The following is a 57671-nucleotide window of genomic DNA, read 5'->3' as shown; positions in this document are numbered from 1 at the left end:
TTACATCACCTAATTTAGGTAACAATTCCTTTATTTGTGAATAGTTTCCTCTATATTGATTAGTAATTGCCTCTATTAAATAAAGATCGTTACTTCGTGCGATACTTTCCAATTCCTTTAATTCATCTAAGTTAGATGTAAAAGGCTTCTCACAGATAACATGTTTTCTAGCTCCTAATGCTAGTTTTGTATAGGAATAATGAAGATGATTTGGTAATGCTATATAAATTACATCTATTTCAGTATCAGCAAGCATTTCTTTATAATCTACATATATTTTTTTGATAAGATATTCTTTTTGTAAAGATAATAAGAATTCTTTTTTAGCTGGTCTTCCAAAAATCGCCACCAAGTCTATTTGGGGTATAGATTTAAACACAGGTAATAAATCCTGAACAATCATTCCTGCTCCCACTATTCCAAGTTTCATTTCATTTACATCCTTTCATTCCCTCTTCTAAAATTGCCAATTGTAATAGTGTTTCGTCATCTTTTATTATTTATTCCTCCCGATGTATGATAGTATAATAAATTGTTTTCACCTTTATATTTTCTCTTTGTAAAGCAAAAGGAAGGTGATACCGATTTGTACTTTTACCATTTCTTATATATCCAATTGTTAGCATAAAAATACTCCTTTTTATCCTCAATGAGTTTATTATAGGATGGAATAATAGAGAATTCCATGTAAGGATCTTGATTTAACGGATTTAGGATAAAATGTTCAAGACTTAACCTAAAATAAAGCTGTTTTGATGAACAAAATGTTCAATTTTAAAGGAGTGAGACGGTTTGTTGCTAGAACAAATTGCAAATAGAACGGATTATACTGCAGCAGAAAAAAATATTGCAAAATATATATTGGAGAATGCTAACTTAATTGAGAGAATGACAATCCAAGAGTTAGCACAAAAAACATTTACTTCACATACTTCTATCATTCGCTTTACTCAAAAATTAGGGATGAAGGGCTTTAAGGATTTTAAGATTATGCTTGTTAAATCTATCGAACAGAAAAACCATGTCTTATCTGAAATTAATCCCAATATTCCTTTTGAAAATGAAGCTTCCCTTATGAAGATTAGTCAAGATATGATGTATTTAACTCAACAGTCAATCAAAGAGAGTTACGAATTATTAAATGAAATATCACTGTTTAAGATGACTAAGTATCTATACAAGTCAAAACGAATCTTTATGTATGCTGTAGGGGATTCCCAAATTCGGGCAGAAAGTTTTCAAAATAAACTTTTAAAAATAAATAAATATGCAATAATTGCAACGGCTCGTAATGAATTTGCCAACAATACTGTTAACATTGATATAAATGATTGTGCCTTCTTTATTACTTATGAAGCTAAATCAAAGGATGACTTAATTGCTGCTCGTATATTAAAAGAGAGACAGGTGCCAATTTTATTACTTACAGCCTTTCCTGAAAGTAAACTAGCCAAAATGGCTGATGTTGTTTTAACCATACCAGCTTTAGAAAAAAAAGAAACATACAAAATAGCTACCTTTTCATCACAAGTAGCTATTGATTATGTACTTAATGTGTTGTTTTCCAGCTTATATCAAATTAATTACTCACAGAACATAGAACACCAAAGAAAAAGTACGGAATTAATCGATAGCTTTCTTTTTTAATATAAAAAGTGATAATAGCCATTTTCTAAACTTTGAAACCTTTCTTTTTTTCGCTTTACTTTGGCTCGTCAATTTTTCTAAGTTTTTCTCAAAAACAGGAATTAGCTTCCCATAAATATTAATCGCGATAATTGGTAAAACAAGAGCGAGAGTGGCGAGAAGTATCATCATCTTTTCGGTATTCCCATTCAAAATCCATTCATACGGACCTGCAAACCACATTGGAATGATAAAAATATGCCACCAATGTACTTGATACACAATATTTAAATCAACAAACTCAAAGCTTCGAATAACAAGCTGATACCCTACCATAATAACGATAGACAAGCCAATCTGAACATAGTTGATTATATCCTTTAGTTTTTCTCCATCAAAAAAACGCAGAATAGTCATGTATAGTAATGCTGTAATAACAACAATAAATAAGTTGGCTAAAACAAGAAGAACAACCGTTATTAAGAAAAAGACAATGCCTTGTTTTATGAGACTTACGACTAACGGAATAAAGGTGATCGCAATTGTTAGTTGAGACAGATAAATCATTATATGTACCACTTTTGCTGCATTGATTGTTCGCCTATTAATTGGTTTCGTGTGTACAATATGCTTGTCGCGAACATCCAATAATACAGCAGAAAAATCTGAAATCATAGAAGTCATAACGAGAAATAAAATAATTCCAAAAGAAATACTCATTTGAAAAAGGTAGTTGTCACCGAATGCCATAAACGGAATAAGAACTAATCCCATAAAAGCATATAACCATAAAGATTTTATATAGGCATATTTATCTTCTTTCTTTTCTTTTTTCTGATTAGACTGTGAGAAGATGGTTGGTAGTTTGCGTTGATCCATCATAAGTTTTACTTGAAGAATGGCCCTTAACACCTCATAATCGATGCCTAATTTCTGAAAAAAAGCTTTAAAGCGATCAAGAAGTTTTAATACCGTATAATCTGTCATGATTGCACCTCTTGCACAACGGATACGAAGGATTCCCCAATTTCTCTATGATTATGAAATCCTGTAAGTTGATTAAAGATACCTTCTAAACTTCCTTGTTCATTTTGTGTCTGAAGCTCTTTGAAGCTTCCATCTACCACAATCTTTCCCTCATTTAATAAAATAATTCGACTACTTATCTTTTCTACAACATCCATAATATGAGAAGAATAGAAGATTGTTTTTCCAGATGATGCGAGCTGTGCAAGAATTTCCTTAAATATCATCACACTATTAGCATCTAGCCCATTGATTGGTTCATCTAGAAATAAAATATCAGGGTTATGTAAAACACTAGAAATAATTAATAGTTTTTGCCGCATTCCTTTTGAATAAGAGGATATTCTGGAATGATAAACCTCACCAATTCCAAACAGCTCCATTAATCTTTGCGCTTTTTGATCAACAAAATCTGCATTCATCCCATATAATTGGCCTATAAAGGTTAAATACTCATAGGCAGTTAGATTATCATACACCTCTGCTATCTCTGGTACATACCCAATTCTCCGCTTATACTCGATTGAATCTTGATTAATTTCTTTTCCGAAAAGTTTTACTTCCCCTTCATTATAACTTTCAATCCCAAGGATAATTTTAACGGTGGTGCTTTTTCCAGCTCCATTCGGTCCAATATAACCAATAATCTCCCCGCGTGAAACATGAAGATCAATCCCTTTTAAAACCTCCTTTACACCATAGTTTTTCCGTAATCCTTTTATTGTAATGATTTCTTCTGTAGCCATTGCTTTTCCTCCCTTATAGACTTTTCTGTCTCTATTATTCTAAAAAGGAAAAAATATCCTTTCTATCCATTGTACCATTCCTCTTTACAGCATTTGTAATATGTTTTTATATTCGATAAAAACCATGTTAAGAAAAATTTCATTAGCAGGGCTTTTTCCTCATTCCCCGCGAGTTTCAACACCTAGCTTTTCGACCAAATCTTGAGCTGGATCGTTAAAAGTGGGATAAAAAAACTCAGCAAAAGCCTTTAAGGCTTCTAACTGAGTTTCTGTTATTATTCTCGTTTATTTACATTTTACCTTCATATAAAAGCGAGATTGGGTAGCATCCAAGTATCCCACTTCTTCTAAATGCTGATAAAGCCGATACAATGCATCTTGGTATTTTTCTACGCTAAAATCTGGAATTTGCCAAGGAATCGCTTTTAAATAGAAAAGAACTGAGCCCAAGTCATAAAATCGCTGTGTAGGAAACTCCTCTCTTTGCTCTAGAATCTCCCATTGGTCAATAGAAAAATTCTTGAGAGCTGATTGAAGATTCCACTCCTTAAATTCAGAATTAACAGCAACTCCAAACCAGTCATTTAACTCCTTGCAATCCCAGCCACCTACTTGCTGGGTGATAAAGATTCCATTCGTCTTTATTATCCTTTTTAACTCCTTTACAGAGTATGATTCATGCCTGTTAATTATTAAGTCGAAGTGATTATCTGGAAACGGCAAATGCTCATTATCAACAACTTCATATACTTTGACTCCTAAAGGTTCTAACTTCCTTTTCGCAATCGGTACATTCGGTTTATAGCCTTCTGTTGCATAGACGGTTGGTGGATAGTACCCCTTTAATAGAGAAAGAAACTCTCCGCCACCAGTACCCATATCCAATATAGCAGTAGCTCCCTGCATTGCGGAGATCACTTTACTACCATAAGACCAGGAAAGCAGGCTGTTTTGGATTCTCCCTGTATCATAGATGCTCGAAAAATCCCAGCCTTCAAACTTCTCGTTTATTTCCTCTAAATACCTATGAAAATTTGAATCTTTCACTTTTTATTCCTCCTCTATTTTCTCTTTTCCTACAAAAGATAGTGGATAGTGGAGGGCCTCTGCAATAATGATTTTATATTTCATGTTCCAGTAATCTCATATCTTCGCATCCTCTCAAGCTTATTTATATAACCATTGTTGTATACCATTTTTCCTATCATTCTTAATCGAAAAAATAACGATAGTAGGTAATAAAGGTAACGAGAATACTAATAACGATAAATAAAATAAGTCCAATAATTATTGGCGAAATCCGGAAATGAAAAGGACCAATTCCAGCTTCCTCCCATGTCCAGCCGGCAATGTTTGCATTGAAGGTTGCATTGGTTTGATGAATATATAGACGAAAAAGATAAACAATTCCAAAAAGCAAAAGACTGCCTAATAAGATGGTGTCGATAAAGTGAAACTTCCATCATTGGGGGTTTTTCTTCAACCCCCACTGATGGTTAGTTGAACCAATCGGACCTTTACGGACAGTTGATCTCCCACCTATCTTCCTCGTATTCTCATAAACTTGAGGGGGGAGTCTTACTGTCCGTTAAGAGTGGGGTAAAGTTCCATCCTAATAAATAGGATGCAAACCATATTATCAATGTTTCGACTGTTAAAGTTGCTAAAATTATATAGATACTTTTCATGCAAATCCCCTTATCATTTTTGCTCATTACTAAATCTGTTATTTGAAAGTTTAGTTTTTTTGATACAGATGAATAGCTCTTGTATTATGTCCAAGTATATGTAATGAAAGTTTCTTTGCACCTAAAGTTTGAACGTATTTTCCCAATGTTAAAAGGGCTGCTGTTCCATATCCTTTATCTCCATAAATAAGTACCTGCCTTCCACAGACAGATACTTATTTAACTACCTTTTTTACTTACTACATATCTCTAATAGTGTCATTCGTTAATCGCACGAGGCTACCACTTGGCTCAAAAATAACAGAAATTAATAAGGTAAGAGGCAGAACAACCACATATAAAGTGAAACTTCCATCAGTGGGGGTTTCCTTCCCCCCCCACTGATGGTTAGTTGAACCAATCGGACCTTTACGGACAGTAGATCTCCCACCTATCTTCCTCGTATTCTCAGAAGCTTGAGGGGGGAGTCTTACTGCCCGTTAAGAGTGGGATAAATATCCTTTAACTATTTTTCGTATCAAGTGTTTCAGCTCCTTCCTCATCAATTTTGGAATCTATTTCCTTTATTATACACCGTTTTTTATTTTTTCGAAATATTCCATCATAACATTTTTTTACACATGTCTTTTTTCAATAAGCTGAATGCCGATGCCTAGCATAATCGTTCCCATTAAACAAAGAATTCCTGCTGGAACCATGATGTCCATCCATGAGGCACTTTCAATAATCCCTTTTTTTAATAGCTCCATTCCATAAGTAATGGGAATAAATTTAGATAAAAGAAGCATTACTTTCGATGTAACGATTTCAATTGGCCAATATGCTCCGCCAAGCATAGCAAAGCTAACTGATACAAGTGGAATAATGGCATTGAACTGGCTTGGTGTTTTAACAAGACCTGTAAGGAGAATCGTTAATGCCACGATGGAAAATAAGTATGGAATGATTAGTACATACACCAAATAAAAATTTCCATTAAAATCAATATTTAATCCATATTTAAAAAGAAGAAAGATCATAATAATTTGTGCGTATCCTATGAAAAAGCTAAATACTAGATGTCCTAAATATATTTGGGCTTTCGACGTAGAGGATAAGATAAAACGATCCCATATTCCATTTTGTTTATCTCTTAGTATCTCTATTACCGTAAATGAAATGGTATAAATACAGAAGAATAAAGTAAATCCAAATAACGACTGGAGTGACTGATTATAAGTCGCTTCTTTTTCTGATAAAGTTTGTTCATTTGATACCGGAATAATTGGCGTTTCTTTATTACTTATAAGCACCCTTTTTGCTTCTTCTTTATCCGCTGCATTATTTAATAATGCATCTTCCTTCAGCATATAACCATAATAGGTTTGAAGAAAATTTTGCACCATTAATACATTGGCAGTTTCGGCTATCCTAAAGATCGTATAAGTATCTGCATTTATCGATACCCCTACATCTGCTTCCCCTTTTGCCAATTGTTCCTTTACTTCTTCTTCTGTATATGAAACAAACGAATAACTCTCACTTTTATTCAAATCCTTTAAAATGTTATTTGCTTTCGTCGACTGATCAGTGAAAATTGGCACCTCTACTTTTGTAAAGGAAGAGATCCCGACTAAATAAGCAAATACGATACAGATAAGGGAGGTTATAATAAATCCGCCTGGCTTTCTTATAAATTTCTTGCATTTCCCCCATAGTACTGCATTCATCGTATCCCTCCTCTTTTCTTCAAGGTAACTACACTAAGTAAAAGCAAAAGAACAGAAAACAAAAGAATTGCTCTTAGCTGACTCCATATATCCCCTAAGGAGTACCCTTGATATACTTTTAAATACGCAGTAAGCGCAGCTCCCCCAGGAGAATATTCACCTAATGTTTCCATAAATCCGCCAATTGCACTCACATTGAAAAAACTGCCGCCAATAAAAGCTAGGATCGGAACAATGAGAGACGAAAAAATACTTTCCACATTTCGTGAATTAGTAGCAAAAGCAACCGCAGTAGTAAATGTGGCGAATGTTGCTGCCATTATGCTCACAGTCAAAGTTACGAATAAATGATTGATTATACTAGGAAAGACTACTCCATAAATCAATGCTGTTAAGCTAAATAAAATCGTTAATTGTAATAAAGATAATATAAATGCTGCCATAAAAACGCCAGTAAAAAATACGATTTTTGGAACATTTGCTAATAAGATTCGCTCATACATAAGCTCTTCCTTTTGCTGAAAAGCAAAACCCGCTACGGTTGTAGAAATATAGAACACAAACATGACACACATTCCCACTCCATAATAAGCAAAAGCACTAATCTCTTTTTTCTTTTCAATATTCTCAATTTGTCCATATATGTTTGTATTTACTAATGCGGAATAATCAATTTGAAGATCTTGTGCTGTTTTTTGATAAACCCATTCTTTTTGATAATTTGTAATAATATCTTGGATAATGGTTGCACGAAGGGATTGTTCATCCTTTGTCTTTAGGATCCACGCCGGAATCGTTGTGTTTTTTTCTAAAAGATTATTATAAAATTTAGTAGTAAAGCCTTCTGGAATAAGTAACACACCGTCATAATCTTTTTCCTTCACTTCTTTTATGTTCCGATATTCGGTGATAGATAGAACTTTCTTTAATTCTGGACTCTTTCCTACTACATTAATAAATATGTTTATCGGTTCAAGGGATTCAATAAGCGCTATGTTAGCTGCTTTTTTCTGTTCGGCTGCATTAGACTGTCTAATTTTCTCTATTACTTGTTGTTGTGCTTGGTCTGCTTCATCTTCCACTACAACAGCGAGCTTTGCAGTCACTTCTACCTCTTCATTATTATTCAATGCCCCTAAAGCACTTCCAAGAATAGTTATGAGTACAAATGGCATAAGCAGTAATACAATTAGTTCCCGTGGTCTTCTCCAAATCATCAATAATTCTTTCTTTATCATTTGCCAAAGCATATGGTACCCTCCTAATCCCTTAATTGACGACCTGTTAAATGCAAGAAAACATCTTCTAAAGTAGGTGTCTCAATATGGACAGAGAGTACATTTGTTTTCTGCTCTTCGGCAATTCGCAAAATATCTTTCAGTAAATGAACTTGTCGTGGCACGATTACAGTAATTACTGATTGTTGAATGGAGATATTTTTAATATTTTTATGATGGCGGAGTGCTTCTGTAAATTCATGCTTTACTATTTCCACCTTAATATTAATGGCAGTTTCTGCGGAGAGGATGTTTTTTATATCCTCTTTCGCGCCAGAAGCAATAATTTCACCATGATCCATAATATAAATGCGATCACAAAGAAATTCGACTTCTTCCATATAGTGACTGGTGTATAGGACAGTCATTTGCTTTTCTTTATTTAGCCTTTTAACGGTTTCTAAAATGTAATTTCTTGATTGGGGGTCAATTCCAACGGTTGGTTCATCCATAATAATAATTTCTGGTTCATGAATTAATGCAACACCAATATTTAATCTTCTTTTCATCCCACCGGAAAAAGTTTTCACTAAATCCTTTTCCCGCTCCTTTAAACCGATTATTTCAAGAACTTCATCTACCCTCTTTTGTAGTATATTTTTAGGGATTCGGTGCATTTTTCCAAAGAAAAGTAAGTTTTCTCGTGCAGATAAATCCAGATAAACAGCAATATCCTGTGGGACTACTCCAAGTATTTTTCGTAATGTCTGTGGTGTTTTTAAAATACTTTCGTTATTTAGTCTTACATCTCCAACATCGGGAGCAATTAACGAAGATATCATGGAGATTGTAGTAGATTTCCCAGCCCCATTTGGTCCAAGCAATCCTACTATTTCTCCCTTCTCTAAATATAAATTAACGGAATTTACAGCTTGTTTTTGTTTAAATGATTTAGATAAATTCATTATCTCTAACAAGGTCATCATCCTTTCTATATACAGAATAATGAAAATACACCTCGATTCCTATACCTATAGGTCATTTTTTTCCAAAAATAAAATGACTCAGGTCATATATTTTTTATTCTTATTGAAAATTACAGCAAATTGGCAAAAAGCATACTTTCCCTTAAAAAGGGTAAAACATAAAGAAGATAATCTCTCGGAAAGGAGCTGAAAGATTTGGGCATTTTAGTCCTAGTCATTCTAATTGCATTAAATGCTTTCTTTGCTGCCGCAGAAATTGCGCTCATTTCCTTAAATGACAATAAAATTAAACATATGGCGGACACAGGTCATAAGAAAGCTAAAATAGTCTATAAACTACTATCAGAGCCTAGTAAATTTTTAGCCACCATCCAAATTGGTATTACCCTTGCAGGATTTCTAGCCAGTGCCTTTGCAGCTGATAGCTTTTCTGGTCAATTGACAGAGTTATTTTTAACAATGGGAATTCCTCTCTCTCAAGGACTGCTTGATTCTATTTCAGTCATTATTATTACTCTACTGTTATCCTATTTCACCCTTGTTTTTGGTGAATTAGTTCCTAAACGAGTGGCTTTAAAGAAAGCAGAAGGTATTGCGATGTTTGCTGCAAGTCCATTAACGGTACTTTCCAAAATAACAGCACCATTTGTCGCCTTCTTAACATTCTCCACCAATCTAGTTGCACGCCTATTCGGAGTACGTCCAGGTGAGGAAGATGAGGAAGTAACAGAAGAAGATATAAAAATGATGATAGATGTAGGAAATGAAAGAGGAAGTATTGACGAAGATGAGCGAATGATGATCCATAATATTTTTGAATTTGATAATAAAAATGTCACGGATATTATGACCCATCGCTCCAATATGGTAGCCATTCCTTCCGATTACACATTAAAGGAGATAGCTACTCTAGTGAACCGTGAAATGTATACTCGCTACCCTGTTTACGAGGAAAACATTGATAACATTATTGGCATCCTACATTCCAAAGATCTGTTAGCCTATATGGGCAAAGAAGATACCTCATTTCAATTAAGTGAGATTATTCGCAAACCTTATTTTGTATTGGAATCAAAAAGAATCGATGAATTATTTATCCAGATGCAAAAAAATAATGTTCTTTTTGCCATTGTCGTCGATGAATATGGCGGAACAGATGGAATTGTTACAATGGAGGATTTAGTTGAGGAAATCGTCGGCAATATTTTTGATGAATACGATGAACCAAAACCTCCTGAAATTAAGATTATCGGGGAACATACCTATCTATTGCAAGGGACTATTAGTTTAGACGATGTGCAAGAATTATTGAAAATTACCTTGCCGATAGAAATTTATGATACATTAAGTGGTTTTCTCATTAGTAAGATTGGCTATATTCCAAATGATCAGGAAAAACCATCCATCACTTTCAAAAACTTTGAATTTCAAGTAGAAGAGATTGTAGATCGCAGAATCAGCCAAATAAAAGTAACGAAAATAATCGAAGAAGAATCACCAACAAACAATACTTTAGAAAAATGACTCTTTCAAAAGAAAAATGGCTTATCTTTACCTAAATAAGCAGCAGACTTTGTAAAAAATTGATATATTTGAAACTCCCACTTCCGACATGATGAGTGGGAGTTTACTCTATCCCTCTCATTTCTTCACATTTATTCCCGATTATTCGCCTAAAATATCACCAAGCAAATACTATCCTTTGAATCGTTCACAAGTAATTTAAGTAACAGTAACTTTCCTGTTGCCACCATACCTGTACTAATGTAATCCCTCTTTTCTTCTTCCTATTCCATCAATATGTACTAAGTAAATTTTCCCCTTCCTAAAGTTCAACTAACCATTCAGTGGTGGTTTTCCTTCCTCCCCCACTGATGGTTAGTTGAACTAATCGGACCTTTATCTCCCACCTATCTTCCTCGTATTCTCATAAGCTTGAAGGGCGAGTCGTACTTTCCGTTAAGAGTGGGATAAAATTTTTCCTATGAATTAACGGCTACCTTTATTATACTTGATAATGATTTAGCATTTACTTTATGTTCTATTGGAGGTTTTTTTATGAAAAAATACGGAAAGGATATCCTTGTAATTATATTTGGATCCTTCCTTTTTGCATTAGCTGTCAATTTATTTGTTATTCCTAATGACTTAGGAGAGGGAGGAGTTACCGGGGTAGCCATTATTGCTTATTACTTATTTAAATGGTCGCCAGGTATTGTTAACTTTACGTTAAATAGCATTTTATTAATAATCGGCTATAAATTTTTAAGTAAACAAATGATTGTTTATACCATTATTGCAGTCTTCTTCAACTCATTATTTTTACATCTAACAGAGTCATGGACGATATATTCTGATGAATTATTTGTTAATGTCATTTTTGGTGGAGTTTTTGCTGGGGTTGGAATCGGTTTAATTATAAGAGTAGGCGGTACAACAGCTGGTTCTACTATTCTCGCAAAGCTAACCAATAAGTATCTCGGTTGGAGTATTAGTTATGGCTTATTATTTTTTGATCTACTTGTTGTATTTGCATCCTTTTTCCTTATAAAAGCAGAAGGGGTCATGCTGACAATTATCATGCTCTATGTTGGAACAAAGGTAATGGAATTTGTCATTGAAGGCGTTAATCCGAAGAAAGCAGTCACGATTATTTCCAGTCACCCCACTGAAATTGCCGATCAGGTAAACGAGCAATTAAATCGTGGAGTCACTGTATTATCTGGACATGGCTATTATACAAAAGATGAAAAAGAAATACTGTATATTATTATTAATAAACAAGAAGTTGTTAAACTAAAGAAAATAGTAAAGCAAACAGATGAGAACGCCTTTATTACCATTCACGATGTAAGGGACGTCTTTGGTGAAGGTTTTATCCATCTCTCTAAAGCATAATAAGGGGATTTCTGGGCCAAATCCCCCCTTTGGCTTATTTGTGTATATGTAAGTTGAAATCTACTCAGATTTTGCACTACTAGATACTAGATTTACCCAACAAAGAAATTACTTCATGTTCTATTCCGCTCTGGGATTTATATATAATCATTCCGCACTGCATATATGGCTAATTGAGTTCTATCTCTTAATTCTAATTTAGCTAAAATTTGGGTGATATGATTTTTTATCGTTCCAACTGATAATAATAATTCACTGGAGATTTCTTTATTTGTTTTTCCTTGACCAACTTTTTTTACGATTTCGATTTCACGTTTTGTTAGTGCAACCATCTGATTCAAAGAATTGTCGTAATGGCTCTCTCTCTTTAAGAGCTTAGGCATTAATTTAGCTGCAACTTGATCATGTATCGCCATACCACCTATTAAACAGCTTTTTATACTATTTACTAGCGTAACACTATCTGTCGTCTTTAGCAGAAAGCCATTAGCACCCTCTTGAAATGCTTGTATTGCATATTCTTCATCATTAAAAGTCGTAAGGATCAGTATTTTTATATGCGGAAATTGCTGATGAATTTCTTTTGTTGTCTGCATTCCATCCATAATTGGCATTCGAATATCCAAAAGGACAATGTCGACAATTGTACGCTCTAATAAAGACAATACTTCTTTTCCGTTTCCCGCTTCAGCAACAACTTGGATTTCTTCATCTTGTTCGATAATCATCTTTAAACCATTTCTGACAATCGCTTGATCCTCAGCAATTAACACGCGAATCATCTCTACATTCCTCCCCAACAGGAATATTTCCTTGTAAAATAAATTCTCCATCCAATTGAAGAATCTCTAATTTGCCATGTCCTTCTTCCATTCTTTTTTTCATGTTTTCTAACCCAAATCCGTAATGAAAAGGATGTTTATGTATATAAGGGTTTCTAATTTCAAACGTTAAGCTGCCAATTGGTGAAACACCTAGCGTAATATATACTGCCCTTGAACTCCCATATTTCATCGCATTTGTTATTCCTTCCTGGATACAACGATATAGAACTGCACTTTGCTTATTACTCAGATTGACTTGAAGTACTCCTTGTTTCGTTGTAAAGTGAACATGAATATTGTTTTCACTTTCCAATTTTTTAACAAGAGCAATAATGGAAGCAATTCCTCCAAGTTCTTCAACTTGTAAAAGCCGAACCGCTTTTCTCGTTTCTTCTAAGCATTCCTCTGTCATATTTTTCAAAAGGAGATATTGCTCTTTCTTCTCTTTAATCCAATATTGTTCAATTTGCATCATTAAGGCTGTCAGCTGATGACCGACAGAATCATGCATTTCTCTGGCAATAAGATTTCTCTCCTCCACTCTTGCAGCATGCTCATTGTAATAAGATTGTCTTTTTTGTATACGATAATCACTTAATAAAGATTCGTATGTCTCCCTGATTTGTTGATAATCTTCGTCCAGTTCATTTAAACGTACAAGTAGATACGAAATTAGCAAGAAGAAACTTATCCAGATCATAGTAGGATAGGAAAATAATATAATGCCAATAGCTAGGCTCATCAATAAAAACAGGATTACAACCATTCGAAAGAAATCGCTTGATGTGTTTGAACTCATTTCTATCATAAAATAAAAGAGAAAAAGCAAGAGATACGCATATAATTCTTTTCCGACTGCAAACTGGATTAATTCTAGAATAACGATGATGGAAAGAAACGGAATGCTTTTTCTTGTAAACACAGGTACAAGAAAATAGAATGCCAGAATAATAGATAAAAGAAATAATAGCATGACAAAATGCCAAGCATCTGTGTTATATGCTTGATATAACGCACCTAAACATAAGAAAAACAGAATTCCTGTTTTTATCGTAAAGACCTTCATTAGTTCCCCTTTCTAACAGCATCTCTTTTTTATAGGATGTTTTCGTAGAGTTTATTGCTCATTACCGGCAATCCTGAGTAATTAATATTATTCGCATCACTTCTTTAAAAAATGGAGGCTGGGACATAAGTATTCCAGCCATAGACAAACCCGAACAACTATCAAATAATCCTAAATGATTGTTCGGGTTTTATTAGTTTTATAAAAGGCTGTTTCAGTACAGTTAGTGTTAATATCCGCAGCCTGAATACACTTCGCTTTCCATGGGGCGAGCGCCGAGCCGCTTCGGCCTCTGGCCTGCAGGGTCTCGGACTTTCTCGCAGCTCCCATAGGAGTCTACGTGTATTCAGGCTGCTCCATATTTCCTACTAATTCATTTTTTTTCTAAAAAACAATAATTTTTAGGGAATTGCCTTTAAAAACAGAGTGGAATGGAGCGGAAGACACTCGACTCCTGCGGGAAGTAGAGCAATCTTTAGACCCCACAGGCTTTAGCCGAGGAGGCTTAGGTTGCTCCCCGGCGAATCGTGTGTCTGTAGCGCAATGGAACGAATTAGTTTTTACACTTGACTATATTTAAAAACATAAATAACCATTGTATAAAAGGAACCTTTATTTAAGAGATAAATTAGAGATTGTTCGTCTTTACAGATTGGCTATCTAGTTTTGTCCCAGCCCCTTGTAAAAGATATCTCTTCTACAAGCCCTCTCGTTGTTTCTATTAAATACTATATCCAATCACTAATACGAGAATAAAGGAAACTACCAATAAAATCCATAGTGTTTTTGTATTTTCCCCTTTTTTTGTGCGAATAAGTACCATTTCAAGCATGCCAATAACCCAAATACCTACAAGCATCTTTATCGTATGCATGAAATCCATCCCTGTTTTTGCGATTAAGCCAATCCCAGAACCAATAATAAGAATGTATACAACCCGTAACACCATATGTAGGATTTTACTTCCCTTTTCTTTTCCAGCTTTATGTAAACCGAATGATAAGGCAAATAGAACTAGCCCAATAATCCACGTCAGTACATGAGCATCTGTTGAACTCATATATATTCCCCCTCCTTTTCTCCATTATTTTAACATATATCGCTTCATTTCCTCTATTTTCTACTCTTTACTTATCTCTTGCTACTTTATTTATAAGAGTGCCAATCCCTTCAACCGATATTTCAATGGTATCTCCTGCCTTTAAGAACCGAGGCGGATTAAATCCTTTCCCTACTCCAGCAGGTGTCCCTGTTGCAATAATATCCCCTGGCTCTAACGTCATTCCTTTAGACAATACACTGATAACCTCTTCGATTGGGAAAATAAAATGCGTAGTATTAGATTGCTGTCTAACTTCTCCATTTACCGTTGTAGTAATATTTAATGAATTGGGATCTGTTATACTATCACTTGTCACAATCCATGGCCCCATCGGAGCACTCGTGTCCAAGCTTTTTCCAATGAAAAATTGCTTATGTTTCTTCTGCAAATCTCTTGCTGTAATATCATTTAAGATAGTATAGCCAAATATGTAATCCAATGCCTTCTCCTTCTCAATCCCCTTTCCTCTTTTCCCAATAACAACTGCAAGTTCACCTTCATAATCAAGCTGTTCGGTTACTTCTTTATGTTCTAGAACATCATTCAGATGTCCAATAACCGTTGTCGGAGCTTTTGTAAAGACCATTACGTGCTTAGGAATATCTTCTTTACTTCCCATTTCTATTGCATGTTCTACATAGTTTTTCCCAACGCAAAAGATATTTTTTCTCGGTCTCGGGATAGGGGCTAAGAACTTCACTTTTTCCATTGGAATATAAAAATTAGCTTGATCATTTTGTTCTTCTATCCAATGAATTAAACTTCTTACATTATTTAAAAAGTCTTCTTGTTCCATACATGTAACTAAGTCTTCTGCATAGGGGCGTCTGCCTGTACGCTTTTCTTCCGCATCATTCAATGGCACTATTCCATTTTCATCCACTATTCCTACCAAAATTTTCTCTTCTAAAGAAATTGTCGCAAACTTCATTTCTCTTCCCCCCATTTTTATGACTAAAATCATTTAAGAAAATTATAAACTTTCTAAATGCTTTTTCCAAATAGAAAAAAGACTTGCTTAAACTCATCAAGATAATTAACTACCTAACACAATTATTTTCCGCTTGCTTATGGACAGATTTCTAGTCATAGTACAACCATTCATAAGAATAAGTTAATTAGGAGAAGAATTTATCTATCTAGGTAAATGTATCACCTATTCTGTTGTGTTCCATAGTATGTATAAGAATATTGTATAAAGGATGTTGAATATGCCAGCAATCGTTGGAGTAGCTCAAGTCATATCTGTTGGGGGTAGCTCTATTTTTAATATTGGCGATGTTTATAAAATGATGCCTATCTCTAATGCGAAGACTTTTTCTGGATCTGGCTCTTTTAATACAGGTGATGGATTAAAAGTTACTAACTATCGTAGTTCTACTAATACGTATGATAACGACGGTCTGGATCAACCAATTGCAGGAAATGCGTAAGTAGACTAAAGGGTGATGTGTAAATGAATTATTTTATCCAACAATCCATAGTCATTAACACGATTAAAATCGGAGGTATCTCAAACTCCTCTGTATTACAAATAGGTAGCGCCGGTATCATTAAACCTGCCTCTTATTTATACAATACAGGCGGATTCACCGAATCAGCTCCCGAACTTAAGCCAGATCAGCCTGGATTAAACATTGCAGATGAAGAAACGGTTTTCTCACCTGCAGTTCCCTTGCAAGCTCCTCGAAAATAGGAAAGATTTGCAATAAGGAAAGGGGGATAGAATTGTCTTATGATTTCTACCAATACAGTGAAAAAATGCGTAATTATTTACAGTTGCTTGAAAAAAGGATAAAAGATTTAGAAAAGCAAGTTGCTGCCTTAACCATTGATCTAACAACTATAAAAGAAAAACCTACTGTTCATATTGATCGAATTGACTACAGCTTTGATCAATTAAAAGTGGAAACATTAGAAGGAACACTAAATATCGGTCTTAATCCAGAAGATCTAAGCAATATTGAAGAGCTTGCGATTAATCAAAATTCACCAATTAATCAGCCGCATGCCCCTTTCTATCCGCCCATCGATCCAAAGCAAATGATGAACCGATCCATGGATATAGAAGAGGAAATGAATCAATTTATTCAACTAGAACTGCCTGACATCATTCGAAAAAAACAAACAGAACTAAATATGCCAGAAGAAGAATCTTATGTCACTTTTATTCAAGATGACATCAACAAACAATTGCCAACAAGAATTCAATATTATTTACAACAAGGTGCCAATCGCAAACAAAATGGAAACAATTTATCGAACGAAGCAATTATCCAAGCTTTAAAGGAGGAAATGGAAAACGGGGTTCACCTATTCCTAAGCCATATACCAGATAATATGAAGGGAAGTGGAAATGAATGAATTTTCAAGTATACAACCGAGAGCTTCAAGTAGGAAATATCAATATTATTGGGGTTGCAAGTTCCTCTATTTGCCTTGTTGGCGATGCCCAAACAATCCAATTAGCTTCTACATTTGATACACCAGCTGAATCACTAATAATCGGTCCCTTTGTTCCACTGCATCCGAAAATTTAATTATGTTACAGCGTACATCTGTTGTCGATTCAGTGAAGGTCAGGACAGTATCCTTTTCTTCGATTGTGGAAATTGGGGACGCTACTTATCATCAAGCTTTTTCACGAGCTTTAGCTGTTCAAAGACAACAGGAACTCTTTTATGGAACAGAAGGTGTTTACGAAGAGTATGATGTCTTTAAGGAACCTATCCCTTTAATACCGATTATCGAAAATGTAGAATGTCATTTTGAAAATGTGAAACCCATTATTAAAGTTCATCATATAGATATTACAGGTATATCCTCTTCTTCCTTATTACAAATAGGAAATTGTCGTCATATGTATACAGAAGCAAGAATTAAGCATATTCGCCAAATCGAGCAATCGATAGCAACAGAAGTTGGGGATAATTTGATTCAATTAAATGAACCTAGCCAATTAGGTATCCCAACCTCTGAAAGTCCCGTTTCTGTTACCGGTACAGATATTATGGGATCGCCTTTTTCAGGGGTGGGGCCAGAGCAGGAACAATAAAAGTGTAATCTCAATCTATATTCTTTCCATTTAGGGCGATTATGCATGGAACCAATAGGGCTATTTCGGTTAAACTTCTAAATATCAGCCAAAAGCTTAATGATTTCAGCCAAATCAATCGCTTTATCAGCCAATATATCCAGTTTTTCAGCCAAACCTGCAATGCTATTAAAATATGGTTTTACTGTTTCGTTCATACTGGCTAAATATGAAGTATCAACATGATAAAGTGAAACTTCCATCAGTGGAGGTTTTCCTTCATCCCCCACTGATGGTTAGTTGAACCAATTGGACCTTTACGGACAGTTGATCTCCACCTTTCTCCCTCGTATTCTCATAAGCTTGAGGGGGGAGTCTTACAGTCCGTTAAGGGTGGGATAAAGATACGAAACAAGGAGGTTAAAAAATGCCTGCAATCGTAGGACCAGTACAAATTGTTAACGTGGGGGAAGGAATTGTTCAATTTGGAGATTCGTTGTTTATTTCTCCTAAAGGGAATTCCAAGGCAACTTTAGGCTCAGGTACCTCCAATACTGGAGCATTTATTATTACAAATAACGGATTGAACGCTAGTAACTATGTAGACACTAGTTTAATTGATCAACCAGTTGTTGCAAATAACTAAGCATAGAATCATTAATTTTTTTAGGGAGGAAAGAATCATGCCTGCTATAATAGGTCCGATTCAAATTGTTAACACAGGAGCAGGAATTGTTCAATTCGGAGATTCCTTATTTATCTCGCCTAAGGACAATTCAAAAGCAACGATAGGCTCAGGTACCGGTAATAACGGTGCGTTTGTTATCACCAATAATGCAATCAATTCCAGCAATTATACAAATGGCAGCGGTGTGGATCAACCAATAGCTGACAATAATTGATAAGAATGTTCTTTAGGAAAACATTTTTCTTTAATCTAAAAAAGCATCCCGCACTATTAGGAGGGCACTGAAAAACTGGCTAGTTAATGATGATGGGCAATAGCCACTTTTTAAACATAAGATGATGGATTTGTTTTCCGAGGCGTCCGCTCGCTTTCCATGGGGCGAGCGCCAATCCTCCTCGTCACTACGTTCCTGCGGGGTCTCGGACTTTCTCGCAGCTCCCATAGGAGTCGAGCGGACGCCTCTCCAAACCAACCTTATTTTCACTTTCAAATATACTTGCTCTTCATTTCGCACGAAAAAAACTTTTTCAGTGATCTCCACTATTAGTCTGGCTGTCTTTTTAGGTTAGTTTTTAAAAACATTTATAGCTTAAGCACATGAGCACCATCAAAGAAGAATAAGTATTTCTCTTCAATTTTTCGTTTTAAGATTTTTTCTAATGCTTCTGTATAAAGCTCTATTTGGACTTTATAGCGTGATTCCAATATTGGTTTAGCTTCTTCATATCCACCCTTATATCGAGCAGATATCGTGTCTGTTTTATAATCAAGCAATACTGTACCTAATTCATCCTCAAAGAATACATCTATTATCCCTTGCACGAGAACCGGCTCCTCGCCTCCTTTCCAGTCTGCATATACTCGACTCGCTGGATAGGCAATATTAAACGGGATTTCTCGTACAAGCTTTGGTGCCTGTTGCATTCTTTTTCCTAAAGGAGATTGGAAAAAGGATAGAATAGAGGAAATATCAATAACTTCCGCTTGGTCGATCGTTAATAATTCCTTTTTGACCATATCCTCTACTAAATGATTCAGACTAGCTTCTGTTACTTCTTCTTTTATCACTATATGCTGCATAACCATATGCATAGCGGTTCCGATTTCTGCTGGGCTTAATTTTTTTTCCTGCATAAATTTAGGGCGATTCCAAACCGTTTGCTTCCACGCTTTTGCAAGTTCTATCCCACTTTGAACATCACGTAATTCTCCTTGGCGCTTCAATTCAGATACCGACTGCTTCGATCGATGAGAAGTGCTTTCTTTAGAAGCGTATGACCATGCAAATGTTTCTTTGATTGCTTCTTTATAGGTAGAAGTACTCTCCATTCTTTTTCCTTCTGTTACCTTTTCCAACCATTCATTTTCTTTATTTTCTTCTTCCACTGATCGACTCAAAAGCTCTTCTTTTTGAAGAATCCTTACTTCCCAATTAGATGGGTGAACAGAGATTGCTTCTTTTTCACTCCAGCTTTCTAAATGAATCCATGTATTGTCACGATGTCTAACTAATGCAGGACCAATCCAATCTAAATAAGACTTCGCTTGGGCACGATCAAATTCATTTAAAAGCCAATTGGAATGTCCCGCTATTTGCGCCCATTTCTGTTTTGCTTTTTCTATATCCTTTACAGCACCTATTAAAATAAGTTTTTCCTTCGCTCGAGTTAAAGCAACATACAAGACCCGCATTTCTTCTGCAAGTAGCTCCATTTTTTTCTTTTTTGCAAAAGCAATTTGCGGAAGAGATGGATAAGATATTCGTTTTTTTGCATCGATATATTTTGTAGCGAAGCCTAAATCTTTATCTAATAAAAAATTCTTTCTTAAATCCATTGTATTGAAATTACGTCCCATCCCTGCTATAAAAACAAATGGGAATTCTAAACCTTTACTACTATGGATTGTCATGATCCGAATAACATCTTCTTGTTCCGTTAAGGCTCTTGCTGCTCCTAAATCATTTCCTCGATCTCTCATTCGCTCCACAAATCGAAGGAAGCGGAATAAGCCACGAAATGATGTCTCTTCATATTGACGTGCTCTATCATAAAGTGCACGCAAATTTGCCTGACGTTGATTTCCTGCTGGTAATCCACCAACAAAATCATAAAAGTATGTTTCTCGATATAACTTCCAAATCAACTCCGATAATGAGCCTCTTCTTGCTTCCGAGCGCCAGTCAGCAAGTCGATCAAAAAACGGTCTTATTTTTTCATACAGAACCTCTTCTTTCTGACTGCTCGAATGAATAAATGCCTGAATGGATTCATAAAACGCTCCTTGCTTTTTCGCAATTCGCAGCCTGCTTAACTCCTCTTCCGATAAACCAACAATTGGGGAGCGAAGAACCGAAGCAAGCGGAATATCTTGATATGGATTATCAATAACCTTTAATAAGGACATCATAATATCCACTTCTGTTGATTCAAAATAGCCGGTCGTTAAATTAGCATAGGTCGGTATGTTATATTGCTTTAATTCTTCCATAATTTGTGGAGCCCATGTCATGGATCTTAATAGGATAACCATATCCTTATAGCGAATTGGTCGATATGCTTTTTGCTTTGCATCATATACCTCTTGGTTTGTTTCAAATAATTCTTTTACTTTTTCGGCGATGACCCTTGCTTCCAGTTGTGATTGTTCAAGCTCTGCTGCATCAAGTCCCGTTGTCTCTCCTTCACTTTCACTGTCATCACTAATTTCCGTGCTTTGATTTACTAAAGCAACTTCAATTGGGTAAGGAGTTTCTTCTGGATAACTTGCACCTAGCTTTAACTCTGCACTTTCGTCGTACTCAATTTCGCCTACTTTCACTCCCATAATTTGCTTAAAGAGAAAATTGGTTCCTTCTAATACTTCTTTTCTACTTCGAAAGTTTTTCGCTAAATCAATTTTAAAACCAGCATCCTCGCGCTCTTGAAAACGAAGATATTTGGCTAAAAACAAGTTCGGTTCTGCCAATCGAAATCGATAAATACTCTGTTTTACGTCCCCAACCATAAAGAGATTTCCTTCAGACTCAATATCCTTTGTTACTAGCTTTAGAATCGATTCCTGAACTAGATTGACATCCTGATACTCATCTATAAGAACTTCTTTAAACTGATTTCGATAAAATAATGCTGCTTCTGATGGGATAAGTGCTGTAGTGTTTTCTCCAATCTGACTTAAGATTGCTAGACAATAATGTTCCAAATCGGCAAAGTCCACTAATCCTTTATCCATTTTTACTTGTTGAAATCTTTCCCCAAACGCTGCCACAAGATAAACAAGTGTCTCCACATGTGGCTTCATCTCCGCCATATCTTTTAAAAAGCTTTGCGGCTTTCTTGTAAATAGATCACTTTGCAATTCTTGCAATATTTTTTTCGCGCGATCTCTGATTCTTTGTCCTTCTTCTATTAGCGCGGGATCATACTCGTCTCCTTTACATGGCTTTGCTCGAGAAAACTTTAAGGACTGCATTGCCTCATATAATGTTCCCCAAGAATGAGCCATTGCCTTTTCTAGGATAGACACTATTTCTAAATCATCCAAGAAATTACTAGCACGCGGAGCAGGTCCTCCTGGAAGCTGTGTCAATTCATAGCCATACTCAAGCAGCTTTCTTACTCCTTCTAGTTGTAGCTCCACATCATCGATTAAATGCTGCATAAATGGTAATTCCATAATGTCCGTATCTTCACCGATAGCATACATCTTGATTAAAGACTGTAAATAAGCAGACGGGAATGGATTAGCACGAGAAAAATCATAGATTTCTTGAATCATACGTTGGAGAGCATCGTCACTACGATCGTTCGTAAATGCATCTACTAGATCAAAAAATGCAACATTGTTTTCTTTTCCATATTCTTCTTCAAAAAGATCTTCTAAACATTCATCTCTTAACAATTGCGCTTCTGTTTCATCGGCAATTCGAAAGCCTGGATCCAAATCAATGACATAATAATATTTTCGAATGACTTCTAAACAAAAAGAATGAATTGTAGAAATATGAGCTTTATTTAAAAGCGCCAATTGTCTTTTTAAATGCTGCGACGTTGGATTTGCGTTAATTTCCTTTTCCAATACCTCGCCAATCCGGTGCTTCATTTCCGCTGCTGATGCATTCGTAAACGTAACTACAAGCAATTCATCGACATTTATAGGCTGATCAGATACTATTTTTCGAATCATTCTTTCTACTAATACAGCTGTTTTACCAGAACCAGCTGCTGCAGCAACTAAAATGTCCTGCCCGCTAGACATAATCGCTTTCCATTGATCGTCTGTCCAGGTAACATCTGCTGGTTTGTCCGGTATCTTAATCTCTTTCACTTGTATTAGCCTCCTCTCTGATTAATTGCAGCACCTCTTCCTTTGAATAGGCTGGCAATTGTCTATATTGATTTGTTTCCAGCGCTTCATCAAATTGACAAACAGACTTAAAGGAACAGAAAGTACAAGGCTTCTTATCATTTAATCGATATGGCTCAATTCCTACTTCGCCACTAATAATCTTATTTCCTGAATCCCTATATTTGTGACGAACGAATTTTTGCATTTCATTAAAGTCATCTCTAGTGGCTACTTTAGACGCTTTTGTAAGAGTTCCATCTGTTTTAAAGCCAGCTGGTACAATCGGAGAATTCCCTTTTTCCAACGTTTCATCCATTAATTGAATGACTCGTTCTTCTCCAAGCATTAGTCCATTCATTTTAAATTTCTTTAATAGCTCTTCTTCAATTTCTTCTAGCGTTAATATTTTCTTACTTGAAATCATCGGATTGTGAACATGAAAATATAGTACTCCAGCTGGACTCGCTTCCTTATCTACTAAAATCGTGCTATTTGTAATGATTAAATCTAAATAAGTAAGCATCTGTAAGGATAAACCATAATATACTTCGTTCATATTCAATTCTTGGCCGCTTGATTTATAGTCAATTACTCGTAAATATACTTCATCACCAACAACTGCTTTATCAACACGATCGATTCTGCCAATTAAATTCATATTTGTGCCATTTTTCAACGGAAAAGAAATAGACGGCAGCTTACCTTGTGGTCCAAATTCAAGCTCTAAATCGATTGGTGCGAATCCGCTATGTTTGGCATGCTCGCTCAAAATAAGTGAAGCTCTGCTAATAATTTGCTCTAGCTTTCTTTTTATATAATGATGTCTATTAGTGCTAAGTAGTATCTCATTTTGCAATTTCGGTGCTAACATATCTACCGCATCTCTTGCTAATCTTTCACACTGCTCCCTCGTTAAGCTAGACCACATTAACTCTTTATGCATAACCGTTTCTGCAATATATTTTAAAGCAGCATGAAATAAATCCCCTATAGCAGGTGCTTCTAAGCGATATACTTGCCGTTCTCGAAGCTTTAATCCATGGGTTGCAAAATGTGAAAATGGACACGCGTGAAATAATTCCATTCTTGAAACACTGGCTGAAATAGTTTCCCCATATAACTCGCTGCTTGTTTGCTCCGATAATTGCTCCGTTTTATTTTGATAGGTTAAACTAGAAAATACTTTTTTGGCTGGTTCCTTCCAGTTTGGATGTCCGATATATTCATTGTAAACATCCCACCAAAAATCATAAATTGGATACTCTCTTTTCTTTAAATAAAGCTGCCCTGTTAAGTAAGATAAGGTTGTTTGAAAATGAACTACATAATCTAACTGTCCTTCTTCTGACAGTTCTTTTGGATCTGACATATAATAGATGGTTGTCGCTTTAGGAAATAAATCTTGCATTCTTTTGATATAAGTAGATGGCAAAATAGATTTTCCTTCATCATTTGCCAGCGGGTAAGTTAAGTAAAGATGATCGGATGGCGTTGTAAATGCTTTGTAGGCAAGAAACTCCTCATCTAACAGTCTTGTTTTACTAGTAGGAGCAAGCTTCATGCCTTTTTGTTGTAATGCTTCTCTATCACTATCCGCAAGTATGCCCTCATCCTGGAATCTTGATGGAAAAACACCCTCATTTAGACCAATGACAAACGCAACTTTTATATCATTTAAACGCGATTGTTCTAAATCAGCGATCAATACTTGATCCAATGCTGGAGGGACTAGGGAAAATTTTAATGTATCCAAGCCTGCACCAATAACAGTTGCAAATTGCTTTATTGAAAACTCCTCTTCCCCTAGTATCTCGACAAATTGATCTAGTAAAAATACTATACTATTCCAAGCTTGATCATGTTCTCCAGCCTTTACTAACTCTCCTTTTTCCTCTAGTTCATTCTTCCAGTGTTCCATTTTCACTGGTACTTCAAGTTCTTCTAAAAATAAATATAATGCTTCACATTTTGCTCTACCTGTTTTCCCTCTTTTCAAACGATTTTGAAGCCGAATTAACGGCGCAGTTAAAGAGAGGCGCAACTCATTTAATTCTTGCTCGAATTCCTTTTCTGCGTCTGTCTGAACACCTTGATCAAATTCTAGCCCTTTGATTCTTCTATACTTCCAGCGTTCTTTTGAAGTCCACCTGCTTCCCTTTATTCCATAGGCAAGGCAATAATTTTCAAGCCTGTCTACTTTTTCCCTAATATTATTTTTGCGTTCATGAAGAGGAAATAGTAATTCTGTCTTTATCGACCGAAAGACGGGCTCATAGCGCCAATTTGTTTCAAAAATTTCCAAAGATGATCGAATTAACTCCACTAAAGGATGATCATGCATTCTACTTTTTTGATCAATAAAGAAAGGAATATGATAATCTCTAAAAACAGTCTCCATAATATTCTGATATGTAGACAAATTACGAGAAAGCAGACTGATCTCTCGATAGCGGTAATTCTTATTTCTAACAAGCTTGATTATTTCACGTGCGATTCCTTCTATTTCTGCTCGAGGATTAATACTTTCAGCAAATGTGATTGTTGTTTCTTCTTTATAAGCTTTTGCTGGTCTACTGTCAAAATGACTTTCTATATATGCTAACGATGGATGGCTATTCTTTTTTGATTCTTTGAACTTTACAAGTTCGACTTCCACTCCTAATTGCTTTGCCATCGTCTGGACTGTTTGGAAAGATTCAGTCGTCATACGAAACAAACTTAAATCATCCATTTGGGAAGATAACGGTTCTAATGTATTTGTGATTGTCACTCGTTCACATATATGCATTAACTGTTGAATGATTAAATATTCTTGTGGGGTAAAACTGTAAAAACCATCAATATAAATTTCTGCATTTTGTAAATAAGAAGATTCGCTAATCTTTTCTGCAAGCAAACGGAAATAATCCTCTCCATCGATATATTTCCCAACAATTCTTGCTTCGAATTTTTCATATATTAATTCAAGATCACTTATTTTATCCATTAATGCTTTTGTAGATTCTTTTGTTTCCCCCAACTGCTCTTTCGTCGATAATAGTTCGTCTGGAGTAACCGTGTATCTTCTAAATTCTGTGACCAATTGTTCTACTTGATCAATAAATCCGTTTTTATCGGCAACCTTTTTGAAAAGGGTTAGTTCATTCTTATTCTCTTCAATAATTTTTCGAATTAGCATACTTACGCCCATGCTATTTATATGGTAGCGACTGATTCCGCCTGTTTCTTGCAATACTCTCCATGCAAGACGGGTAAAACTGTATACTTGCGCCCGAAACATTCCTTGCACCTCGGAACCAGATAGTAAACGCTGATCGGATAAAAAGGTCATCTGATCTGGAACGATGTAAATAATGGGATTGCCTTCCGGATTTTCGGCAAGTTTCGCTTGGATTTCTTCTATACAAAACCTTGTTTTTCCGGTACCAGATCGACCTAGTAATAAACGAACACTCATCCAATGCTCCCCCCTTTTTCTTTATCTCAATAATATTTTATATGTAAATAACATCATATCATAGAAACACATGTTTCCATAGAAAAGTGATACTGGATATTTTTTCTCTTCCTATAAGTAACGAAAAAAAAGAACCCAATTTTGAGTTCTCATTTAATCCAGCAAAACTAAAAGGAAAATTGTATTTCATTAAATGGCCAATAACGCAAACTTACCTTTCCAACTACTTGATCAATCGGAATAAAACCAAAATGTCGACTATCCCAGCTTCCTAAACGATTGTCCCCTAATACAAATAATTTTCCTTTTGGCACCGTAACCTCTCCCGTGATCTCTTCCAACGTAAAATTCCCAGTTAATCTTCCGGTAGATACTTGTTTCCGGTAATCATCTAGAAAAGGCTCCTCATACTTTTTCCCATTTATAAATAGATGGTCATCTCTATATTCTACTTTATCTCCAGGGATGCCAATTACTCGTTTCACATAATCATCATTTTCGTTAGCATGAAAAACAATAATATCAAAGTGATTAAAATCAGTCATTTTATAACCAACTTTATTAACAACTAATTTATTTCCGTCCTGTAATGTTGGCATCATCGATTCACCTTCCACTACATAATTGGAGAAGAAAAAAGCACGAATTATAACAAAGATGATAATCCCGATCGCAAATGCCTTTAACCATTCTATGCTTTCTTTCTTTATTGCTTCTTTCAACCTCTATCTCCTCCAAACAAAATTTACAGACCATATTTTCTAATGGCTTCTCTCTTTCTCATCTATACCTGCACTATTCATTTTTATCTCGATCCTTTTTCCAATAACCCAAAGAATAAAGATCGCAATTACGACAGGAATCGTACGTAACGGCTGAGTAATCATTGACTTCAAATCATAACCGATAAAGCTAATTGTACTAATCATAACTAGCTTTCCTGCAATTACTGCGAGAACATATTGGCTCGTACTTATTCTCGACAAACCAGCGACTATATTTACAAGGGCAGAAGGTGTAAACGGAAAACATAGAAGCAAAAACAAGGGACCAAATCCATGCTTTTCAATCCAAATCATTGGTTTCTGCACCTTTTTGTGATTACTTAAAAACCTTAGTAATCTTTTTTTTCCATATCTTCTTATAATCGAAAATACAAGCAATGCTCCTAAAATTGTTCCAGCCCATGAATATAGAAATCCCAGCCAAAATCCAAATGCATTTACATTAGCCATAATAAAAACAAAAAGCGGCAAAAAAGGGATAAACGCTTCTATCATTGGCAATAAGACACCTGGCAACGGTCCAAATGAACGATAACTATCTATTAAATCCATTATTTTTTCAAGCGTAAACCATTCTTTAATTAAGTTGATATCCATGAGCACAAAACCCCTTGTATAACTTACGCATCTTTTCGTATGTGTATTCTTTTAATTAAGTTCGTTTCAATGAATCCCATTAAAAAACGTAAGGATTCCTTGTACCTTTCCTCTTCTAACTAAACAATTTACTTATAGCATTTCAATGAACAAAATAAAGTGAAACTTCCATCAGTGGGGGTTTTCCTTCCTCCCCCACTGATGGTTAGTTGAACCATTCGAACCTTTACGGACAGTTGATCTTCCTCATATTCTCATCAGTTCGAGGCGGGAGTTTTACTGTCCGTTAAGAGTGGGATAACTCTACCTGACTATTCCATTTTAATTCATCTATTACTATCTAAATATAAAGAATATGTTAAAAAAAATCCGAATTATTGAGCTAAAAATTCTTTTATTGCTGCTTTATTCGCTTCTAAATCAATCAATAAGACAGCGGCTCCGTTCACTTTCATATCCTGGAAGCTTCCATCTACAGGAACTCGTAATGATTCTACCTCGTGATTTTTTGAAGTTAATAAATCTTTTCCGATAAACAGCATATCTCCCGTGTCCATGCTCGTATTTATATAAGGCATAATTACCCCTGCAAGTTTTGGTAGCTTAGCAAATGTCTGGACTGCAGAAACTTGATCAGCGATTGCTTGTAACGTTTTTTGCTGTCTCGCTACTCTTCCAAAGTCAGATTCTGCATCATGGCGGAAACGAACATATCCTAATAACTGCTTTCCATTTAAATGCTGTACTCCTGGCTCTAACGTAACACCAATATTTTTTGACATTTGTTTTTCTACATCGATTTCTACGCCATTCGGGAAGGCTTCATCAATAACTGCTTCAAATCCTTCAAAATTAATAATGGCATAATATTGCAAATCTATATCAAAATTTTGTTTGATTGTTTGTCTAAGTAGTTCAGGACCATCAATTGTATAAGCTGTATTAATCCTACCTTGTCCATATCCTGGTATCTCTACATACATATCTCTCATTAAGGAAATGATTTTATATGTACCTTTATCTGGATGATATTGGGCAATCATTATCGTGTCTGTGCGAGATTGTGTTTCTCCTTTACGCTGGTCACTTCCTAGTAAAAGAATATTCGTTCCTCCGTTAATATCCTCTTCCCCATTAAATTCATATTTAACCTCATCCACACCAAGTTTACCTAATGATTGCTTTTCTCCTTGTTTAAATTGAAAAATACTATATATCCCTGCAAATAATATAAATAGAATGAGGAATAGAAAGAAGACTCTTCCTTTTCGTAATCTCCTTCTTTTCTTTCCTTTTCTATATTCCGTTCTCCCCATTTCATTTAATCCTTTCCATATTCATAATCGTTTTTAAGCATGTATTATTATCAATTGTAACCTTTGCACAAAAATATAGACCTTCTTTTCTATGTAAAATCCTACTTATTATCTAACCCCTTAATTACTTAATCATAAACTTTCTTTTTACTATCATATCAAAAAAAGTTCCATTAGACATTTTTTTCTTGCTTAAAATTACATTGCAGGGTAACACTGTACTTTTTTTGTCTATTCATCTACTCATTCTTCGTTATTTTTAGAAAGGCTGTTGATGTATATAATGATCTAAAATAACAACCTCTCCTCCTATAAAAAGAAGGCACCAAATGGCACCTTCGATTATTGATTCATTATACGTATTCCAAAAACCAATTGTTAATATAGTTCAGTCTCTCTATTCTAAGGGCAGGTTTTCCACTTCTGGAAAGTTCATGATTTGATTCTGGAAAACGAACAAATTTTGTTTCCTTCTTCTGTATCTTTAATGCAATAAACAATTGCTCTGCTTGTTCAATTGGACAGCGATAATCCTTTTCTCCATGCAAAATAAGCAATGGAGTTTTAATATTCTTTACATAGGTTAAGGGAGAATGCTTCCACAGTGTTTCGATATCATTTAAATCTGCTTTAATTTGCCAATCAGCAAAATAATAGCCAATATCACTAACCCCATAAAAACTTATCCAATTAGAAATGGATCGCTGTGTGACTGCAGCCTTAAAACGATCGGTATGTCCCACAATCCAGTTAGTCATAAAGCCGCCATAACTACCGCCTGTAACACCTAAACGTGAAGAATCAATAAAATTAAATGTCTCTAAGCAATAGTCTACAGCATCCATAATATCCTCATAATCCTTCCCACCATAATCGCCGCGGACAGCGTCTACAAATTGCTGTCCATAGCCATGGCTTCCTCTCGGATTAATAAATAATACAGCAAAGCCATTGGAAGCTAGTGTTTGAAATTCATGAAAATAAGAATTAGCATACATGGCATGCGGCCCTCCATGAATCTCTAATACTAATGGATATTTTTCTCCCTCTTTAAAACCTTGTGGCTTCATTAACCAACCATGAAGCTCCCAGCCATCTCGAGACGCAAATTGTAGCGGTTCAGCTTCGGAAAAAGCATGCGATTCAGCAAATTCTTTATTCACCTCTGTAATTTGCTGAATCTCTCCTGTCTCTAAATCTAGAGTATATAAATCTCCTGGATGTGTAGGTGTACTAATAGCTACAACCGCCTTTTTTAAACTTCCTCCAGTGGATAAGCCGTATACATGCTGATTATCAATGAGAGATGGATAGATTGCTCCAGAAATATTTCCAAAATAAACAACTGTATTTCCATGATCGGATGCTAAGAAAGTAAAGCTTTCATTATCCTCTCCCCACAGCATTCCAGGTGTTACTACTCCCTGTTGAAAATCACCGATTGCATAATCGCCAACATTAACATCCCACTCTGGAGTCAAGCATTGTAGAAAATCAGATTCTAAATCATATACCCATAGTTTTGATAGAGTAGCATTCTCATACTCTCTGTCGCTTCCGATTAATCCTATTCTTTTACTATCAGGCGTCCATGTTACTTTCCCATAATTCCCATTGCTTTCCGTAATCCTCTTCCAGTTTTTCTCTTTTCTGTTATATAAATAAATATCAGAGATAAAACTAAAATCCTTCTCTTTATTTTGATCTGCACTAATAGCTATATATTGTCCATCTGGTGACCAGCTTTGCAAGTAATAATTATTGTCTCCAGTCGTAAGTTGCTCCATATTACCACTTTCGATATCGATCACCGCAATATGATCATAACTTCCATCCCAAAAGCCTTTGCCATCTGATTTGTACTTCATGTTAGTTACCTCTAAGGCAGTAAGGTTGTCCTCTTTGTCTTCCTTTTTAGACTCTTTGTCTGCTACGGTTTCACCTGTTTTGAAATTACTTTGAAAAGCTATTTCTTTGCCATCGGGAGACCAGACTGGATTACTTACTCCATTCACTAAATAAGTAAGCTGCTTTGCTTCTCCCCCTTTTTTACTTAATAAAAATAATTGATTTTTCCCAGAACGATTAGAAATAAAGACAACTTGTTCTCCATTTGGTGACCATCTTGGAGAATGGTTTCGATCCTTCCCAAATGTCCATTGAGAGGTTTCAAGTGTATTTAAATTCTTATGAAAAATATTAGAATAATACTTATCGGTTTCTTTACAAATGGAAGTGAGTACATATAAACATTCTTGCCCTATTCCATTAACTTGTGGATCCACCACAGATTTTAATTCATATAAATCCTCTGCATTTATTCTTTTACTTTCTTTCACTTCCATCTTCCTTCCTTGTTAAAGTTATTATATATTTCGACGAATGAAATACTTTCCCCTCCTTATTTCCTTTTAAAATTTTGCCTATTTTTGTAAAGTTTGTTGCTACTGATCTGTAGACTGAATACCTTCGATTTCCAGGGTCTCGCTAATCCTTGCATGAGTCTACATAATTCAGGCTGCTTAGTTATTCTATACCTTAAGTTTTCCTATTGAAAAAACAAACATCTTTTAGAAGTTTTTAAAGAAATTGTATGCTTAACATTCCACTTCCTGCAATTATTCACTTGAAAATAAGAAACAAAACAAGTATTATCATATAAGAACAAACGTTCTATCCATCAAAAAAAGAAGGGGCTAAAGGATATGACACGAATTCCTGAAATACAAAGAGACATTATGGAAAAGGCCATTTATCTTCCTATGCTTTTAACTATACTTAATCGGGATCTACAGGTCGTCAAAATAAGTAATTTTAAATTAAAACAACCTTATATAGACCTTATCGAAAATTCAATGAAAGCAGTACAATTGGAGTTTAAAAAAACGAAGAGTTATATGTATAGGCATACAATGAAGATACAAGAAGTAAATCGTGATGAAGCATTTACCATGTTTTTATTTATTTATAACGGATATGAGGAATTTCATAACTACTTTAACCCACGCCTTCGTAATAAAGCTCAGGAATTATTAGAGTATTATTTATATAAGCGGTTTCACTAGTGTCGCATTAAAATAATTCAACATAGCTAAATAAATTAAATTTTCCGCAAATAAACTTTTCTATAAAAAAGCCTTTATAATGGGTTGGTGGTAGTAACCTATCCAAATCCAAAATAAAGGACTAACGCATGGATAAGTTTACACGAAAAACATCATTTGAACAATGGCTTTCACCTATTTCCAACAATTTGTTAGAGGAACAAGTGAAAAACTATCAATTAAATTACTATACGAAGAAGCTGCATATGACTTCCTTTTTGAAATTACTACTATATGCACAACTCCATGAAACGGAGAGTTTGCGTGCATTAAGTGATTGCGTGTTTTCAGAAGAATTACAAAACGCCACTCAACTTGATTCCATTAGTTTCTCTCAACTGGGTAGGCGATTAAATCTGGTTCCAACGGAGTTTTTCCAAACTATTTTTCTTGATTTAGTCAAGCAAATTCATCGGAAGACTGATTTTCAAGCGAGACGAAAAACGACAACACCTCTTAAAATTATTGATTCCAGTACATTACCATTAAACTTGAACAACCATAAGTGGGCAAAATTTCGAAAAACCAAATCTGGTGTGAAGCTCCATCTACGCCTCGTATTTATGGAAAAAGGTCATTCCTATCCAGATCAATCCGTGCTTACAAATGCCAACGAACATGACCGAGGCCAGCTTGAGATCCTGGTCGATGACAAAGAATGCATGTATGTGTTTGATCGTGGATACTTGGACTATGAACGATTCGATCGCATGACAGATGAAGGCTATTTCTTCGTCTCTCGACTGCGTAAAAATGCGGTTGTACGTAGCCTTGAAACACTCTCGTTACCAGAAGATTCTTCTGTGTTATCGGATGAGATGGTCGTCATTGGAACCACACAAAATCGATCGGAGAATGTTTTCCGTTTGATCAAAGTATGGGATACAAAAGGAAATGAGCTACACTTGTTAACGAATCGTTTTGATTTAAGTGCGGATGAAATCGCTGAACTTTACAAATCACGGTGGGCCATTGAACTGTTTTTCAAATGGATGAAACAGCATTTGAATATCAAAAAATTCTTTGGACAGAGTGAACAAGCTGTGCACAACCAAGTGTATATAGCGATGATCGTCTATTGCTTGAATGTACTGGCTCAACGGAACACGAAAAGTAAGCGATCGTACTTACAAATTAGTCGTTATTTGAAAGCAGCTTTATGGAAACCGGAACACATTTGGTTGAGAAAAATAGGGGGAAACACTGTCCCATAAGCCAATCACTGTCTCTATCACACTCGCCACAAGGTATAGTAAAAAAATGGATGTTTACTACCTATGTTTAATCATCTTTCTTTTTACTCAAAAGTAAGGATAATTAATAACGGAAAATTCCGTCAATGTTTATGCGACGCTAGTGAAGCGGTTTACTATTAGTTAACAATAACAAATAAAAAAAATCCATGCGTTAGCTATCTCATTTTCCCTTCTTTTTTTTATAGATCATTTGCGTTTCAGCTAATTTCTTCTGTTTTTCCACCAGTAAACTTTTATAGGTTAATTTAGGATTAATGCTTGCTTCATGATTATAGCGCTGTAAAGTTTTTAATGAGTTCGTCCGCATAATTTGATTTCTTAGCGTATAAAGAGAAATATCCACTTCTATTTTCTGTAAATTTTGAAAGGTGATTCTCACTTTGGACACTTCTATTTTTTTGGTATCGAGAATATGATGAAGAGAAATCCATGCGCAGTTGTTATTTCTAGGAGAGTGAGTTGGAAAAAAATAAATGGAATTAAAATCATCAATAACAATTGGCAGCTTGTGGTGATATGTCATTAATTTACGTGTCCCGTCTCTTCTCCCTTCATAGGAACTGCCCAGATAACCACATGTAGTTTTGACAATCATTAACGGGGTGAGTTTGCACAAGAATACCTTATCATGTTCATATACCTTTGAATAAATAGTACCGTTAGTTAAGATGTAAGGCAATACTGCGAGCGTGTAGTAATTAATACAATACTTATCTACTATTAAGTAATTTTCTTTCATCCATAAACCACTCCTTTTATTAGTAATTCTCCCTTATAATAGCACTTTTCACCTAATAAACTTAATTATTTATTTCATTTTTAAGAATATAGACATACTTTATAATCAAATTTCTAAATTTTTAAAAAACAAATTGATAATTATCAAATTTTCCCATATAATATTAAAAAGGCATCAGGAGGGAAAGACAATGAATGACAAGTCGTATACTGAGTTTACAAAGTTAAGTGCCCTTAAAAAAAACGCGGAAACTTATGTAAAAGACCTCTATATTGAAATGTTGCTTTCAGAAATTCAATTAAATAATGAAAAAGCAAGTTTGATGTCCTTGATCGATAAAGCCATTGATGAACAAGATAGAGAAAAGTTCAATGAACTAAGTATTAAATTCAACTTATTATGTAAGCGCTTTGGTACTTGATAATAATAGATTTACTTAAAATGTAAGGATGATTCAAAAAGCCTAATCACTTAGCTAGGATTACGCTCTTTGAATCATCCTTTTATCTTTTTGTATAGAATATTTTTAAAAATACAAAGAGCAACTTGAATATACATTGATTCTTGTAGAAATAGTGAAACCTTGTCTCACCATTCGCCGAAAGAACTCCAAAGTGTATTCAAGTTGCTATCAGATGAACAAACCAAAAGTAAAAACCGTTCCTTATTGCTTCTCATTTTGTAAACGAATGCTTTCCTCTTCCAGTTTACTAATTCTTTCTAGCATTGTCGGATGGCTATAGCGGAATATTTTTACTAATAATGGGGGATTCACCTCACTCAACCCTGTTTTCGCTAGCTTTTGAAAAGTAACAATACCAGCTTCCGGATTGTCTGTTAATTGGATTGCATAGTTATCCGCCCTTTTTTCCTCATATCTTGAAATTAAATTAGTTAATGGATTTACAGCAAAAAGTAACATGGAAATTAATAAAAGAACTAGAGGGAAAGACTGGATATCCTCTATTTTCGATATTTTAAGGGCTGGTCCCCATCTATTCACAATCCAGTGCATTAATTTATAAACAAAATACAAACCAAACAAGGAAAAGAATAAGGAAATACTAATTCCGATGTAAATATGTTTTTCTACATAGTGAGCCATTTCATGTGCCATTACAAACAAAATTTCCTCATTCTCTAATTCTTTTAAGCTTGTATCCCAAAGCACGATTCTTGCATTGCTTCCTATTCCTGTTACATAGGCATTTAATGCGCTCGTTTTATCCGACATATTCACTTCAAATACATGATCAGCTGGTATATTGGAGGCACTGGCCAGCTTCAATATCTCAGTCTCTAATTCTTTATCCTTTAAAGGCGTGAAATCATTATATAAAGGATCAATGACGACAGGCTGGATAAACGTAAGAAATAATGTAAACGGAATAGATAAAAACCATCCATAAAGCCACCATCTCTTTTGGCTCTTTCTCATTAGCCAATATAAGACTACGACAACAAGGTATACAATAACAAAATTCACCCAAAAATCAATTAATTGATCCTTCATCCAAGAAGGAAAGCTTTGGGTAGAAATATGATACGTTTTCGACAAAGAGTAACTGATATAACTAATGGGAAATGTAAGAATAAACGCTGTTATATTCAGCCAAAATAAATAAATTGCCGTTTGCAACGGCTTATGTTTCGCAGAAGTCTCTCCCCACTTTTTAAACACTTTGGAAAAACCAAATAACAAAATAAATAAGTAAAGAAGCCATTCAAACGGTGTAGATATAAAAAACAAAAAGTTCCTTACCCGCGAATATTCCTCACTTAATAGCAATTCTCTACTATTTAGAAAAGTACTCGGATCGGCTTGTGACCCCTGATATTCAAATGGTAAAGTTGGACTAGTGTATTGAAATAAATACCAATAAAAAAACAAGCCGTATAACACATAGGCAACTACTGCATAAAAACCAATTTTTCTAGTCATAATCTCCCTCCTGCCTGCCTAGTACAACCTATTATAATAAGTAGTCCCAAAAAGAGTTTTTTAGAACTAAAAGGAGATATTTTTGCTATTTATTTTACTTCTGTCCAGGCGTCTCAGCCGATACTATTTCCTTAGGGAAGCAAACTCCTCGTTATCATAGATCATTAGTCTGACAACAGTCGCATTAATTTAAAAAAACATATTCCCTGCTACACTTTACTTTAAAAGTGTGAGCGCAATGGAACGGACCCGCTTTTACTTTTAACTACAAAAAAGCATCCAAAATAATAAGATACCTACTATCATTTAAGATGCCTAAAAATTATTCTTCTATATGATCAATAAATTAATTGCAGAAAATCTTCTTTTGTTACATTTCCAAAATAATGCTTAATAGAAATGTCTTCTAATGCCTTTTCTAATTCAGAGCGGTCATAGCGGACACCAATCAATCGCTTTTCGATATCTTCTACATCGCCAACCCCAAAGAAGTCACCATAAATTTTGCAGTTTTTCACAATTCCTTTAACTACATCAAATCTTACATCAATTTGGCCAACTGGGAAACGATGAGAATGCTGTAAGTTAAATTTAGGGGATTTTCCGTAATTCCAATCCCAATTTTGGTATCTTTCTTTTGATAGTTGATGGATTTTCTCCCAATCTTCAGCTGTTAATACATATTCTTGAATATTCTCTTCCCCATCAAAAAGATAAATTAATAGCAAGCGGCGAAATTCTTCGACTGCTATTTTTTCTGGAAGAAACTCAGTGATATTTGCAACTCTGCTTCGTACTGATTTAATCCCTTTTGATTCGATCTTGTCTTTTTTCACTTTTAAGGCTGATACAATATGATCCATTTCAGAATCAAATAACAAGGTACCATGTGTAAACATTCTGCCTCTTGTAGAAAATTGGGCATTCCCTGAAATTTTTCTACCTTCTGCAAGCAGATCGTTACGTCCGCTTAATTCAGCATTTACTCCCATACTTTTAAGAGCTTGGACAACGGGTTCCGTGAATTTTCTAAAATTATGGAAGCTATCTCCGTCATCCTTTGTGATAAAGCTATAATTTAAATTACCTAGATCATGATAAACAGCACCGCCGCCAGACAATCTTCTAACAACATGTATACCTTTTGATTCAACATATTCAGTATTAATTTCTTCTATTGTATTTTGGTTTTTCCCAATAATGATAGAAGGTTCATTTATATAAAATAAAAGAAAAGTTTCATTTATGTCTAAATTTTTCAAAGCATATTCTTCTATTGCTAGATTAATGCGCGGATCTGTAATCCCTTTATTATCTATAAATAGCATAAAAAGACACCCCTTATAATTTTGTAGAATTATATCCAAATTTCCCGAATTTAATTGCCCTTTTATACTATAACGAAAAAACGGCAAATAATCACTTCATTTGTACTTTTTTCATAGAATTGGCAAAGTTTTTTTTGTAACAGCATTAAAAAAAGCTGCAACTAAGTAACTCCACCATTATCTATTGATAATAAGTTCAATAGATGTTCCTGTGAAGATACAAAGTTAGCAGCTTTCCGTTTATTCGACAGTTGCTTCTACTTTCGTATTTGTATAATAACGTTTGTACTTAAAGATAAAGTAAGCAGCTGTACCAGCAAAGAATATTAGTGGATAAATACCAAGAATCTCTGCATTATGCCACATAAATTCTAAATCACCTGTAGAGATAACAGCTTTTAATCCAGCTACAGAATAAGACATTGGCAATAGATTGTGGATATGCTGTAGCACATTTGGTATTAACTCTAACGGGAAAGTACCCGCACTTGTTGTTAATTGGAAAATCATGATGATGACGATAATAAACCGTCCAGGATTTCCAAATAAAGTAACAAAAAATTGGATAATCGAGAAAAATACTAAACTAGTTAGCACGGTAAATAGGATGAACAATGGTACACTTTGCACTTCCATACCTAAAATGACTAATAATACAAAGGAAGCAACAAGAGCCTGTAAGACACCCACACCGATTAAAATGATTGTTTTACTTAAGAACCAACGAATACCGCTCTTCGGCTGCTCTTCTGGTTCTGCAAAAGAGAACACAATAGAGAGCATTAATGCACCAACAAATAAGCCAAGAGAAATGAAATATGGTGCCAAACCAGTACCATAGTTTGGAACGTCTGATACCTTTTCTTGATCAACTAAGATTGGCTCAGCTATCATGTCATATGTTTTTTCATCTGAATGAATGGAACTTGCTTCCTCTGCTCCATCTGATAATTTGGAGGCAAGCTCTTTACTGCCATCAACTAAGGAAGAAGTTCCGTTCACCAATTCCTTTGAACCACTTTTTAGTAAATTAGTTCCATCTGATAAGGCAGTCGATCCTGATGCAAGTGTATTCATTCCGGATACCAGAGTATTAGCACCAGTAGCTAACTTAGAAGAACCGTCGACAGCTTTTGAGAACTCTGCAGCATACTTATTCATCCCAGCAACAAATTGTTCTTGACCAGCTACCTGCTGTTTTACCCCATTTTCTAATTGGCTGCTACCATCACTTAGCTGATTAACACCTGATTGCAGCTGTTTTTGTCCTTCATTTAAGTCCGTTAACCCATTAGATAAGCCCTCGCCACCTGCTGCCAGTTGGTCTGCAGCTTGACTCAAAGCTTTCGTATTTGTTGCAATCGACGAACTACCGTCCACTAAGCCTTGAAGTGCTGCTACTAGCTGTTGTTTGTTTTCTTCTGGTAATCCTTGCAACATTGGCATCATTGCATTAATTGTTTCCTGTAAGGTTTTAGCCCCTTCATTCAACTGATTTGCACCAACTGCTAACTGTTCAGATTTATCACTCCACTCAGTCAAATTTTGCGTTAACTTATTTGAACCTGATTGCAGTTGATCTGCTCCCTCTATTAAGGAAGGTAGATTTGTTTTAACTGTATTAATTCCATCTTTCGTTTGAGAAACGCCATCAAGGATCGCTTGATCTCCCCCTTGCAATTTCTGTGCAGCACTATTTAATTCTCCCTGTGCTGATTGTAATTGGGATAATCCTTGATTTAAATCACCTGCACCAGTAGCAAGCTCTTTCACTCCATCATTTGCACTATTTACACCATCAGAAAATTGTATAGACTTTTCAGCAAGCGTTTCTAGATTTTTATACACTTCTTCCGTGCCTGATTTAATTTTGTCTGTGCCTTCTTCTAAATCCTTTGCACCAGTACTTGCCGTTTTTAAGCCATCTGACATTTCTGTAATGTTTTCAAATATAGACTCCGCATAGGTTTCAGTCACTTCTTTACTAACACCTTGTTTTATTTTTTCTATCGCAGAATTCCCTATTTGAGAAGAAATAAAGTTATATCCTGGATTTGAAACATACTTCAAATCTAATTTTTGCGGATTATCTTCCAATAATGTTGTCGCATTTTCCGAAAATTCCTTGGGAATTTCAATCAGCATATAATACTTTTGTTTTTCTAAATCTTTATATGCCGTTTCTTTATCTACAAAAATAAAATTAAAATCTTCACTATCCTTTAAATTTTCCACTAAATCTTTTCCGATATCTAACGATTTACCATTCATCTCTGTCCCGGTATCTTCATTAACAACGGCAACAGGTAATTTATCTAAGTTTCCATACGGATCCCAGAAGGCCCATAAATAGATACCAGCATATAAAACTGGAATAAATACAATAGCAATGACAGAGATCAGCATCATTTTATTTTTAAAAATAGAGGACAGCTCTGCCTTTAATAAACTTTGTTTCATGTAATTTCCCTCCATTTTTAATAAAGTGAAACTTCCATCAGTGAGGCTTTTCCTTCCTCCCCACTGATGGTTAGTTGAACCAATCGGACCTTTGATCTCCCCCCCATCTTCCTCGTATTCTCAGAAGATTGAGGGGGGAGTCTTACTGTCCGTTAAGAGTGGGATAAATCATTTTATCCTTTACAATTTCCGATAACAATAAAGGACAAGCATCGAATTTATCTATCTTTTTCCTTTAGTAGCTTTTGGACGTACTTGCTAAACCATGAAAAAGATGTAATTCAAAGTTAGAAGCTATTTCCTCTGCAGTTAGGGGTGGGTGCTGTTTCTCCCACTCAAAAATTAACGCTAAATATACTTTAAAAATAATAAAGGAAGTTAACTCCGTATTCTGTGTTTTAATTTCTCCTTTATCAACAGCTTCTTGGACACGTATTTTCATGTAATTTAATATGGCATTTTCTAAATGACTAATTACTTCTTTCACTTCCAAAGTACCCATTTCGCGTTGCTCTTGGAAAAGCTTAACCGTAAGTTGGTGCTCTTTTCGGTATTCAATCATATTCATCAGTGCTCGATGCGCATTTTCCATAAATGTAGAGGAAGAATCAAATGATTCATCTGCTTTCTCCTTCATTTCCACAATCAAATCATTAATAATTTCAAAAAACAGTTCTTCCTTATTCTTAAAAAAGGTATAAATCGTTCCTTTTCCTACGTTTGCAATTTTAGCGACATGATCCATAGTAGTTGCTTTATAGCCAAACATAGAAAATGATTTTGTTGCCGCCTCTAAAATAAGCTTCCTACGATCAACAGCCAAATCTCCCACCTCTTTCTTAAGTTATCTTTTCATGTTGAAGAAAACATACACCAGTCTGCTTTGACGTTCTCCATTAATTAACTTTATTATGACTAATCTTTAGTCTAGGTTCGTTCCATCGCGCTTTTCAATAATGTCAAAAGGAACATGCTTTTTATGAAATCAGCCTTATTTTCCACCGAAACTGACTAAAATAACATTTCGGTCAGTTAGTACAAAAATGAATATATCACAGTGTTAAATCTGTTGCAACAAAAGAAACCAAGTGATTTTCGTAAAAATCACTTGGTTCCGTTTACAATATAATAATAACAAGAAAAAAATAATTTTGTCATTTACCCTTTAATAGGCGCAGCAATTTCTTTTAAAACAGCTGTTGCTAATGCATCAATAAATTCTGGCTGTGCATTCGGCATTTTTGGTCGATAATAACTTGCCCCAACTTCTTTCGTAACGACGAGGCATTCGTAATCATTGTCATATAAAACTTCTAAATGTTCAGCTACAAAGCCTACTGGAACATACACAAATGCTTTATATCCATACTTAGCATGTAAATCTCTTGTTAAATCCTGAACATCTGGACCAAGCCAAGGATCTGGTGTATTACCTGCACTTTGCCAGCCAAGATAATAAGTAGAAATTCCTGCTCCCTTTGCTATTAACTCTGCTGTTTCCTTTAATTGTTCCGGATAAGGATCTCCATATTGAAGAATTTTTTCTGGTAAGCTATGTGCAGATACAATTAAAGCTGCATTTTCTCTTTCATCCTGAGACATTTTTGCGTACGTCTCTTTTAATTGGTTGACCCAATAGTTAATAAACTTAGGCTCCTTATACCAGCTTTCCATACTATGAATCGTTAAGCCACCTAGTTTGTCTGCTTCTGCTTTCGCACGAGTATTATAAGCTTTAATACTGAAAGTAGAATAGTGAGGAGCTAAAACAATACTAAATGCCTCTTGAATTCCATCGTCATGCATCATCTTTACTGCATCTTCTACAAATGGTTCAATGTGTTTTAAACCTAAATACATTTTAAATTCAATATCAGCTTGAATCTCATTAAGATGCGCTTCTAATCCCTTTGCCTGTTCCAGCGTGATTTTTGCCAAAGGGGAAATGCCTCCGATTGCTTCATAGCGACTTTTTAAATCTTCAAGCATTTCATCTGTCGGCTTTCTTCCATGTCTAATATCTGTATAATATCTTTCAATATCTTCTTCCTTATATGGAGTTCCATACGCCATGACTAGAAGGCCCATTTTTTTGCGAGTCATTTTCATTACCTCTTTTCTTTCTATATATTTTATATCCTTCTAACTGTAGATATCCGTAAAAGTGATTTTTATTTACCAACAAGCTTACTTAATAAATCACCAGAATACTCATGAATAAAACCAGTCAATCTTTTCAACACAGCAGGATCTACATCCGGAAATACACCATGTCCTAAATTAAAGATAAAGCCTGGTTGTTCTATTCCCTGCTCAATGATTGTTTTCGCTCTTTCTTCAATAACACTCCATGGTGCAAGAAGCACAGCAGGATCTAGATTTCCTTGAACAGCTTTGGTTATCCCCATTTTTCTTGCTTTAGATATAGGTAATCTCCAATCTAGCCCAACAACATCAAGAGGAAGATCATTCCATTCAAGAGCCAAATGACTTGCCCCTACTCCATGCATAATGAAAGGTACATTTTCATTCGCTAACTCTGAAAAAATTCTTTTCATTACAGGCTTTATAAATAAGCGGTAGTCCTCCACATTTAATGCTCCCACCCATGAATCAAAAATTTGAATCGCACTTGCTCCTGCACTAATCTGTGCCTTCACGTAAGTAACAACCATATCACCAAGTTTTTCCATTAGAGCATACCAAGCTTCTGGTTTCGCATACATAAATGCTTTTGTTTTATGATAGTTTTTGGATGGTCCACCTTCAATCATGTAACTAGCAAGGGTAAAAGGAGCACCAGAAAAACCAATTAAAGGTACATTTAATTGCTCAGTTGTAAGGAGCTTAATTGTGTCAAGGACATATTTAATATCTTGTTCAGGATGTAACATACCAAGTCTTGAAACATCATCCATTGACTGAATAGGATTCTCTATCACTGGTCCAATTCCTGATTTTATTTCCACATCCACACCAATTGCCGGCAGTGGTGTCATAATATCTTTATATAATACCGCAGCATCTACATCATACTGATCAACAGGTAATTTTGTCACATAAGCACATAATTCTGGCTGATGTGTTATTTCAAATAAAGAATATTTCTCTTTAATTGCTCGGTACTCAGGCTGGGAACGGCCAGCTTGCCGCATATACCAAACTGGAACATAATCCGTCTGCTGTCCTTTTGCCGCTTTAATAAATGTATCTTTCACTTGTTTGCTCATCCTCTATAAGTCCACCTTTCAAAGGTATGTATTCCATTTATCTATAGTAATTTATACATTCCACTTATTTATAATCATTATTAAGTTATAATATTTATAAATAATATGCAAGTAAAAAGTTTTGTGGGGAGGATTTTTTATAAAAGAAACTACCTATCCCTCTTCTTATAGCCATACCATTACCAATAAAGTGAAACTTCCATCAGTGGGGGTTTTCCTTCCTCCCCCACTGATGGTTAGTTGAACCAATCGGACCTTTACGGACAGTTGATCTCCCACCTAGCTTCCTCGTATTCTCATAAGCTTACGGTTGAGTCTTACTGTCCGTTAAGAGTGGGCTAAAAAGGAATGTCCACATCTAGACACCCCACTCTCTCTTTACTTAATGTAAAAATATTCATTTTCCATATACATATATTTTAATAATATATCTTTTTCACTACCTTTGCATAGATAACTTATCACTTTGTCACAATTTAGACATTTTTACCCGAAAAAACCGAAGACCTTTACTCTAACAATTATACTGAAAGCACGCGAAAAAAATTTACTTTGTGAAAACCTATTTGAATAGGTTGTAGGTAAAAATAAGTTACAATGAAAGAGGTATGCTTATAATATTAATTTGTGAAATAAAACAATTTTTATTATAAGGATATACAAAATAGGTTATATAATTAGTTATGTAGAAGTTTAAGGGGATTTCATCGTAACCTTCCCCTTCTATTGTATGCTTAAAATCTTTGTTATATTGGAGGGAGATTATTGAATATCTATCTTACAAGCGGAACCTATGATTATTTAAGGAAAAAATACGAGAGTGAATTTTCTAAAGAAACATTATTGTTAATGCAAGATGAAACTAGCGATCGGGCGATACTGCTTCATGAAAGCCAAACCCCTTCTTTATTTCAAGAACCAAGAAGCTATGATATTTTATTCAGCGATGGAGTGTTAGAAAACAAAGGTTTTATTACAATGAATCACATTCCAGTAAATGAAGAGAATAAACCTATTTTCGAACATAATATGCTCCATTACTTTACTTCTCACCCGAACAGAACAATGACGGCTATTCGATTTCTTCGCCCTAGAAAGGGAGACACTTATATTCTCTTTTGCCTATGGGAAGAAAAAGCTAGTTATATTAAGTGGAAGCAACAGCCAGAAAATGCTAATGCGCCAATTGGCAAAAACAGTGAAAAGAGCTGGAATTCTTCCCAACACTCTATCTTTAATGGAAAACCCTACTTTGTCCAATTAACTATTCCTGAAGAAGTGGAGTCATAAAATGAAATTTCCATCAGTGGCGGTTCTTCTTCATCCCCCACTGGTGGTTAGTTGAATCATTCGGACCTTTACGGACAGTTGATCTCCCGCCTCTCTTCCTCAAATGCTCTTAAGCTTACTGCCAAAGTCTTACTGTCCGTTAAGTGTGGAATAAAAAAATCCTTGTAGCCTATGAACAAATGACTACCTTGTTTTAATAATGCCATTTCTATTCGCATACACAGCTGCTTGTGTTCGGTCGGCTACTCCTAATTTTGATAAGATATTGCTAACATGAGTCTTCACTGTTTTTATCCCTATGTAAAGTTCTTCACTAATTGCTTGATTTGTCATCCCCTCACCAATACACATTAGTACTTCAAATTCTCTTTCCGTTAACTCATCATGAGGTTTTCGTTCTGTTGCTCGCAATTTTTTCACCATTACGTTAGCAACTTTCGGTTCAATCACTGCTTCCCCACTATATGCTTTATTAATGGCATGAACAACTTCAGAAGCGCTTGCCGTTTTTAATAGATAGCTAAAAGCACCTGCCTCTATTGCCGGAATTACTTGTGCCTCATCATAAAAGCTAGTGATAATGATAACTTTGCAGCTAGGATAATCCATTAAAATAGCCTTTGTTGCTTCCATTCCATTGCCATTTTCCATTAATAAATCCATTAGCACAATATCTGGTTTTTCCTTTAACACAAGCTGAACTGCTACCTTGCCATTATTTGCTTCTCCCACGATTTGCATATTAGACTCTGTCATTAAATAAGAAATGATTCCTTTTCGCACCATTTCATGATCATCTACTACTACCACTTTAATCATTTCTCCCACCCCTTTATCGGAACTCTAATATCGATATATGTGCCTTCACCAATTTTCGAACGAATTTCCATCACACCACCAATTTCCTCACATCGTTCTCTCATTGTTTTTAATCCATATGATGCAATCCTCTCTATAGTTGGATCAAAGCCTTTGCCGTTATCACTTATATGTAGAGAAGCATATTCTCCACGTTCTTCCAAAATGATTCTTACTTTATCTGCATGAGAATGACGAAGCACATTTGACAAAGCTTCTTGAACAATTCGAAATAAATGTTCTTGTCCAGCTGTAGATAAGCCTTCTATTTCATCAATACTTGCAGAAAAATGAAGCGTTGTTTTTCCTTTCAGCTCTTGAATAAGTTTAATAATGCCATCGCACAGTGTATCATTGCTTAATTCAATAGGTCTTAAATGAAGTAATAACGCTCGCATTTCTCCTTGAGCTTTTCCAGCAATCGAAACAATTTCCTTTAACTGTTGTTTCGCTAATATGGGATCACTATCAAAAATTTTATAAGCAGCAGAAGACATCATATTTAAAGCAAATAATTGTTGACTAACTACATCATGCAAATCCCTTGCCAGTCGTTGTCTTTCTTCTATTACTGCAGCATTGTGCGCTGTTTGACCTAGTGTTGTTTTTTCATTTGCTAATCTCTGCAGAGAATGCACTTGCTCTTGTTGATAATCAGCAAGTTTATTAAGTTCTTCTTTTAAATCATACACATACTCATTTGTTGCAAGCTGCATTTTTTGCGGTACTTTCCCTCTCCTTAAAGAGGATGTAAACCAAAATACTTCATCTAACTGTTTCTTTAGCGTGCTGTTCCATTTAAAAGCAAAATAAAAACCGATCATTGTTGTGAGGAAAAACCAGATTACAGCTAAAACAAAACTTCCTATCGTCGACATTACATAATATGGAAATGTGTACATACTTATAAATAACAACAATGAACTAATTAAACTTGTTAACACTACATTTCGGTAATACCCGTAGCGGCTATTTGTCTGTTTCATGTTTCCCCCTTATACTTTTTGCACTGTAATATCGCCTATATTAAGTAAAATATTTAACTTAATCTTTTTTATGGCCTCTTCATAATCAGCAGATTTAAACTCCATGCTATTTCCTATCCCGTCCTTAATCGACTGGAGAATTCGTACTTCTCCAATCTTTGCTTCTGCATGCACATAAATCGCTAGATCATCTGGAACAATAATTTTCACATCACCAATTCTTGCATGGATAAATAGTTCTGTTTCCCCTTCAGGAATAAAAGCTTTGCTAAAATCGAGATAGACATCTCCTATCCCATGCGAAATCTCCATCGGCTCAACAGCCCAATTGTCTGTGTTATATTTAACATCTCCGATTCGAAAAGATTTCGTAGTATACCGTTTTCCCATACTATTTATTTCAAAGGTAAATTTAGGTTTTATTAATCCTAATGCCATTAAAATAATAATTAATGGCCACAACCTCCAAAAATCCATAAATTTGAATTCTAATATTTGAAAACGATCCAATATTAAGAGACTGGAGAAGGTAAGAAGAAACAAGGTGAAAAACAAATTACTTTTTCGCTTAATCGCTATTTGATAGAGAGAAAGCAGCCCGTAAATAAGCAACAAAAACGGATATATTATGACAAATAATTTTTTTATTTCCAAGGAAATGACACCGATATTAACAAGTAATAAAATTACTCCCACAATCAGTAAACTAATAGAAAACATTATTTTGGAGATAGATTTTCTCAAAAACTCCCCTTCTTTCTTTAGACATCTATATCTAGAATATTGGGTTTCAACAAACAAAACATCCTTTGTATTCGTATAATTCTAAAAAGTATTACATTTTTAAAATATAAACCTATTGTACTACCATTATGAATTTTTTTGCTCCTTCTTTCGATGTTTTTTTCTCCATCTTGAGAAGGAGTCTATTACACCTCCTTTATTCTTTCTTGATTCTTTTAACATGAACGTTTCATCTGCTTCAAAAGGAATAAGGTAAACTCCCCATTTTTCACAGGAGAACCAATCACCTTTTACATACAGCGACATAATCTGTATTAACCGAATTGTGATAGATGCCTATAGCATCATCGACTTTAAATCGGGAAAGGAGCTGTATTTATTTGGATATCGAATTAACAGCACTTCATTGGATATATGTATTATTCATTGTCTTTATCATCGGCTTTATGGTAATGAGAAGAGATACTACCTTTATTTGTATCGTCGGAATCTTTCTTTTGGCGATAACAGCGACAGGTTCCCTAAGTACCTCGATTAGCAGCATTTTTAATAGCTTCATCTTTGCGATTACAGAATTGTTACCTACTATCGTTGTCATCTCTATTATTGTGGCAATGAGTAAAATTCTGACGAAAACTGGTATTAATGATGTGATGATTTCTCCCTTTTCCAAACTCATTCGTTCACCTGGTCTCGCTTATTGGACGATAGGGATAGTAATGATGTTGATTTCTTTCTTCTTCTGGCCATCACCAGCTGTGGCATTAATCGGGGCTGTACTGTTGCCAGTAGCTTTACGTGTCGGTCTGCCAGGAATAGCAGTTGCCATGGCAATGAATTTATTTGGTCACGGCATAGCATTATCAGGAGATTTTATCATTCAAGCTGCTCCAAAGCTTACAGCAGATGCAGCTGGTATACCAGTCCAAGATGTCATGCATGCAAGCATTCCACTTGTCATTGTTATGGGGCTTGTGACAACTATTACTGCGTTCTATTTTATTAAACGCGATATGAAAAGAGGAACTCTTACGTTTTCAACTGGAGCCACCTCTGCTAATAAATCGGATATTCTTCCGCAAGTAAATAGATTACTACTTAGCAGCACACAAAGGAAATTGTTTGCTATCCTTATTCCGATTCTCTTTATCCTTGATGTCGTTGCCATGTCTCTTTTAGATTTACAGGGGGGAGATGCTACGGCACTAGTTGGCGGAACATCGATTTTCATTCTACTTTTAATAACATTAGTAAGTTATAAAAATAAAGGGTTGGAGAAAACAACAAGTTATTTGATCGAAGGATTCCAATTTGGCTTTAAAGTTTTTGGTCCTGTTATTCCAATCGCCGCCTTCTTTTATTTAGGTGACTCAGGTTTTAGTACGATCATCGGTGACTTTCTTCCAAAAGAATCCCATGGAATCGTCAATGATCTCGGCGTAGCCTTGGCTTCAACTGTTCCATTAACAAAAGAAATCGGCGCCATTACATTAACAGCTGTGGGAGTTATTACAGGCTTAGACGGCTCTGGCTTTTCAGGAATTTCGTTAGCAGGATCGATTGCAGGTTTGTTTGCACATGCGATTGGCAGTGGGATAAGTACATTAACTGCTTTAGGGCAAATTGCTGCTATATGGGTTGGAGGCGGAACACCTCAACCCACAAAAGACATCTTATTTTAAGAAACCATTATCCTTATTATATAGCACCACCTATCTGTTTCAAGACATTTAATATCAATGGAGATAGTTGAATTAATACGTATCCTAATCCAGCGTTTTGGATTGTACTCCAAGCCTTCTCACTGTTTCCTAGCATAAAGAAGAAGCAACCACCTACAATAATTACGCTAGCTACTGGAAATGATAAAGCAACTAACACATCAACTAATGGATCCAATGCATGGGCCAAGGTGGATAATGCTTGTTCCCCCATCCATTCTTTTGCTCCAACTGGAATTGCTTCAGGAGTAGCAGCGAAGGCTGGTTTAGCTAACAACAATGGAATAGTAATTGATGTACCTACTCTTCTAATTATTTTCCCTACATTTGATTTTTTCTTTTCTTCCACACTCTTCTGTTTATAGCTACCTGTCATAAAATCATTGAATGCTATTGTTTGCATTTAGATCACTCCTTATTTGATTTCATCAATCACATAGACAGCACAAGGCAATTCCTTACACAATTCTTTTAATTGTTTTTTGCGTAACTGAGTCGTAGTAAGCCATATTAAAGGTGGAAAATAGCCGAAGTGTTTTGCTAGATGTCCAGCTGTGTACAAGGCTTTATAGTTATTTACTTTCACTCTGTTCTCTTTCATTTTTTGCAACGAATCCACTTCTAAGAAATGATATTTTCCTCCTGCTTTAAACCAGGTATCAGTTATTAAAGTTGTGATACCATCACTTATTTTCACTTCATTAGTCCATTCAGTTGGTTTTTTAGCAAATATATAAAAGTAATTTCTAAGGATAGTGTGATTAACAAAAGGGTTCTTTCTACGTACCTTGTTAGAGTTCACATATGCCCTTCCTTCGCTGTTTAAATAATAAATGGTGGAATACTCTTCCCGGAATGATTCTAAGTATGGAGATAGTTCTTTTAGGATTCTGTTAGTGTTTCGTACTTTCCCTAGATTGTGGATGATTTGCAGCTGATCACGATTAAGAAAGTCCAGTTTTTTCAATGACAATAGTATTGCTTCTTGTCGGCTGTTTAGAGGTTTCAATCTTCTTGCCTCCTTTTTCTATGATGTGTGGATTAATTGTGGATTGAATTTCATTTGGAGTAATTAATGGTGTTTGAACGATGACTCTTTTATCTGCTGTTTGATATATTGCACGACCTTTTATTTGTGGCAATTGTTCTGCTCCTGTTTCGTCTAACACAACTCTTGAAGCTGTGGAAGACTGTACACGAAAGCATAGTTTTGCATCACTATTTTGTTTGCATTGTCTTGGGATAACGTCACCTGTTGGATATTGTGTTGCTAATACTAACCTAAAACCAAGTCCAGCTCCTAACCTTGATATTTGACTCATATACTTTTGACATTGTTTTTTTAATTCTCTTTCTTCACGATCCACTGCTTCTTCTGGGTTCAATTCCCCAACTTCATCAATGAAGATAAAATGCCTTTCTTTTATTCCTGCTTGCTGCACATTCTTTTTTCCTGTTTTCTTAACTGTTTGTTGCAGTTGTCTCATTAAGTTATAAGCATTCTCTAAAACAACTAGCGCTTCTTCCGGCTCATATGCGATTGATACTGTCTGTTTAATGTTTTCATAGTCACACAGTTCCACACCGCCCTTTAAATCGATTAAATGAAGCTTTATGTTGTTTGACTGCTGCTTAATGAGTGAAGTAATTATTCCGTTAATAAGATTAGATTTACCGTACCTAGTAGCTCCACCTAATACAAAGTGTGGAATCTTTTCAAAATCATGAAGGATATATTTATTCTTTTCTCTCGTAATTCCTATTGGTACTTCCCATGCTTTGCCTTCGAACATATCCACTAATTTTGGCATTGGCTCGTTATATACTCTGACAACTAACATACCATCATAAGCGATCTCTATTTCCTTCCTGTCAGCGAGTTTTCTTTGATATAAGCTTCTTATATTCGAAAGTATTTTCGAGTCTAATTTGAGCGCTTTTAGGTCTCTTAATTGAAGTTTTACTGAACGTGTATTTAATCCTGCTTCAATTGATTTTTGCTTAGATAAATAATCCTCAAAGCTTCTTCCCAACGGTATCCGATAGCGATATTCAGTTCCCCAATCATAGTTCCTTTTCTTTACTAATTGAGTGGTTAAAGTCTGCTTTCCATCTTTCACATTTAATCCAGTTAAAGAAAAAATCTTATTTAGTTTTTTAGAATCGTTACTCAATCCATTTTTTGAAAGGTGAGCATGTAAGGCAAGCCCTCCCATGATAGTAGTTGTTACTGCTTCGAAAAACAAAACGGTTTCCTCCTTTCACAGCGCCACCTCTTTGTAGATACATAGTATCTATCCCATCAATCTAGCATGCTAAATAATAGCTTGATACGTTGATATATAGGAATCAGGCATATGCTCGAATGAGCTACTAGAGTGGTAATTGACTTGGTATAGTAAATGGTATGAGAGTTGGCATGTCCTTTATATCTTGTCCCTAAAAATAAATTAAAAAGGACAATAATACTTTTTAGAGAATTATATGTACGAGGTGTTTTTATGGACTTTAAATGTAGATTAAAAATAATTTTTGCAGAGAGAGATATTCAACAAGGAGAATTTGCTAAAAAAATTGGATTAAGTCCTGCAGCAATGAGTTTAATAACAAACAATAAATCTCTACCTACCTTTCCAGTTGTTTATAAGATTTGTAAAGAGTTAGATTTAAGAATTAATGATATTTGGATTGAGAAAAAAGAAGTGTAACATTATGTCTAGTTTTGTCGAAACTATAGTAATATTTCCTCTTAAACCGTAAAATATTTGTTGTTAAATAGATAAATTTTAGGGGGGGAAATATTTTGAAAAAGTTCTTTAAGTTCGGATGCTTAGGATTAATAGCATTAGTTGTTTTAATTATTGTTTTAGCAATAGCATTTAGTGGAGACGATGATAAAGTAAGCACAGGGGCAGATGGGAAAGCTAAGACATCTGAAACAACCGCAGCCAAAAAAGATGATGGTTCTAAAAAGGTTGATGCAAGCTCTGTGACGGCTGAGGAAGTTGGACTTAAAATAGGATTAGGGGAAGTAAAGATTACAAAGAATAAAATTCAAGTTGGTATAAATCTTGAAAATACAAACGATCAAGTAGTTATGTTTTATCCTGACCAAGGTTCTGCTGTAGTTGGAGATATGCAATTAGAAGCTAACCTTTTCCTAACGGATGGAAACATTGGCGGAGAAATTCAAGGTGGAGTTAAACAAGATGGTATTATTGAATTCTTAGCTCCAGAAGGTAAACAAATTACTGTGGATGATATTAAAGAAATTAAGTTAGCTTTAGGAGATGTAGTGTCTGAAGACTTCACTCAATCTAAAGCAGTTAATTTAACAATTGAAGTAAAATAAGAAAAAAGCCCTTCTCAATGAGTTGGGCTGTTTTTATGAATGCATTTTCTGTTTATTGTGGAAGGATATTCCTTTTAGTTCACGAAATGTACAAAAAAATACCCCACTCCGTAGAACAGGGCTTGTAGGTATAAACATGTTGTATCACTATTGTATATCCATCCGTGTTATTTTATGCAAAGAACTTAGCGAATGTATTAGGTCCGACTATTCCATCTACTGTTAAGCCTTTATCTTTTTGGAATTTCTTAACAGATGCTAGCATACCATTACCGAATATTCCATCGAACCCGCGTGGATCATATCCGTGACAATATAGTAAACCTTGCACAAACTTGTTCCATGTTGCACTTGACTTACCTTTTTGCACAATTGGTGCTGCAGCTTTAGATTTTGGTCCAAAGATGCCATCAACAGCTACTCCAACTAAATGTTGATAAACTCGAATGTATGCTGTTTTTGTTTTTGGACCTGTATAACCATCTTCGTTAAGCTTTGTAAACTTGGCTTTTGAAGCATAGCCATTCAAAAACTTTTGATAAGCTTTAATATTACTATTACCGCCAGATGGCTTAGATGGAGTAGTAACTACTTCTGAATCCACTTTTGTATCTGGTGTAACTGTAATTTTACCAGTGTACTCCAAGTGCGGATTGTCTTTAAAGCTAGTCCAATCTCCACCCCATTCAAACCCCATACTTTTTGCAATAGCAGCAACACGTTTCCATTGTGCATTAACTGTCCAATAGGCTGCTGTTCCTTCTTTGTTAGTTAAGCAAAAGTCTACAGCAATACCAAAATTATGATTAGATTGTCCGCCTTTTGCATTCGTAACGATTTTACCCGGCTTTGTTCTTCCTTGTGCATATAAGGCATCTTGTTCCGCATATGAACGATACCCGTCTGTAATCAATACGTAAATTCCTTCATTATAGGCCTGTTCAATGATATCTAAGACCTTTTCTTTTACAATTGGTTTAACTGCCCCCATACGTTTAATAGCTTTATCTTGCAGTGTTTTCAAGCTCATTGTTTCCACACTCCTTAATATTTTTCGTTTAATAAGATGTCTTGCTCAACTAAATCAATTTTGCTGAAAAACCATTTTATTTTCTTAAACATTAAAACCACTCCAATTAAAAAAGAGTAGCTGTTAGGCCACTCATTTCGCATTTGTTAGATTTTTTTCTTTAAGTACTTCTTTTTGCTTTTTACCTCTACTAGTAACATAATTGTTTTTAAACCAAGCAATTACAGCTGTTACAAACGTAAATATCGCGGAAATAAATGCCGTTTGTTCCTCTGCTGTTCCCGGTATTTCATACAATCCAAACGACACTAAAAACTGATTAACCAAAGCAATAAATAATACGATTGTTCTAATTAAAGTACCTTTGTCAAAATTCTTCATTTTTATCATCCTCCGATTTTAATTGCTGCATAAAAAATGGCTACAGCTCCACCGATTAACGCAACAATAAGTGCATTAGTAATCGATCGCCGTAACCATTTCGTATCGTCTTTTATTTCTTTCAATGTATCTTTGATGTCTTTTATATCATGCTCATGTATATCCGTTTTTCTTTCCAGCTGATCTATCCTATCATGGTCTTTCTCCTGCATTTTCTTAATGGTTTCTATTTCTGATTGCATGGCACTTTTCCAAACATCCACATCAACTTGCACCTCCTGCGCCGGCATTTTCCCATCCCCCTTTTCTCTCTGTAATCATGGACTCACCCCCTTAAAGGTAATAAAAATAGCCCTGCCATTAGGCAAGACTACATAGGTAAATATTTTTTGTGTTGTTCCTGTTTAAATTCCTCTGTGATATTTAGATATCTCCGTGTAGTTTCTGGGGAAGCATGTCCCAAAATATCTTGTACGGTAGCAATTGAAGCTCCTGTCTCTAACATCCTTGTTGCCATTGTTCTTCTGAACCAATGAGGAGTAACAGGATGGGATATTTTTGCTCTGGAAGCAATTGTGTCAACCTCATCTTGGATAGACCTACCCGATACTCTCCTGTAAGGTTTTCGGTAAGTTACAAATAACGCTTCGCAATCGTCGTTTCTGCTGTTAATATACTTTTTAAAGTAATATAAAGCTTTAACGTTAAAGAAAACGATTCGCTCTTTGCGTCCCTTCCCAAACACTTTTGCTTTCTTAGAAAACATATTAACATCACTAATATTCATATTAGCCATTTCACTTAGTCTACAGCCAGTCGTATATAAACATTCTATCAACGTTCTTTCTCGAAGTGTTTTGCATGCTTCCCTCATCATTTCAAATTCTTCAACAGTTAAAGTCTTTACTAACATATTGTCAACAGTTGGAGCTTTTAATTTGGCTGCAGGGTCCCTTGTAATTATTTCTTCTCTATGAAGCCAACCAAAAAAGCTTTTTAACTTCCACACTTTGCTCGCAATAGAGCTTAAAGCCAAATGGTCAAAAGTTGATAAATAATAACGCAAGTCATTTGAAGTAATATCAATTGTATTTTTATTTATAACTTGATTTAGCATGTTTAGTTCGTATCTATACCCAGTCAAGGTTATTTGTGATAGACCTTCAATTTTCTTTGCAGCTAAATACACCGCCATTTTTTCTTGTATGTCTGTTTCGAACGATTCGGTTATTTCTTTTTTTATTTCATAACTAGATAGTATTCCAGCCAATTTAAGTTTATAGCGATCATCATTGAAATCCTTACTTTTACGGTATCTTTCTAATTCGGAAAGTTCATATAGCAATTGTTCCCTAGCAAAATCAACAACTTCCATTTGTTACACTCCCCTTTTTGATACGTTTAACGTATTATTTACTACAGTTTACAATTATACGCTTTACGTGTCAAGAGATAAGTGATAACTTTAACGTATCAACTATAGGAGTGTGATTATGTGAAAGTAGTTATAACGCTTGATGATTACTTAAATAAAATCGGCATGTCTCAGAGAGAATTAGCAAAACTAACTGAGATTAGACAACCATCTATAAATGAAATGTGTAGGAATCAAACAGCAAGATTACCATTAGATAATTTAGCTAAGATTTGCGAAATATTAAATTGTGAAATTACCGATATTTTAAGATTAGAAAAGTCCCAATCCGAATAGGAAAGGGACTTCTTTTTTTGTCTTCATCAACTTTTGCTTATCGCATTCTTGTATCCAACCCTGCGATATAATCGACACGATATTCCGTTTCTTTCGGAATTTCTTCTGTAGTAGCATTAAACTCCACTCCGCTTTGGCTGACCGCTTTGAACACGGAATTAAAATCCGGAAACTCCACTAAGCGAACCTTGCCGTATTTAACCGTTTTGGTTTCGTTCAACTCAACGAACGGGTCTTCCGCTGTTCCTGCGCGTTTAATTAAATAAACCGGATCAATATTCTGGTGAAATATTCCCATACATTCGCCCTACCTTCTTAAGAAATTAGAACATTTTGAAAGGAAACAGTTCCCCATTTTCTTCCGAAATGCAAAAAGCCATTACGAAATTCTGAATCGTTAACAGTGATGGTTGCGTCGTTTGTACTAAACGTTATTGATGTTGCGCTAACTGTAACGGTGAAGTTTTTCGTTGCTCCGTCGGTCAGATTGCCTATTTCCGCCGAAATCGCTAGCGACGTACCTACTCCGCTTTTCACTTTATAAATCGAAATACCTTTCGGACTAAACAGCAAATGATACCCGTTTGACAATGTCGTTTTGTTATCGTCGAAGTAGTCAATCGGCGTGCAAATCGCAATACTTCCCCATCCGTTAGCCCTTTCGATAAAGCTTGCGTTTAGAGTCATCGTAAAGGTATCCGGCAATTCACCCGCCCAACCTTGTAGCACGAAATCCCTGTCTTCACTTTTCGTTAAGAAGCCCCAGCGATAATCACTCGTAAATCCTCCGCGGTATTCTGCGTAGTGTGGAATAAATCCGCTGCTAAATACTCTTTCGGAAAACGGCGCATCTTTTCTCGTCGGATAATTATTTGATACGTAAAAAGGATCGTCGCTAAATACTCCGAATGCTCCAAGCGCAATATACTTTTTCGCTAAATATTGATGATTTACGGTATATACCAAAACCTTAATTCCAGCATTATTCAGCATACTTACGTATGAATCACTTACGCTCGTACTGCAGCCGACGTATTTAATGTTATTGTCGAGTAATGCTTCGGTATCTGTTACGTTGTCGCTTAGTAGCAATAAATCGAATCCGCGGTCATTAATCGCATTCAATTCCGTTTGGCTGAACGACTGAATCAATACGTGTCCCTGCAGGCGATAAGCTTCCGCCATGTTCGCTATTGCCTCGGCGCTTCTTCTGTCCTTCGATTCGATTGCGTAATTAACTTTATTACCGAACGTCTGAAACACTTCTTCCAAATAAGCGATTGGCTGCGCTGGGTAATTCGGCAATAACCCGTCAACTTTCATTGACCGCACATACGGAGGATTGAGGTATTGAATTCGATCGGTTCCTCGGTTGTTAATGCCGGTTACTCGAATGACTTCTTCGTCATGAATAACGCATAACGAACCCGTTCTATCCTGCCGAATATCTAATTCGATAAACAGCGCTCCGTTTAACTTGCTCATCTTAAATGCTTCGAGCGTATTCTCCGGATATAAAAAAGAACTCCCCCTGTGCGCTAAATACTGCGGAGAAGTTAGTTCGCTTATTTTCGTTGTTCCTTCGATCTTACCCAAAATATTCGCCAACTGTGCGGCATTCTCTTCTATCTTCGGTGCTAAATATCTAGGATCATTTTTTAAATCGGGTAACTTGTTATACCAAGGCATTATCGAAGCACCTCCGCACGATACACGCTTGTTGCGGATATAGAAACCTCCGTAAACGGTTCAAACAAAGCATTGTATCCTTCTCCTGGTTTAACTCTTCTTGTTTGTTCATTAATTGTGAAAGTTAAATCAGCAGTACCATCATTAATAATAGAAAAGCCATACCTTTTACTCAGAAATGTTTTTGTAGTGCTAGATGAACCTTCCCAAGCTTCCATAGCAATGGATCCTCGCTCACGATAAAAAGCTCCACCTTCTTCTCCTTCCACAATAAAATAATCATCCTGCTCAGAATCAAAGTATTGTGGCGCAATCTTACCGTTATTGGCTGTTTTTAAATCTCTGTTATTCGCTGGCATATTCATCACCTGTTATTTCTTTATATTGTTCTTTAGTTATTTTCTTTAACTCAACAGCCGCTGCCACTTGTTCTTTTGTCCAATTGTCATTTTTATAAAATCGACTAATTTTTTCTAACCAATCAATCATTAAATAACACCTGCCATCATCAATTGATAAGTCAAATCCGCATAATCCTGTTTAGATTGCTCCAATTCTTGTTTCAATTGTTCAACAGTATTATCGATAATTATTGTATCTTGTTCCTTAAAGTTAGGATTCTCTTCAATCATAGAGCCGTTGAGTATAAAAAAAGATGGTTGGTACTTTTCGATAAAATCACTCGGGATGTTATCTACTTTAATACCACCATCAATTTCACCTGTTTCTACATAGGAT

61 protein-coding genes (2 of these 61 running past the window's edge) are annotated in these 57671 nt (G+C 35.3%); 18 read left to right on the top strand and 43 right to left on the bottom strand.

Annotation, left to right across the window (positions count from 1 at the left end; translation table 11 throughout):
- Positions 1–430: the 5' end (the start) of a Gfo/Idh/MocA family protein gene (locus NKG37_RS13230; protein ID WP_016202046.1), read on the bottom strand. The gene continues 560 nt to the left of window position 1, outside the view; only the first 430 of its 990 coding nucleotides appear in the window; it begins with the start codon at positions 428–430; the stop codon falls past the left edge of the window.
- 70 nt (positions 431–500) lie between these two features.
- Entirely contained in the window at positions 501–626 is a 126-nt protein-coding gene (locus tag NKG37_RS26110; RefSeq protein ID WP_263479751.1) for a hypothetical protein, read from the bottom strand.
- 166 nt (positions 627–792) lie between these two features.
- Between NKG37_RS26110 and NKG37_RS13225 the strand changes: the two genes are divergently transcribed.
- The gene (locus NKG37_RS13225; RefSeq protein WP_169188102.1) at positions 793–1647 is read left to right on the top strand and encodes a MurR/RpiR family transcriptional regulator; all 855 of its coding nucleotides are present in this window, start codon (positions 793–795) and stop codon (positions 1645–1647) included.
- On the opposite strand, the gene NKG37_RS13220 is transcribed toward NKG37_RS13225, so the two are convergent.
- From NKG37_RS13220 to NKG37_RS13190, 8 genes are all read right to left on the bottom strand, one after another.
- Entirely contained in the window at positions 1624–2613 is a 990-nt protein-coding gene (locus NKG37_RS13220) for a hypothetical protein (protein ID WP_254414787.1), read from the bottom strand. The two genes, NKG37_RS13225 and NKG37_RS13220, sit on opposite strands and share 24 nt — an antisense overlap.
- Entirely contained in the window at positions 2610–3398 is a 789-nt protein-coding gene (locus tag NKG37_RS13215; protein WP_016202042.1) for an ABC transporter ATP-binding protein, read from the bottom strand. The genes NKG37_RS13220 and NKG37_RS13215 overlap by 4 nt, the downstream gene beginning before the upstream one ends.
- Positions 3399–3683: 285 nt before the next feature.
- The gene (locus NKG37_RS13210) at positions 3684–4445 is read right to left on the bottom strand and encodes a class I SAM-dependent methyltransferase (protein ID WP_169188100.1); all 762 of its coding nucleotides are present in this window, start codon (positions 4443–4445) and stop codon (positions 3684–3686) included.
- 163 nt (positions 4446–4608) lie between these two features.
- The gene (locus NKG37_RS13205; RefSeq protein ID WP_169188099.1) at positions 4609–4818 is read right to left on the bottom strand and encodes a hypothetical protein; all 210 of its coding nucleotides are present in this window, start codon (positions 4816–4818) and stop codon (positions 4609–4611) included.
- A 318-nt stretch (positions 4819–5136) separates the two neighbouring features.
- On the bottom strand, positions 5137–5232 hold the full coding sequence (locus NKG37_RS26335; RefSeq protein WP_205835581.1) for a GNAT family protein: 96 nt from the start codon (positions 5230–5232) through the stop codon (positions 5137–5139).
- Positions 5233–5700: 468 nt separating this feature from the next.
- A complete protein-coding gene (locus NKG37_RS13200) occupies positions 5701–6795 on the bottom strand; it encodes an ABC transporter permease (protein WP_224427414.1) in 1095 nt (364 codons plus the stop codon).
- On the bottom strand, positions 6792–8045 hold the full coding sequence (locus NKG37_RS13195; RefSeq protein ID WP_169188097.1) for an ABC transporter permease: 1254 nt from the start codon (positions 8043–8045) through the stop codon (positions 6792–6794). Before NKG37_RS13195 ends, NKG37_RS13200 begins: the two co-directional genes overlap by 4 nt.
- 11 nt (positions 8046–8056) lie before the next feature.
- Entirely contained in the window at positions 8057–8989 is a 933-nt protein-coding gene (locus NKG37_RS13190) for an ABC transporter ATP-binding protein (RefSeq protein WP_169188096.1), read from the bottom strand.
- Positions 8990–9193: 204 nt separating this feature from the next.
- Here NKG37_RS13190 and NKG37_RS13185 point away from each other — a divergent pair, with 204 nt between their 5' ends.
- Together NKG37_RS13185 and NKG37_RS13180 are read left to right on the top strand one after the other, a co-directional pair.
- A complete protein-coding gene (locus NKG37_RS13185; protein WP_016202036.1) occupies positions 9194–10522 on the top strand; it encodes a hemolysin family protein in 1329 nt (442 codons plus the stop codon).
- Positions 10523–11056: 534 nt separating this feature from the next.
- The gene (locus tag NKG37_RS13180; protein ID WP_169188095.1) at positions 11057–11896 is read left to right on the top strand and encodes a YitT family protein; all 840 of its coding nucleotides are present in this window, start codon (positions 11057–11059) and stop codon (positions 11894–11896) included.
- A 137-nt stretch (positions 11897–12033) separates the two neighbouring features.
- On the opposite strand, the gene NKG37_RS13175 is transcribed toward NKG37_RS13180, so the two are convergent.
- From NKG37_RS13175 to NKG37_RS13160, 4 genes are all read right to left on the bottom strand, one after another.
- Positions 12034–12678, bottom strand: a complete 645-nt coding sequence (locus tag NKG37_RS13175) for a response regulator transcription factor (protein ID WP_169188094.1) — start codon at positions 12676–12678, stop codon at positions 12034–12036.
- A complete protein-coding gene (locus tag NKG37_RS13170) occupies positions 12656–13786 on the bottom strand; it encodes a sensor histidine kinase (protein ID WP_254414786.1) in 1131 nt (376 codons plus the stop codon). Before NKG37_RS13170 ends, NKG37_RS13175 begins: the two co-directional genes overlap by 23 nt.
- 721 nt (positions 13787–14507) lie before the next feature.
- Positions 14508–14846, bottom strand: a complete 339-nt coding sequence (locus NKG37_RS13165; RefSeq protein WP_016202032.1) for a DUF1516 family protein — start codon at positions 14844–14846, stop codon at positions 14508–14510.
- A 67-nt stretch (positions 14847–14913) separates the two neighbouring features.
- On the bottom strand, positions 14914–15819 hold the full coding sequence (locus tag NKG37_RS13160; RefSeq protein WP_169188092.1) for a fumarylacetoacetate hydrolase family protein: 906 nt from the start codon (positions 15817–15819) through the stop codon (positions 14914–14916).
- A gap of 280 nt (positions 15820–16099) precedes the next feature.
- Here NKG37_RS13160 and NKG37_RS13155 point away from each other — a divergent pair, with 280 nt between their 5' ends.
- From NKG37_RS13155 to NKG37_RS13135, 5 genes are read left to right on the top strand one after another with little or no spacing between them, the layout of a single operon-like run.
- Positions 16100–16321: a spore germination protein gene (locus NKG37_RS13155; protein WP_016202030.1), complete on the top strand. Its 222-nt coding sequence runs from the start codon at positions 16100–16102 to the stop codon at positions 16319–16321.
- Between the two features lie 23 nt (positions 16322–16344).
- Positions 16345–16584 carry a spore germination protein GerPB gene (locus NKG37_RS13150; RefSeq protein WP_016202029.1) on the top strand — a complete coding sequence of 80 codons (240 nt, stop codon included), beginning with the start codon at positions 16345–16347 and terminating at the stop codon, positions 16582–16584.
- A 32-nt stretch (positions 16585–16616) separates the two neighbouring features.
- Positions 16617–17252: a spore germination protein GerPC gene (gene gerPC, locus NKG37_RS13145; protein WP_016202028.1), complete on the top strand. Its 636-nt coding sequence runs from the start codon at positions 16617–16619 to the stop codon at positions 17250–17252.
- Positions 17249–17428 (top strand): hypothetical protein, encoded by a 180-nt coding sequence (locus tag NKG37_RS13140; RefSeq protein WP_016202027.1) that lies wholly within the window; start codon positions 17249–17251, stop codon positions 17426–17428. Before gerPC ends, NKG37_RS13140 begins: the two co-directional genes overlap by 4 nt.
- A gap of 2 nt (positions 17429–17430) precedes the next feature.
- Positions 17431–17943 (top strand): spore germination protein GerPE, encoded by a 513-nt coding sequence (locus NKG37_RS13135; RefSeq protein WP_169188091.1) that lies wholly within the window; start codon positions 17431–17433, stop codon positions 17941–17943.
- A 77-nt stretch (positions 17944–18020) separates the two neighbouring features.
- Here NKG37_RS13135 and NKG37_RS13130 read toward each other — a convergent pair whose 3' ends face one another.
- Positions 18021–18212 carry a hypothetical protein gene (locus NKG37_RS13130; protein ID WP_169188090.1) on the bottom strand — a complete coding sequence of 64 codons (192 nt, stop codon included), beginning with the start codon at positions 18210–18212 and terminating at the stop codon, positions 18021–18023.
- A gap of 137 nt (positions 18213–18349) precedes the next feature.
- Here NKG37_RS13130 and NKG37_RS13125 point away from each other — a divergent pair, with 137 nt between their 5' ends.
- Both NKG37_RS13125 and NKG37_RS13120 read left to right on the top strand, forming a co-directional pair.
- A complete protein-coding gene (locus NKG37_RS13125; protein ID WP_016202025.1) occupies positions 18350–18568 on the top strand; it encodes a spore germination protein in 219 nt (72 codons plus the stop codon).
- A 37-nt stretch (positions 18569–18605) separates the two neighbouring features.
- Positions 18606–18824 (top strand): spore germination protein, encoded by a 219-nt coding sequence (locus NKG37_RS13120; RefSeq protein WP_016202024.1) that lies wholly within the window; start codon positions 18606–18608, stop codon positions 18822–18824.
- A 368-nt stretch (positions 18825–19192) separates the two neighbouring features.
- Here NKG37_RS13120 and addA read toward each other — a convergent pair whose 3' ends face one another.
- From addA to NKG37_RS13090, 6 genes are all read right to left on the bottom strand, one after another.
- Complete coding sequence (addA, locus tag NKG37_RS13115) at positions 19193–22936, bottom strand: helicase-exonuclease AddAB subunit AddA (RefSeq protein WP_169188089.1); 3744 nt, start codon at positions 22934–22936, stop codon at positions 19193–19195.
- Positions 22923–26414, bottom strand: a complete 3492-nt coding sequence (gene addB / locus NKG37_RS13110; RefSeq protein ID WP_254414785.1) for a helicase-exonuclease AddAB subunit AddB — start codon at positions 26412–26414, stop codon at positions 22923–22925. Before addB ends, addA begins: the two co-directional genes overlap by 14 nt.
- 167 nt (positions 26415–26581) lie before the next feature.
- Positions 26582–27136 (bottom strand): signal peptidase I, encoded by a 555-nt coding sequence (gene lepB / locus NKG37_RS13105; protein WP_016202021.1) that lies wholly within the window; start codon positions 27134–27136, stop codon positions 26582–26584.
- A 39-nt stretch (positions 27137–27175) separates the two neighbouring features.
- Complete coding sequence (locus tag NKG37_RS13100; RefSeq protein ID WP_016202020.1) at positions 27176–27796, bottom strand: TVP38/TMEM64 family protein; 621 nt, start codon at positions 27794–27796, stop codon at positions 27176–27178.
- Between the two features lie 374 nt (positions 27797–28170).
- The gene (locus tag NKG37_RS13095) at positions 28171–29112 is read right to left on the bottom strand and encodes an LCP family protein (protein WP_169188088.1); all 942 of its coding nucleotides are present in this window, start codon (positions 29110–29112) and stop codon (positions 28171–28173) included.
- 353 nt (positions 29113–29465) lie between these two features.
- On the bottom strand, positions 29466–31457 hold the full coding sequence (locus tag NKG37_RS13090) for a S9 family peptidase (protein ID WP_016202018.1): 1992 nt from the start codon (positions 31455–31457) through the stop codon (positions 29466–29468).
- Positions 31458–31817: 360 nt separating this feature from the next.
- Between NKG37_RS13090 and NKG37_RS13085 the strand changes: the two genes are divergently transcribed.
- Both NKG37_RS13085 and NKG37_RS13080 read left to right on the top strand, forming a co-directional pair.
- A complete protein-coding gene (locus NKG37_RS13085; RefSeq protein ID WP_169188087.1) occupies positions 31818–32177 on the top strand; it encodes a YhjD family protein in 360 nt (119 codons plus the stop codon).
- Positions 32178–32305: 128 nt separating this feature from the next.
- The gene (locus NKG37_RS13080; RefSeq protein ID WP_016205491.1) at positions 32306–33430 is read left to right on the top strand and encodes an IS4 family transposase; all 1125 of its coding nucleotides are present in this window, start codon (positions 32306–32308) and stop codon (positions 33428–33430) included.
- Positions 33431–33632: 202 nt separating this feature from the next.
- Here NKG37_RS13080 and NKG37_RS13075 read toward each other — a convergent pair whose 3' ends face one another.
- Entirely contained in the window at positions 33633–34211 is a 579-nt protein-coding gene (locus tag NKG37_RS13075) for a competence protein ComK (protein ID WP_169188086.1), read from the bottom strand.
- 190 nt (positions 34212–34401) lie between these two features.
- Between NKG37_RS13075 and NKG37_RS13070 the strand changes: the two genes are divergently transcribed.
- Positions 34402–34632 (top strand): IDEAL domain-containing protein, encoded by a 231-nt coding sequence (locus tag NKG37_RS13070; RefSeq protein WP_016202015.1) that lies wholly within the window; start codon positions 34402–34404, stop codon positions 34630–34632.
- Between the two features lie 243 nt (positions 34633–34875).
- On the opposite strand, the gene NKG37_RS13065 is transcribed toward NKG37_RS13070, so the two are convergent.
- The 6 genes from NKG37_RS13065 to hemE all read right to left on the bottom strand — a co-directional run bounded on the left by NKG37_RS13065 (position 34876) and on the right by hemE (position 43171).
- Positions 34876–36153, bottom strand: coding sequence for a M48 family metallopeptidase (locus NKG37_RS13065; RefSeq protein ID WP_101730353.1), 1278 nt, complete (start codon positions 36151–36153; stop codon positions 34876–34878).
- A 338-nt stretch (positions 36154–36491) separates the two neighbouring features.
- The gene (locus NKG37_RS13060) at positions 36492–37481 is read right to left on the bottom strand and encodes a lipoate--protein ligase (protein WP_169188085.1); all 990 of its coding nucleotides are present in this window, start codon (positions 37479–37481) and stop codon (positions 36492–36494) included.
- Between the two features lie 240 nt (positions 37482–37721).
- Positions 37722–39941 carry a YhgE/Pip domain-containing protein gene (locus NKG37_RS13055; RefSeq protein WP_016202012.1) on the bottom strand — a complete coding sequence of 740 codons (2220 nt, stop codon included), beginning with the start codon at positions 39939–39941 and terminating at the stop codon, positions 37722–37724.
- A gap of 235 nt (positions 39942–40176) precedes the next feature.
- On the bottom strand, positions 40177–40764 hold the full coding sequence (locus tag NKG37_RS13050) for a TetR/AcrR family transcriptional regulator (protein WP_016202011.1): 588 nt from the start codon (positions 40762–40764) through the stop codon (positions 40177–40179).
- A 335-nt stretch (positions 40765–41099) separates the two neighbouring features.
- Complete coding sequence (hemH, locus tag NKG37_RS13045; RefSeq protein WP_016202010.1) at positions 41100–42044, bottom strand: ferrochelatase; 945 nt, start codon at positions 42042–42044, stop codon at positions 41100–41102.
- A gap of 68 nt (positions 42045–42112) precedes the next feature.
- Positions 42113–43171 (bottom strand): uroporphyrinogen decarboxylase, encoded by a 1059-nt coding sequence (hemE, locus tag NKG37_RS13040; RefSeq protein ID WP_169188084.1) that lies wholly within the window; start codon positions 43169–43171, stop codon positions 42113–42115.
- A 765-nt stretch (positions 43172–43936) separates the two neighbouring features.
- Between hemE and NKG37_RS13035 the strand changes: the two genes are divergently transcribed.
- Positions 43937–44461 (top strand): hypothetical protein, encoded by a 525-nt coding sequence (locus tag NKG37_RS13035; RefSeq protein ID WP_016202008.1) that lies wholly within the window; start codon positions 43937–43939, stop codon positions 44459–44461.
- Positions 44462–44644: 183 nt separating this feature from the next.
- On the opposite strand, the gene NKG37_RS13030 is transcribed toward NKG37_RS13035, so the two are convergent.
- From NKG37_RS13030 to liaF, 3 genes are read right to left on the bottom strand one after another with little or no spacing between them, the layout of a single operon-like run.
- A complete protein-coding gene (locus NKG37_RS13030; RefSeq protein WP_169188083.1) occupies positions 44645–45280 on the bottom strand; it encodes a response regulator in 636 nt (211 codons plus the stop codon).
- On the bottom strand, positions 45277–46305 hold the full coding sequence (locus tag NKG37_RS13025; RefSeq protein WP_254414784.1) for a sensor histidine kinase: 1029 nt from the start codon (positions 46303–46305) through the stop codon (positions 45277–45279). The genes NKG37_RS13030 and NKG37_RS13025 overlap by 4 nt, the downstream gene beginning before the upstream one ends.
- 9 nt (positions 46306–46314) lie before the next feature.
- Entirely contained in the window at positions 46315–47049 is a 735-nt protein-coding gene (liaF, locus tag NKG37_RS13020) for a cell wall-active antibiotics response protein LiaF (RefSeq protein ID WP_016202005.1), read from the bottom strand.
- A gap of 380 nt (positions 47050–47429) precedes the next feature.
- Between liaF and NKG37_RS13015 the strand changes: the two genes are divergently transcribed.
- Positions 47430–48731 carry a hypothetical protein gene (locus tag NKG37_RS13015; protein WP_224428573.1) on the top strand — a complete coding sequence of 434 codons (1302 nt, stop codon included), beginning with the start codon at positions 47430–47432 and terminating at the stop codon, positions 48729–48731.
- Positions 48732–48747: 16 nt separating this feature from the next.
- Here the strand turns inward: NKG37_RS13015 and NKG37_RS13010 are convergent, their stop codons facing one another.
- From NKG37_RS13010 to NKG37_RS13000, 3 genes are read right to left on the bottom strand one after another with little or no spacing between them, the layout of a single operon-like run.
- Positions 48748–49173, bottom strand: coding sequence for a hypothetical protein (locus tag NKG37_RS13010; protein ID WP_254414783.1), 426 nt, complete (start codon positions 49171–49173; stop codon positions 48748–48750).
- Between the two features lie 12 nt (positions 49174–49185).
- On the bottom strand, positions 49186–49779 hold the full coding sequence (locus tag NKG37_RS13005; protein ID WP_254414782.1) for a replication-relaxation family protein: 594 nt from the start codon (positions 49777–49779) through the stop codon (positions 49186–49188).
- Positions 49715–51016, bottom strand: a complete 1302-nt coding sequence (locus tag NKG37_RS13000) for an FtsK/SpoIIIE domain-containing protein (RefSeq protein WP_254414781.1) — start codon at positions 51014–51016, stop codon at positions 49715–49717. The genes NKG37_RS13005 and NKG37_RS13000 overlap by 65 nt, the downstream gene beginning before the upstream one ends.
- A gap of 255 nt (positions 51017–51271) precedes the next feature.
- Between NKG37_RS13000 and NKG37_RS12995 the strand changes: the two genes are divergently transcribed.
- Positions 51272–51478: a helix-turn-helix transcriptional regulator gene (locus NKG37_RS12995; RefSeq protein WP_224428485.1), complete on the top strand. Its 207-nt coding sequence runs from the start codon at positions 51272–51274 to the stop codon at positions 51476–51478.
- 95 nt (positions 51479–51573) lie between these two features.
- Positions 51574–52122 carry a hypothetical protein gene (locus tag NKG37_RS12990; RefSeq protein WP_254414780.1) on the top strand — a complete coding sequence of 183 codons (549 nt, stop codon included), beginning with the start codon at positions 51574–51576 and terminating at the stop codon, positions 52120–52122.
- A 172-nt stretch (positions 52123–52294) separates the two neighbouring features.
- Here the strand turns inward: NKG37_RS12990 and NKG37_RS12985 are convergent, their stop codons facing one another.
- The 4 genes from NKG37_RS12985 to NKG37_RS12970 all read right to left on the bottom strand — a co-directional run bounded on the left by NKG37_RS12985 (position 52295) and on the right by NKG37_RS12970 (position 54908).
- Complete coding sequence (locus NKG37_RS12985) at positions 52295–53152, bottom strand: peptidoglycan-binding protein (RefSeq protein WP_254414779.1); 858 nt, start codon at positions 53150–53152, stop codon at positions 52295–52297.
- Between the two features lie 132 nt (positions 53153–53284).
- Positions 53285–53533, bottom strand: coding sequence for a phage holin (locus tag NKG37_RS12980; RefSeq protein WP_254414778.1), 249 nt, complete (start codon positions 53531–53533; stop codon positions 53285–53287).
- 5 nt (positions 53534–53538) lie between these two features.
- On the bottom strand, positions 53539–53823 hold the full coding sequence (locus tag NKG37_RS12975; RefSeq protein ID WP_254414777.1) for a hemolysin XhlA family protein: 285 nt from the start codon (positions 53821–53823) through the stop codon (positions 53539–53541).
- 80 nt (positions 53824–53903) lie between these two features.
- The gene (locus NKG37_RS12970) at positions 53904–54908 is read right to left on the bottom strand and encodes a tyrosine-type recombinase/integrase (protein ID WP_254416344.1); all 1005 of its coding nucleotides are present in this window, start codon (positions 54906–54908) and stop codon (positions 53904–53906) included.
- Positions 54909–55028: 120 nt separating this feature from the next.
- Here NKG37_RS12970 and NKG37_RS12965 point away from each other — a divergent pair, with 120 nt between their 5' ends.
- Complete coding sequence (locus NKG37_RS12965; protein ID WP_254416343.1) at positions 55029–55244, top strand: helix-turn-helix domain-containing protein; 216 nt, start codon at positions 55029–55031, stop codon at positions 55242–55244.
- 37 nt (positions 55245–55281) lie between these two features.
- On the opposite strand, the gene NKG37_RS12960 is transcribed toward NKG37_RS12965, so the two are convergent.
- The 5 genes from NKG37_RS12960 to NKG37_RS12940 form a co-directional block, all read right to left on the bottom strand.
- A complete protein-coding gene (locus tag NKG37_RS12960) occupies positions 55282–55542 on the bottom strand; it encodes a hypothetical protein (protein ID WP_254416342.1) in 261 nt (86 codons plus the stop codon).
- A 17-nt stretch (positions 55543–55559) separates the two neighbouring features.
- A complete protein-coding gene (locus NKG37_RS12955; protein WP_254416397.1) occupies positions 55560–56729 on the bottom strand; it encodes a glycerophosphodiester phosphodiesterase in 1170 nt (389 codons plus the stop codon).
- A 203-nt stretch (positions 56730–56932) separates the two neighbouring features.
- Complete coding sequence (locus NKG37_RS12950; RefSeq protein ID WP_254416341.1) at positions 56933–57292, bottom strand: hypothetical protein; 360 nt, start codon at positions 57290–57292, stop codon at positions 56933–56935.
- Positions 57279–57422, bottom strand: a complete 144-nt coding sequence (locus tag NKG37_RS12945) for an XkdX family protein (protein WP_254416340.1) — start codon at positions 57420–57422, stop codon at positions 57279–57281. The genes NKG37_RS12950 and NKG37_RS12945 overlap by 14 nt, the downstream gene beginning before the upstream one ends.
- Positions 57422–57671, bottom strand: the 3' portion of a protein-coding gene (locus NKG37_RS12940) for a DUF2977 domain-containing protein (RefSeq protein WP_254416339.1). It continues 35 nt past the right edge of the window; 250 of the gene's 285 nt are visible here — the last part of the coding sequence; its start codon lies beyond the right edge, outside the window — the gene reads right to left on this strand; its stop codon occupies positions 57422–57424. Before NKG37_RS12940 ends, NKG37_RS12945 begins: the two co-directional genes overlap by 1 nt.

This window comes from Niallia sp. RD1, from assembly GCF_024219955.1.
Classification (GTDB): domain Bacteria; phylum Bacillota; class Bacilli; order Bacillales; family Cytobacillaceae; genus Niallia; species Niallia alba.
The sequence above is the reverse complement of the archived record's forward strand: the minus strand, read 5'-3'. Positions and strand labels throughout refer to the sequence as shown.

What these genes read in the sequence shown, in the direction of transcription:
- NKG37_RS13065 (WP_101730353.1), bottom strand. Translation starts at nt 36,153, where the DNA reads ATGACTAGAAAAATTGGTTTTTATGCAGTAGTTGCCTATGTGTTATAC.
- NKG37_RS13060 (WP_169188085.1), bottom strand. Translation starts at nt 37,481, where the DNA reads ATGCTATTTATAGATAATAAAGGGATTACAGATCCGCGCATTAATCTA.
- NKG37_RS13220 (WP_254414787.1), bottom strand. Translation starts at nt 2,613, where the DNA reads ATGACAGATTATACGGTATTAAAACTTCTTGATCGCTTTAAAGCTTTT.
- NKG37_RS13170 (WP_254414786.1), bottom strand. Translation starts at nt 13,786, where the DNA reads ATGAAGGTCTTTACGATAAAAACAGGAATTCTGTTTTTCTTATGTTTA.
- hemE (WP_169188084.1), bottom strand. Translation starts at nt 43,171, where the DNA reads ATGAGCAAACAAGTGAAAGATACATTTATTAAAGCGGCAAAAGGACAG.
- NKG37_RS12985 (WP_254414779.1), bottom strand. Translation starts at nt 53,152, where the DNA reads ATGAGCTTGAAAACACTGCAAGATAAAGCTATTAAACGTATGGGGGCA.
- NKG37_RS13155 (WP_016202030.1), top strand. Translation starts at nt 16,100, where the DNA reads ATGCCAGCAATCGTTGGAGTAGCTCAAGTCATATCTGTTGGGGGTAGC.
- NKG37_RS12995 (WP_224428485.1), top strand. Translation starts at nt 51,272, where the DNA reads ATGGACTTTAAATGTAGATTAAAAATAATTTTTGCAGAGAGAGATATT.
- NKG37_RS12970 (WP_254416344.1), bottom strand. Translation starts at nt 54,908, where the DNA reads ATGGAAGTTGTTGATTTTGCTAGGGAACAATTGCTATATGAACTTTCC.
- NKG37_RS13140 (WP_016202027.1), top strand. Translation starts at nt 17,249, where the DNA reads ATGAATTTTCAAGTATACAACCGAGAGCTTCAAGTAGGAAATATCAAT.
- NKG37_RS13150 (WP_016202029.1), top strand. Translation starts at nt 16,345, where the DNA reads ATGAATTATTTTATCCAACAATCCATAGTCATTAACACGATTAAAATC.
- NKG37_RS12980 (WP_254414778.1), bottom strand. Translation starts at nt 53,533, where the DNA reads ATGAAGAATTTTGACAAAGGTACTTTAATTAGAACAATCGTATTATTT.
- NKG37_RS13090 (WP_016202018.1), bottom strand. Translation starts at nt 31,457, where the DNA reads ATGGAAGTGAAAGAAAGTAAAAGAATAAATGCAGAGGATTTATATGAA.
- NKG37_RS13160 (WP_169188092.1), bottom strand. Translation starts at nt 15,819, where the DNA reads ATGAAGTTTGCGACAATTTCTTTAGAAGAGAAAATTTTGGTAGGAATA.
- NKG37_RS13080 (WP_016205491.1), top strand. Translation starts at nt 32,306, where the DNA reads ATGGATAAGTTTACACGAAAAACATCATTTGAACAATGGCTTTCACCT.
- NKG37_RS13055 (WP_016202012.1), bottom strand. Translation starts at nt 39,941, where the DNA reads ATGAAACAAAGTTTATTAAAGGCAGAGCTGTCCTCTATTTTTAAAAAT.
- NKG37_RS13075 (WP_169188086.1), bottom strand. Translation starts at nt 34,211, where the DNA reads ATGAAAGAAAATTACTTAATAGTAGATAAGTATTGTATTAATTACTAC.
- NKG37_RS13010 (WP_254414783.1), bottom strand. Translation starts at nt 49,173, where the DNA reads ATGCAAACAATAGCATTCAATGATTTTATGACAGGTAGCTATAAACAG.
- NKG37_RS12950 (WP_254416341.1), bottom strand. Translation starts at nt 57,292, where the DNA reads ATGCCAGCGAATAACAGAGATTTAAAAACAGCCAATAACGGTAAGATT.
- NKG37_RS13085 (WP_169188087.1), top strand. Translation starts at nt 31,818, where the DNA reads ATGACACGAATTCCTGAAATACAAAGAGACATTATGGAAAAGGCCATT.
- NKG37_RS13070 (WP_016202015.1), top strand. Translation starts at nt 34,402, where the DNA reads ATGAATGACAAGTCGTATACTGAGTTTACAAAGTTAAGTGCCCTTAAA.
- NKG37_RS13195 (WP_169188097.1), bottom strand. Translation starts at nt 8,045, where the DNA reads ATGCTTTGGCAAATGATAAAGAAAGAATTATTGATGATTTGGAGAAGA.
- NKG37_RS13215 (WP_016202042.1), bottom strand. Translation starts at nt 3,398, where the DNA reads ATGGCTACAGAAGAAATCATTACAATAAAAGGATTACGGAAAAACTAT.
- hemH (WP_016202010.1), bottom strand. Translation starts at nt 42,044, where the DNA reads ATGACTCGCAAAAAAATGGGCCTTCTAGTCATGGCGTATGGAACTCCA.
- NKG37_RS13030 (WP_169188083.1), bottom strand. Translation starts at nt 45,280, where the DNA reads ATGATTAAAGTGGTAGTAGTAGATGATCATGAAATGGTGCGAAAAGGA.
- NKG37_RS12975 (WP_254414777.1), bottom strand. Translation starts at nt 53,823, where the DNA reads ATGCCGGCGCAGGAGGTGCAAGTTGATGTGGATGTTTGGAAAAGTGCC.
- addB (WP_254414785.1), bottom strand. Translation starts at nt 26,414, where the DNA reads ATGAGTGTTCGTTTATTACTAGGTCGATCTGGTACCGGAAAAACAAGG.
- NKG37_RS12945 (WP_254416340.1), bottom strand. Translation starts at nt 57,422, where the DNA reads ATGATTGATTGGTTAGAAAAAATTAGTCGATTTTATAAAAATGACAAT.
- NKG37_RS13175 (WP_169188094.1), bottom strand. Translation starts at nt 12,678, where the DNA reads ATGATTCGCGTGTTAATTGCTGAGGATCAAGCGATTGTCAGAAATGGT.
- NKG37_RS13200 (WP_224427414.1), bottom strand. Translation starts at nt 6,795, where the DNA reads ATGAATGCAGTACTATGGGGGAAATGCAAGAAATTTATAAGAAAGCCA.
- NKG37_RS13125 (WP_016202025.1), top strand. Translation starts at nt 18,350, where the DNA reads ATGCCTGCAATCGTAGGACCAGTACAAATTGTTAACGTGGGGGAAGGA.
- NKG37_RS12960 (WP_254416342.1), bottom strand. Translation starts at nt 55,542, where the DNA reads ATGGGAATATTTCACCAGAATATTGATCCGGTTTATTTAATTAAACGC.
- NKG37_RS12955 (WP_254416397.1), bottom strand. Translation starts at nt 56,729, where the DNA reads ATGAGCAAGTTAAACGGAGCGCTGTTTATCGAATTAGATATTCGGCAG.
- NKG37_RS13095 (WP_169188088.1), bottom strand. Translation starts at nt 29,112, where the DNA reads ATGGGGAGAACGGAATATAGAAAAGGAAAGAAAAGAAGGAGATTACGA.
- NKG37_RS26110 (WP_263479751.1), bottom strand. Translation starts at nt 626, where the DNA reads ATGCTAACAATTGGATATATAAGAAATGGTAAAAGTACAAATCGGTAT.
- NKG37_RS13100 (WP_016202020.1), bottom strand. Translation starts at nt 27,796, where the DNA reads ATGGATATCAACTTAATTAAAGAATGGTTTACGCTTGAAAAAATAATG.
- NKG37_RS13180 (WP_169188095.1), top strand. Translation starts at nt 11,057, where the DNA reads ATGAAAAAATACGGAAAGGATATCCTTGTAATTATATTTGGATCCTTC.
- NKG37_RS13025 (WP_254414784.1), bottom strand. Translation starts at nt 46,305, where the DNA reads ATGAAACAGACAAATAGCCGCTACGGGTATTACCGAAATGTAGTGTTA.
- NKG37_RS13165 (WP_016202032.1), bottom strand. Translation starts at nt 14,846, where the DNA reads ATGAGTTCAACAGATGCTCATGTACTGACGTGGATTATTGGGCTAGTT.
- NKG37_RS13120 (WP_016202024.1), top strand. Translation starts at nt 18,606, where the DNA reads ATGCCTGCTATAATAGGTCCGATTCAAATTGTTAACACAGGAGCAGGA.
- NKG37_RS13135 (WP_169188091.1), top strand. Translation starts at nt 17,431, where the DNA reads ATGTTACAGCGTACATCTGTTGTCGATTCAGTGAAGGTCAGGACAGTA.